The 53,755-nt window shown below is 63.9% G+C and carries 52 protein-coding genes; 28 read left to right on the top strand and 24 right to left on the bottom strand.

Annotated elements, in window-relative coordinates; translation table 11 throughout:
• Positions 1–155: 155 nt before the first annotated feature.
• On the top strand, positions 156–581 hold the full coding sequence (locus tag MKD49_RS25650; protein ID WP_204726744.1) for a hypothetical protein: 426 nt from the start codon (positions 156–158) through the stop codon (positions 579–581).
• Between the two features lie 219 nt (positions 582–800).
• On the opposite strand, the gene MKD49_RS25645 is transcribed toward MKD49_RS25650, so the two are convergent.
• Complete coding sequence (locus tag MKD49_RS25645) at positions 801–2,204, bottom strand: sensor histidine kinase N-terminal domain-containing protein (RefSeq protein ID WP_252697707.1); 1,404 nt, start codon at positions 2,202–2,204, stop codon at positions 801–803.
• A gap of 4 nt (positions 2,205–2,208) precedes the next feature.
• Positions 2,209–2,895, bottom strand: a complete 687-nt coding sequence (locus MKD49_RS25640) for a response regulator transcription factor (RefSeq protein WP_088755402.1) — start codon at positions 2,893–2,895, stop codon at positions 2,209–2,211.
• Positions 2,896–3,153: 258 nt separating this feature from the next.
• Between MKD49_RS25640 and phnD the strand changes: the two genes are divergently transcribed.
• The 5 genes from phnD (at position 3,154) to glpD (ending at position 8,317) form a co-directional block, all read left to right on the top strand.
• Positions 3,154–4,143, top strand: coding sequence for a phosphate/phosphite/phosphonate ABC transporter substrate-binding protein (gene phnD / locus MKD49_RS25635; protein ID WP_088755403.1), 990 nt, complete (start codon positions 3,154–3,156; stop codon positions 4,141–4,143).
• Between the two features lie 160 nt (positions 4,144–4,303).
• Positions 4,304–5,074: a phosphonate ABC transporter ATP-binding protein gene (gene phnC / locus MKD49_RS25630; RefSeq protein ID WP_013236645.1), complete on the top strand. Its 771-nt coding sequence runs from the start codon at positions 4,304–4,306 to the stop codon at positions 5,072–5,074.
• Positions 5,071–5,874, top strand: coding sequence for a phosphonate ABC transporter, permease protein PhnE (gene phnE, locus MKD49_RS25625; RefSeq protein WP_121041338.1), 804 nt, complete (start codon positions 5,071–5,073; stop codon positions 5,872–5,874). Before phnC ends, phnE (MKD49_RS25625) begins: the two co-directional genes overlap by 4 nt.
• Positions 5,867–6,700, top strand: a complete 834-nt coding sequence (gene phnE, locus MKD49_RS25620) for a phosphonate ABC transporter, permease protein PhnE (protein WP_252697706.1) — start codon at positions 5,867–5,869, stop codon at positions 6,698–6,700. Before phnE (MKD49_RS25625) ends, phnE (MKD49_RS25620) begins: the two co-directional genes overlap by 8 nt.
• Positions 6,701–6,712: 12 nt before the next feature.
• Positions 6,713–8,317 (top strand): glycerol-3-phosphate dehydrogenase, encoded by a 1,605-nt coding sequence (gene glpD / locus MKD49_RS25615; RefSeq protein WP_252697705.1) that lies wholly within the window; start codon positions 6,713–6,715, stop codon positions 8,315–8,317.
• Here glpD and MKD49_RS25610 read toward each other — a convergent pair.
• The 16 genes from MKD49_RS25610 to MKD49_RS25535 all read right to left on the bottom strand — a co-directional run bounded on the left by MKD49_RS25610 (position 8,299) and on the right by MKD49_RS25535 (position 24,757).
• Positions 8,299–8,910: a HupE/UreJ family protein gene (locus tag MKD49_RS25610; RefSeq protein WP_252697704.1), complete on the bottom strand. Its 612-nt coding sequence runs from the start codon at positions 8,908–8,910 to the stop codon at positions 8,299–8,301. The two genes, glpD and MKD49_RS25610, sit on opposite strands and share 19 nt — an antisense overlap.
• A gap of 59 nt (positions 8,911–8,969) precedes the next feature.
• Complete coding sequence (ureG, locus tag MKD49_RS25605; protein ID WP_013236640.1) at positions 8,970–9,602, bottom strand: urease accessory protein UreG; 633 nt, start codon at positions 9,600–9,602, stop codon at positions 8,970–8,972.
• Positions 9,603–9,670: 68 nt separating this feature from the next.
• Positions 9,671–10,351: an urease accessory protein UreF gene (locus MKD49_RS25600; protein ID WP_121041335.1), complete on the bottom strand. Its 681-nt coding sequence runs from the start codon at positions 10,349–10,351 to the stop codon at positions 9,671–9,673.
• A gap of 4 nt (positions 10,352–10,355) precedes the next feature.
• Positions 10,356–10,889, bottom strand: coding sequence for an urease accessory protein UreE (gene ureE / locus MKD49_RS25595; RefSeq protein ID WP_134223932.1), 534 nt, complete (start codon positions 10,887–10,889; stop codon positions 10,356–10,358).
• Between the two features lie 18 nt (positions 10,890–10,907).
• Complete coding sequence (gene ureC / locus MKD49_RS25590; protein ID WP_121041331.1) at positions 10,908–12,608, bottom strand: urease subunit alpha; 1,701 nt, start codon at positions 12,606–12,608, stop codon at positions 10,908–10,910.
• The gene (locus tag MKD49_RS25585; protein ID WP_252697703.1) at positions 12,605–12,949 is read right to left on the bottom strand and encodes an urease subunit beta; all 345 of its coding nucleotides are present in this window, start codon (positions 12,947–12,949) and stop codon (positions 12,605–12,607) included. Before MKD49_RS25585 ends, ureC begins: the two co-directional genes overlap by 4 nt.
• A gap of 10 nt (positions 12,950–12,959) precedes the next feature.
• The gene (locus MKD49_RS25580; protein ID WP_008333723.1) at positions 12,960–13,262 is read right to left on the bottom strand and encodes an urease subunit gamma; all 303 of its coding nucleotides are present in this window, start codon (positions 13,260–13,262) and stop codon (positions 12,960–12,962) included.
• Positions 13,263–13,352: 90 nt separating this feature from the next.
• Complete coding sequence (locus MKD49_RS25575) at positions 13,353–14,252, bottom strand: urease accessory protein UreD (protein WP_371925516.1); 900 nt, start codon at positions 14,250–14,252, stop codon at positions 13,353–13,355.
• A 268-nt stretch (positions 14,253–14,520) separates the two neighbouring features.
• Positions 14,521–15,219, bottom strand: a complete 699-nt coding sequence (urtE, locus tag MKD49_RS25570; RefSeq protein ID WP_008333719.1) for an urea ABC transporter ATP-binding subunit UrtE — start codon at positions 15,217–15,219, stop codon at positions 14,521–14,523.
• A gap of 18 nt (positions 15,220–15,237) precedes the next feature.
• Positions 15,238–16,107 carry an urea ABC transporter ATP-binding protein UrtD gene (gene urtD, locus MKD49_RS25565; RefSeq protein WP_039790232.1) on the bottom strand — a complete coding sequence of 290 codons (870 nt, stop codon included), beginning with the start codon at positions 16,105–16,107 and terminating at the stop codon, positions 15,238–15,240.
• On the bottom strand, positions 16,104–17,234 hold the full coding sequence (gene urtC / locus MKD49_RS25560; protein WP_252697702.1) for an urea ABC transporter permease subunit UrtC: 1,131 nt from the start codon (positions 17,232–17,234) through the stop codon (positions 16,104–16,106). The genes urtD and urtC overlap by 4 nt, the downstream gene beginning before the upstream one ends.
• Positions 17,231–18,847 (bottom strand): urea ABC transporter permease subunit UrtB, encoded by a 1,617-nt coding sequence (gene urtB / locus MKD49_RS25555; protein ID WP_252697701.1) that lies wholly within the window; start codon positions 18,845–18,847, stop codon positions 17,231–17,233. The genes urtC and urtB overlap by 4 nt, the downstream gene beginning before the upstream one ends.
• Positions 18,848–19,020: 173 nt before the next feature.
• Positions 19,021–20,274, bottom strand: a complete 1,254-nt coding sequence (gene urtA / locus MKD49_RS25550) for an urea ABC transporter substrate-binding protein (RefSeq protein WP_013236630.1) — start codon at positions 20,272–20,274, stop codon at positions 19,021–19,023.
• Between the two features lie 434 nt (positions 20,275–20,708).
• Positions 20,709–21,536, bottom strand: coding sequence for a ferritin-like domain-containing protein (locus MKD49_RS25545; protein WP_252697700.1), 828 nt, complete (start codon positions 21,534–21,536; stop codon positions 20,709–20,711).
• 160 nt (positions 21,537–21,696) lie between these two features.
• Positions 21,697–23,418 (bottom strand): diguanylate cyclase, encoded by a 1,722-nt coding sequence (locus MKD49_RS25540; RefSeq protein WP_034339882.1) that lies wholly within the window; start codon positions 23,416–23,418, stop codon positions 21,697–21,699.
• Positions 23,419–23,431: 13 nt separating this feature from the next.
• Positions 23,432–24,757, bottom strand: coding sequence for an ABC transporter substrate-binding protein (locus tag MKD49_RS25535; RefSeq protein ID WP_252697699.1), 1,326 nt, complete (start codon positions 24,755–24,757; stop codon positions 23,432–23,434).
• 471 nt (positions 24,758–25,228) lie between these two features.
• On the opposite strand from MKD49_RS25535, the gene MKD49_RS25530 reads away from it, so the two are divergent.
• The 15 genes from MKD49_RS25530 to MKD49_RS25465 all read left to right on the top strand — a co-directional run bounded on the left by MKD49_RS25530 (position 25,229) and on the right by MKD49_RS25465 (position 40,090).
• Entirely contained in the window at positions 25,229–26,452 is a 1,224-nt protein-coding gene (locus MKD49_RS25530; RefSeq protein WP_209583616.1) for a Bcr/CflA family multidrug efflux MFS transporter, read from the top strand.
• Between the two features lie 137 nt (positions 26,453–26,589).
• Positions 26,590–26,718: a hypothetical protein gene (locus MKD49_RS26460; protein WP_256497827.1), complete on the top strand. Its 129-nt coding sequence runs from the start codon at positions 26,590–26,592 to the stop codon at positions 26,716–26,718.
• 27 nt (positions 26,719–26,745) lie between these two features.
• Positions 26,746–27,441, top strand: coding sequence for a FadR/GntR family transcriptional regulator (locus MKD49_RS25525; protein WP_121041315.1), 696 nt, complete (start codon positions 26,746–26,748; stop codon positions 27,439–27,441).
• 91 nt (positions 27,442–27,532) lie between these two features.
• Entirely contained in the window at positions 27,533–29,185 is a 1,653-nt protein-coding gene (locus MKD49_RS25520) for an ABC transporter substrate-binding protein (RefSeq protein WP_252697698.1), read from the top strand.
• Between the two features lie 157 nt (positions 29,186–29,342).
• Positions 29,343–30,296, top strand: a complete 954-nt coding sequence (locus MKD49_RS25515; protein ID WP_134134228.1) for an ABC transporter permease — start codon at positions 29,343–29,345, stop codon at positions 30,294–30,296.
• Position 30,297: 1 nt separating this feature from the next.
• The gene (locus MKD49_RS25510) at positions 30,298–31,200 is read left to right on the top strand and encodes an ABC transporter permease (protein ID WP_252697697.1); all 903 of its coding nucleotides are present in this window, start codon (positions 30,298–30,300) and stop codon (positions 31,198–31,200) included.
• Positions 31,197–32,288: an ABC transporter ATP-binding protein gene (locus MKD49_RS25505; protein ID WP_121041307.1), complete on the top strand. Its 1,092-nt coding sequence runs from the start codon at positions 31,197–31,199 to the stop codon at positions 32,286–32,288. Before MKD49_RS25510 ends, MKD49_RS25505 begins: the two co-directional genes overlap by 4 nt.
• On the top strand, positions 32,281–33,282 hold the full coding sequence (locus MKD49_RS25500) for an ABC transporter ATP-binding protein (protein WP_252697696.1): 1,002 nt from the start codon (positions 32,281–32,283) through the stop codon (positions 33,280–33,282). Before MKD49_RS25505 ends, MKD49_RS25500 begins: the two co-directional genes overlap by 8 nt.
• 50 nt (positions 33,283–33,332) lie before the next feature.
• Positions 33,333–34,523, top strand: a complete 1,191-nt coding sequence (locus tag MKD49_RS25495; RefSeq protein ID WP_252697695.1) for an amidase — start codon at positions 33,333–33,335, stop codon at positions 34,521–34,523.
• A complete protein-coding gene (locus MKD49_RS25490) occupies positions 34,510–35,031 on the top strand; it encodes an ureidoglycolate lyase (protein ID WP_252697694.1) in 522 nt (173 codons plus the stop codon). The genes MKD49_RS25495 and MKD49_RS25490 overlap by 14 nt, the downstream gene beginning before the upstream one ends.
• A gap of 114 nt (positions 35,032–35,145) precedes the next feature.
• On the top strand, positions 35,146–36,042 hold the full coding sequence (gene rarD / locus MKD49_RS25485; RefSeq protein ID WP_121041301.1) for an EamA family transporter RarD: 897 nt from the start codon (positions 35,146–35,148) through the stop codon (positions 36,040–36,042).
• 41 nt (positions 36,043–36,083) lie between these two features.
• A complete protein-coding gene (ettA, locus tag MKD49_RS25480; protein WP_039790218.1) occupies positions 36,084–37,751 on the top strand; it encodes an energy-dependent translational throttle protein EttA in 1,668 nt (555 codons plus the stop codon).
• A gap of 102 nt (positions 37,752–37,853) precedes the next feature.
• Entirely contained in the window at positions 37,854–38,204 is a 351-nt protein-coding gene (locus MKD49_RS25475; RefSeq protein WP_252697693.1) for a hypothetical protein, read from the top strand.
• 230 nt (positions 38,205–38,434) lie between these two features.
• Positions 38,435–39,349, top strand: coding sequence for a bile acid:sodium symporter family protein (locus MKD49_RS25470; protein WP_252697692.1), 915 nt, complete (start codon positions 38,435–38,437; stop codon positions 39,347–39,349).
• 147 nt (positions 39,350–39,496) lie between these two features.
• Positions 39,497–40,090, top strand: coding sequence for a molybdopterin-dependent oxidoreductase (locus tag MKD49_RS25465; RefSeq protein WP_121041300.1), 594 nt, complete (start codon positions 39,497–39,499; stop codon positions 40,088–40,090).
• Between the two features lie 22 nt (positions 40,091–40,112).
• On the opposite strand, the gene MKD49_RS25460 is transcribed toward MKD49_RS25465, so the two are convergent.
• Positions 40,113–41,753: an acyl-CoA synthetase gene (locus tag MKD49_RS25460; RefSeq protein ID WP_252697691.1), complete on the bottom strand. Its 1,641-nt coding sequence runs from the start codon at positions 41,751–41,753 to the stop codon at positions 40,113–40,115.
• Positions 41,754–41,933: 180 nt separating this feature from the next.
• Between MKD49_RS25460 and MKD49_RS25455 the strand changes: the two genes are divergently transcribed.
• The 3 genes from MKD49_RS25455 to hisC all read left to right on the top strand — a co-directional run bounded on the left by MKD49_RS25455 (position 41,934) and on the right by hisC (position 44,527).
• Positions 41,934–42,608, top strand: coding sequence for a Crp/Fnr family transcriptional regulator (locus MKD49_RS25455; RefSeq protein ID WP_088755430.1), 675 nt, complete (start codon positions 41,934–41,936; stop codon positions 42,606–42,608).
• Positions 42,609–42,697: 89 nt separating this feature from the next.
• Entirely contained in the window at positions 42,698–43,360 is a 663-nt protein-coding gene (locus tag MKD49_RS25450; RefSeq protein ID WP_252697690.1) for a hypothetical protein, read from the top strand.
• An 84-nt stretch (positions 43,361–43,444) separates the two neighbouring features.
• Positions 43,445–44,527, top strand: coding sequence for a histidinol-phosphate transaminase (gene hisC / locus MKD49_RS25445; RefSeq protein WP_039790211.1), 1,083 nt, complete (start codon positions 43,445–43,447; stop codon positions 44,525–44,527).
• 78 nt (positions 44,528–44,605) lie between these two features.
• On the opposite strand, the gene MKD49_RS25440 is transcribed toward hisC, so the two are convergent.
• The gene (locus MKD49_RS25440; protein ID WP_252697689.1) at positions 44,606–45,820 is read right to left on the bottom strand and encodes a YbfB/YjiJ family MFS transporter; all 1,215 of its coding nucleotides are present in this window, start codon (positions 45,818–45,820) and stop codon (positions 44,606–44,608) included.
• 69 nt (positions 45,821–45,889) lie between these two features.
• On the bottom strand, positions 45,890–46,489 hold the full coding sequence (locus MKD49_RS25435) for an HD-GYP domain-containing protein (RefSeq protein WP_039790209.1): 600 nt from the start codon (positions 46,487–46,489) through the stop codon (positions 45,890–45,892).
• Positions 46,490–46,757: 268 nt separating this feature from the next.
• Here MKD49_RS25435 and MKD49_RS25430 point away from each other — a divergent pair, with 268 nt between their 5' ends.
• Positions 46,758–47,918 (top strand): MFS transporter, encoded by a 1,161-nt coding sequence (locus MKD49_RS25430; protein WP_252697688.1) that lies wholly within the window; start codon positions 46,758–46,760, stop codon positions 47,916–47,918.
• A gap of 48 nt (positions 47,919–47,966) precedes the next feature.
• Positions 47,967–48,662 carry an alpha/beta fold hydrolase gene (locus tag MKD49_RS25425; protein WP_209583596.1) on the top strand — a complete coding sequence of 232 codons (696 nt, stop codon included), beginning with the start codon at positions 47,967–47,969 and terminating at the stop codon, positions 48,660–48,662.
• Positions 48,663–48,714: 52 nt separating this feature from the next.
• Here MKD49_RS25425 and MKD49_RS25420 read toward each other — a convergent pair whose 3' ends face one another.
• Positions 48,715–48,984 carry a hypothetical protein gene (locus MKD49_RS25420; RefSeq protein WP_121041285.1) on the bottom strand — a complete coding sequence of 90 codons (270 nt, stop codon included), beginning with the start codon at positions 48,982–48,984 and terminating at the stop codon, positions 48,715–48,717.
• Between the two features lie 388 nt (positions 48,985–49,372).
• Positions 49,373–50,347, bottom strand: a complete 975-nt coding sequence (locus tag MKD49_RS25415; protein WP_034339953.1) for a nitronate monooxygenase family protein — start codon at positions 50,345–50,347, stop codon at positions 49,373–49,375.
• Positions 50,348–50,656: 309 nt separating this feature from the next.
• Between MKD49_RS25415 and MKD49_RS25410 the strand changes: the two genes are divergently transcribed.
• Positions 50,657–50,812, top strand: coding sequence for a hypothetical protein (locus tag MKD49_RS25410; protein WP_166675113.1), 156 nt, complete (start codon positions 50,657–50,659; stop codon positions 50,810–50,812).
• A 42-nt stretch (positions 50,813–50,854) separates the two neighbouring features.
• Here MKD49_RS25410 and MKD49_RS25405 read toward each other — a convergent pair whose 3' ends face one another.
• Complete coding sequence (locus MKD49_RS25405) at positions 50,855–52,561, bottom strand: ShlB/FhaC/HecB family hemolysin secretion/activation protein (protein ID WP_252697687.1); 1,707 nt, start codon at positions 52,559–52,561, stop codon at positions 50,855–50,857.
• 199 nt (positions 52,562–52,760) lie between these two features.
• On the opposite strand from MKD49_RS25405, the gene MKD49_RS25400 reads away from it, so the two are divergent.
• A partial coding sequence (locus MKD49_RS25400; protein ID WP_252697686.1) for a filamentous hemagglutinin N-terminal domain-containing protein occupies positions 52,761–53,755 on the top strand: 995 nt, incomplete at its 3' end.

The raw sequence follows: 53,755 nt of genomic DNA, 5'->3' as shown, positions 1-53,755 counted from the left end.
AAGTAGGTCATCGTCAGGCTTGTTACTCCCAAGAACCCTCGTTACGCAAGTAGCGAGGGTTTTTGCTTTGTGCGCTCCGTTTTCATTTGGTCGGCAGGCGAAGCAAATTCCGGTGTGGCCAGAGCTGCCGATGCTGTCTTCTCGGTCAGAAAGCCATGAAACGCGCCAGGCCGTTGATGCAGATGGCTTGGCGAAACTCCGGTTCTGTCCGCCGCACTGACAAAACGGCGACTTGCTTCATCTTTTCCACAGGCGTTCTCTGCGCATCGTCCGCATATCGGGCCGTCCTACCCTCCTTCTTCATATCACCTCTGAACCACCCAACACCGGGCGCGGTTTGTCTTTTCCACAGGGCAGCAACAGGAAAGCCAGCTTATGTTTTCCACAGAGCCAACTCCTCTTCACTGGCCGTGGATGAATTGTCCACAGCGATCCTGCTGAGTCACGTCTTGCGCTTCTCAAGTCAACGTCATTCCGTTGCAGAACAAGGTAATGGATCATTTTCCAAGTTTCCTGGAGTATTCGAGACAAAACCCAACACCAAAAGAAAAGCCGGCAAAGCCGGCTTTTCTAACAAATGAGTGATGACAGCATCTTCGCGGGAAGCTAATCAACTTATCCCCAATTCCGCCACGGATGCGACGCAAGCTACTTTGTCCACAGCCTGAACTAAGTGGAAACAGTGTACAAAATCTTATACACAGGCATTCGAGGTGGCCATCCCATGCTGTGCTGAATGACGAACGAGGCCGACAAAAAACTAAGTTTTCCACACCCTCCACATTCCTGCGACTCAACGCTCACCCCGCAACAGATCTGAAATGCACCAGTGCATCCAAGCCTTCAACCGCGCCCTCCTTACCGATCCGATTGCGCAAGCTGATGGTCGCCTGCATCGAATCTACAATCTCCCCGCAGATGGTCAGCCCCAACCCGCCGGCTGATGAGACATTGGAAGAAAACGCCTTGAACACATTCTCCATCGCCTGGTCATCGATTCCCTCTCCGCTATCCCAGATCAGCAGCTCCGCCACATCTTCCCGAGCACTGATGCGAATGCCCAGCTTCCCATGCACAGGCGTATGCCGGATCGCGTTATGCAGCAGATTGGAAATCAGCTCCCCGATCATCCACGGATGACCCATCACGAGTATCTTCTCTCCCTCCAGCTCGAAGTCCAGATCCTTCTCCGCAATCAGCGGCGACAGATCCACGGCCGTCTCGCGCGCCAGCATGCCCAGGTCACACACCTCCTGCGCACCGCGACCGCGTAACTGCTCGACCTTGGCCAGGGACAACAATTGATTGGCCAGCGTCGTGGCCCGCTCGACGGTACCCGACATCTCCTGCCAGATCACCGGTGCCGGCGCATCACCCCGCAAACCTGACTGCAGCTGCGTTTTCAGCACGGCCAATGGCGTACGCAACTGATGCGAGGCATTGGCCACGAAACGTTGCTGGTGATCCAGCAGCCGCCGCAAGCGCGCCATCAACTGATTCAAGGCATCGATGAACGGCTGCAATTCACGCGGCGCCATCGGTGGTGCCACGGGCGAGAGATCATCGGCCGGCCGCTCATCAAGCTGCCGCCGCAAGGCATCCACCGGTTGCAGCGCACGCCGCACCACATACAAGGTCACCGACACGATCACCACCAGCAAGGCCGCCTGACGGATCAGCGTCTCCCAGAAAATCTTGCGTGCCAGCGCACTGCGGTTCTCCATCGTCTCGGCCACCTGCACCAGTGCCGCGCCGCGCGGATCATTGGTCACCACCGGCTGGAACAGCGCTGCCACCCTGACCGGTACGCCGTTATAGGTATCTTCGTAGATATGCGCCAGGGCCGGATAGATGGCCTCCTTGTCCGCCTTCCCCTTGTAGGAAGGCAGATCCTGATCGCCCTCGAAGAACTTGCCGTCCAGGCCGTTGATGCGGTAAATCATGCGGCTCGAATAATCGGCCTCATAAATTTCCAGCGCCGCATAAGGCAGCGAAGCCTTGAGCTCGCCATTCTCGATGCGCAACAGATCGCCAATCGAATGCACCGAGGCAATCAGCATGCGGTCATAAGCGGTATTGACCGACTCCAGCGTATTGCGATAAAGCGAGAAGGAATCGATGACGATGAACAGCGCAATCGGTGAAATGATCCACGCCAGCAGATAGGCACGTACCGAACGACGCCGCGAAAACAGATGTGCCACGTCCTCAGCCCTCGCCACCCTGCTGTTGCCGATCCCGCAGCAGATACCCCAGCCCGCGCAGTGTCATGATCTCGGCACCGGTCTCCATGAGTTTCTTGCGCACCCGGTGCACCACCACTTCGATGGCTTCGAGCTGCGTGTTCTCCTCCATCGGGAAAACCAGCCTGAACAATTTCTCCTTGGTCACCGCATGTCCCGGCTTGGCGATCAGTGCCTTCAACAGCGTATGCTCGCGCGGCGTCAACTCCAGCGGCTCGTCGTCACAATAGAAAGCCCCCGATGCCCGGTCAAAGCGCAAGCGCCCGCAGCGCTGCCCGCCATCATCGGCATTGGTCCGCCGCCGCAGCAGCGCACGGATGCGGGCATCGAGCTCATCCAGATCAAAGGGCTTGGCCAGGTAATCATCGGCACCGGCATTGAGTCCCACCACGCGATCGCCCACTGCGCCGCGCGCGGTCAGCACGATCACCGGGGTACCGATGTCCTGCGAGCGGATGCGCTGCAGCAGGTGCAGCCCGTCCAGTCCGGGAATATTGAGATCAAGCACCACCAGGTCGCCGATCCCATCCTTGATGTGCGAGAGCGCACTGATGCCATCGCCGCAATGCGTGACCTGGAAGCCGCGCCGTTCCAGCGCGCGTACCAGGGCGCGCGACATGTCGATGTCATCCTCTACCAGCAGGATATGCATGATCTCCCGTGTCGTTATCGTTGTGCAGCCGCCTTTATACCGCCAATCCACGCGGGGCGCGAGTCCCGTCTCAGCACGCTTTGAAAGCAGATTGAAAGCCGCTGGAAAGGCAGCTGACAGGAAACCCCCTCCTCGGCGGCCTCGCCCCATGGCAAAAGCCGTCCCCCTCGCCTACACTCCCGCACATCGCCGGCCACGCACCGATCAACACCGCCGTCGCGACCGGCACCAAGACCAAAACCATCTCCAGGAGACAGCATGACCCCACGTCTGATCAAGACCCTGTTGGCACTCGCCCTGGCCGCTCCGGCCATCGCCTTCGCCCAAGACACCTGCAGCAATCGCGGCGACCTCGACCAGCAATACTGCGACGCCAATCACGACCTGACCGCCGACACCCCCACCGATCCCAAGAAGCTGAAGAACCCCAATACCTTGGTCTTCACCTTCACCCCGGTGGAAGATCCGGCCGTCTACGACAAGATCTTCAAGCCCTTCACCGACTACCTGTCGCAATGTACCGCCAAGAAGGTGGTCTTCTTCCAGGTGCAATCCAACGCTGCTGAAATCGAAGCCATGCGCTCGGGCCGCCTGCACGTCGGCGGCTTCTCGCCGGGACCGACCAACTTCGCCGTCAACATCGCCGGTGCCGTGCCGTTTGCCGTCATCGGTGACGCCAAGGGTTATCAGGGTTATACCCTCAACGTGATCGTGCGCAAGGACAGCCCGATCCAGAAGATGACCGACCTCAAGGGCAAGAAGGTCGCCCACACCGCGCCCTCGTCGAACTCCGGCCACATGGCCCCGATGGCCTTGTTCCCCAAGCTGGGCGTGACCCCGGACAAGGACTACAAGGTCATCTTCTCCGGCAAGCATGACCAGTCCATCCTGGGCGTGAACTCGGGTGACTACGATGCTGCCGCCGTGGCCTCCGACGTGTTTGACCGCATGGTGGAGCGTGGCGTCATCAAGGCCGAGAACTTCCGCGTCATCTGGCACAGCGAGAAATTCCCGACCCAGGACTTCGCCTATGCACATGACCTGGAGCCGAACTTCCGCGACAAGATGCTCAAGTGCTTCTACGACTATCGCTTCACCGATGAGCTCAAGAAGGCCTTCGCCGGTTCCGATCGCTTCTACCCGATCAACTACAAGAAGGACTTCGAGATGGTGCGCTTCGTCGCCCAGTCCGCCGGTGAATCCTTCAACCGCGCCGCCTACGACAAGCAGAACGCCGGCAAGAAGTAAGCATCATCGAAAGGCATCCGTGACCTCCGGTCCGGATGCCGCAAGACGATTCCATCCAGCACAAGCAACACGGCCCCTGCCCATCGGCGGGGGCTGCGGCCCCTCGCATCCCGCAGTCCGCCGCGCACCACCAGAAACATCACCAGAGAAAGCGTCTCCCATGTCACACGCCATCGAAATCCAGGGCCTGGTCAAGGAATACAAGCCCGGTCATCCCATCCTCAAAGGCATCGACCTGAAGATTGGCGACGCCGGCCTGATCGCCATCATCGGCCCTTCCGGCACCGGCAAGTCCACCCTGATCCGCTGCATCAACCGTCTGGTCGATCCCAGCCGTGGTGCGATCTGGTTCGAGGGCGAAGGCAAGCGCGTGAATCTGGCCGAACTGCGCGGCCGCGCCCTGCGCGAACAGCGCCGCCACATCGGCATGGTGTTCCAGGAATACAACCTGGTGGAACGCCTTTCCGTGATGGAGAACCTGTTGTGCGGAAGACTGGGTTACGTCAATGCCTTCACCGCCTGGCGCCGCAACTTCGCCAAGGAAGATATCGCGCACGCGTTTGAATTGCTCGATACCGTGGGCCTGGGCAACTTCGCCAACCAGCGGGCTGACGCGCTCTCCGGTGGCCAGCGCCAGCGCGTGGGCATTGCCCGTGCCCTGATGCAGCGCCCGCGCCTGCTGCTGGCCGATGAACCGACGTCCTCGCTGGACCCCAAGACTTCCTTCGAGATCATCTCGCTGCTCAAGGAACAGGGCCGCGCCCAGAAGATCCCGGTCATCGTCAACATCCACGACGTGGAGCTGGCCAAGCGCTATGCCGACCGCATCATCGGCATGTCCGGCGGCCACGTGGTCTACGACGGCAATGCCGAGAACCTGTCGGATGACTTCCTCAAACAGATCTACGGCGGCGAGGACTGGCTGGCATGACGACCTCCTCCACTTCCTCCACGCCCCGCGTGAGCCTGGCCTTCAAGCCGCAACTGGCCACCCGCGTGGTGATCTGGCTGATTGCCCTGTATGCGATCTACGCAGCCACGCAACTGGGTTTCTCCTGGGAGCGCTTCTCTTCGGGACTTGGAAACGGCGCGAAATTCCTGGGCCGCATGTTCCCGCCCGATCTCTCCAAGGGCGACATTCTCTGGGGCGGCATCAAGGAGACCCTGCAGATTGCCGTGCTGGCGTCGCTGTTTGGCATCCTGTTCTCGCTACCCATCGGCCTGATGGGCGCACGCAACCTGATGCCCTCCTGGATATCCTGGCCTGCGCGCGCGCTGGTGTCGGTGTGCCGCTCGCTGCATCCGGTGATCGTGGCCATCCTGTTCGTCAAGGCCGTGGGCTTTGGCGCACTGGCCGGTGTGCTGGCGCTGATCGTGGCGTCCATCGGCTTCATCGGCAAGCTCTTTGCCGAAGCCATTGAAGAGATCTCCATCAAACAGGTCGAAGCCATCCGCGCCACCGGTGCCTCCTTCATGAACGTGATCCTCTTTGGCGTGCTGCCGCAGGTGATGTCGCGCTTCGTCGGTTTCTCGACCTACCAGCTCGACTCCAACCTGCGCAACTCGACCATGGTCGGCATCGTCGGTGCGGGCGGCGTGGGCGGCGTGCTGTTCTCCGCCTTCCAGCGCTTCGATTACGACTTCGTGCTCACCATCCTGGTCACCATCATCACCATCATCGTCGTCGGCGAATTGCTGGCCAATTCGGTCAAGAAGGTTTTCAATGTCTGATACCGTCCTCCCCCGCCCCGCTGCCGCGCTCAACCCGGCCGAGCGCGAATGGCAGCGCCATACGCCCCTGCAGCGCATCTTGCGTTTCACCGTGTGGCTGGTCATCGCCCTGGCCGTGGTGCAATCGTTGCGCTACATCGAGATCATCCCCGAGTTCCTCTACGATGCACCCGAGCAGATGAGCGACATGCTCGCCCGCATGTGGCCGGTCGACTGGGCCTACTTCAGCAGCGACGTGCAGGCCGGACTGATCGAGACCCTGCACATTGCGACGCTCGGTACCCTGCTCTCCATCGTGCTGGCCATTCCCTTTGGCCTGCTGGTAGCGCCCAACCTGACCCGCCATCGCGGCCTGAACCTGTTCGCCCGCATCGTGCTGGTGGCCAGCCGCTCGGTCAATTCGCTGGTGTGGGCGCTGCTGTTCCTGGCCATCTTCGGACCCGGTCCGCTGGCGGGCACGCTGGCCATCGCTTTCCGCTCGATCGGCTTCGTCGGCAAGATGGCCGGCGAGACCATCGAGCAGATGCCGCGCGGCCCCATCGAGGCGCTGCAGGCGTCGGGCGCGAGCAAGTTCTCCGAGATCTGGTATGGCTACTGGCCGCAATTGAAGCCCGCCTTCATGTCCATCGTGCTGCTGCGCTGGGACATCAACGTGCGTGAATCGGCCGTGCTGGGCATCGTCGGTGCCGGTGGCGTGGGCATGGTGCTCGATACCGCGCTGAACCTGTTCCAGTGGCCGCGCGTGGCGACGGTGCTGGTTTCCATTTTCGCCATCGTGATCGTGACCGAAGTGGTGGTCACGCAAATCCGCAAGCGCATACTCTGACCGGGAGCCAGCATGAAAGCACGTGGCATGGAAGGCATCACCTATCCTCCGCAATACGATGTGCTGGTGGTCGGCGGCGGCATCAACGGCGCGGGCATCGCGCGCGATGCGGCCGGGCGCGGCCTGTCGGTGGCGCTGTGCGAACAGCACGACCTGGCGCAGCATACGTCGTCGTCCTCCAGCAAGCTCATCCACGGTGGCCTGCGCTATCTGGAACATTATGAATTCGGGCTGGTACGCAAGGCGCTGATCGAGCGCGAAGTGCTCCTGCGCAGCGCCCCGCACATCATGTGGCCGCTGCGCTTCGTGATGCCGCATGACCAGGGACAGCGCCCCGCCTGGCTGATCCGTTTGGGCATGTTCCTCTACGATCACCTGGCCCGACGCGAATTGTTGCCGGGCTCGCGTGCACTGGACCTGCGCCGCCACGCCTCGGGGGCGCCATTGAAAGCGCAGTTCACGCGTGGCTTCGTCTATTCCGATGGCTGGGTCGATGATGCCCGGCTGGTGGTGTTGACCGCCATGGATGCCGCCGAAAAAGGCGCGCACATCATGACCCGCACCCGCTGCGAATCGCTCACGCGCCAGGACAACGGCTGGCAAGCGGTGCTGCGCCGTGAAGACGGCCATGCCATGCAGGTGCGCGCACGCTGCGTGGTCAATGCCGCCGGCCCGTGGGTGGCGCAGTTCCTGGGCGGTGCGGCCCACGTGCATTCGAGCAAGTCGGTGCGCCTGGTCAAGGGCAGCCACATCGTGGTGCCACGCCTGTTCGAACACGATCACGCCTACATCTTCCAGAACCCGGATGGCCGCATCGTCTTCGCCATTCCCTACGAGCAGGACTTCACGCTCATCGGCACCACCGATATCGAGTACCAGGGCCGGGTGGAAGACGTGGCCATCTCCGAGGATGAAACGGCCTATCTCTGTCAGCTGGCCAATCGCTATTTCGCCAAGCCCATTACGCCGGCCGACGTGGTGTGGTCGTATTCAGGGGTGCGCCCGCTGCTGGAAGACGCAGCCGCCGACGCCTCGGCCGTCACGCGCGACTACCAGCTCGACCTGAACACGCAAGGCGCCCCGCTGCTCTCCATCTTCGGCGGCAAGATCACCACCTTCCGCAAGCTGGCCGAGGAAGCGGTGGACATGATCGCGCCGGTGCTGGGCAACCAGCGCGGCGCGTGGACCGAGCACGGCTGCCTGCCGGGTGGCGACCTGTATGGGGCGCAGCCGTCCAATCGCTCGGTGCGCCAATTCGGTCACTACGTGGAAGGCTTGCAGCAGCAGTATCCCTGGCTGCCTGCCGCATTGTTGCAACGCTATGCGCGTGCCTATGGCAGCCGCACGCACGCGCTGCTGGAAGGAAGAAAGAACTTGGAAGAGATGGGAGAAGAAATCCTGGGCGGGCTCTATGCCGCCGAGGTGGACTACTTGTTGCGCCACGAATGGGCCACCAATGCGGCCGACATCCTGTGGCGGCGTTCCAAGCTCGGCCTGCATTTCCCCAAGGGCAGCGAGGCCGTGCTGGACGCCTGGCTGGCCGCGCGCGGCGGCCAGTCTTCAGGTCAGGAACAACCCGCCGAAGCGGGCGAGTTGCTTCAGGCAGCCAGCAGGTAAGCACCCACGGCGGCGATACCGACGCCGCCGATGCGCACCACGCGGTCAGCCATCTGCTTGCCCGCGATCAGGCCGATACCGAGGCCCGCGGCATGCAGCAGTGCGGTGGCGGCGATGAAGCCGGCACCGTACAGGGCGGCCGAGCTGCCGTGCGGCAGTTCAGCGCCGTGTGCGTAGCCATGGAACATCGCGAAGACCGACACCACCAGCGTGCTGCCCCACAGCGGCAGGCGCACGGCGAAGGCGATCAGCAGGCCCAGCACGGCCACCGAAGCGGCGATACCGGTTTCCACGGCCGGCACTTGCAGGCCGGCGAAGGCCAGCAGCGCGCCAGCCACCATCATCAGCGGGAAGGCCAGCGGCAGCACCCACAGGGCGCGCTGCTTGTTCTGTGCCGCCCACAGGCCCACGGCCAGCATGGCCAGCAGGTGGTCGATGCCCGAGAACGGGTGGGCGAAGCCGGCGGCCATGCTGGCCGAGGCATCCATGGTGGAACCCGGATGGCCGGGGTGCGCCAGGGCAGTGCCGGCCGCCAGTGCGGTGACGGCCAGGACGCCCAGGCGGGCGCGGGTCTTGGTCGAGAGGGGCAACATGTTTTCTCCTTGGGCTGATACGGCAGATTCTTGAATCGGGGAAGTGACAGGGTTCAGGTTCAGTTCTTCGGCTTCTCGTCCAGCAAGCCCTGCTTGCGGATGTATTCGATGACCTTTTCCACCCCGTCGCCACTGCGCAGGTTGGTGAACACGAAGGGCCGCTCACCGCGCATGCGCTTGGCATCGGCCGCCATGATATCCAGATTTGCGCCCACATAGGGAGCCAGGTCGGTCTTGTTGATGATGAGCAGGTCCGAACGGGTAATGCCGGGGCCGCCCTTGCGCGGAATCTTTTCGCCGCCGGCCACGTCGATCACGTAGATGGTCAGGTCCGACAGTTCCGGGCTGAAGGTGGCGGCCAGGTTGTCGCCGCCGGACTCCACCAGGATCAGGTCCAGGTCCGGGAAATCGGCGCTCATGCGGGCGATCGCTTCCAGGTTGATGGAGGCATCCTCGCGGATGGCAGTGTGCGGGCAGCCGCCGGTCTCCACCCCCATCAGGCGTTCTGCCGGCAGCGCATCGGCGCGCAGCAGGATTTCCATGTCTTCCTTGGTGTAGATGTCATTGGTGATGACGGCCATGTCGTAATGGTCGCGCATGCGCTTGCACAGCATTTCGCACAGCGCCGTCTTGCCGGAACCGACCGGGCCGCCGATGCCCACGCGCAGCGGATTGGAAGTGGAGTTGCTCATGGTTGGTCTCTTGATCTCTTGGTCGTGTTGGAACGAAAACGATATAAACGATTTCAATAATTCAGCAATTAAGAACGATAGATGCGGCTGTACTGCACCTCATGCTGCATCGACAGCAGCGACAGGCCCGGTGCCCAGTTGCACAGCTCGTCATCCTCCAGCGTCAGCGCGGTGGCCGCGGCCTTTTCCAGTTCCGGCTGCAGCGACAGCAGGATACGCTGCCCCGCCACCTGGCCCAGCGGCACCGTCTTCACGCAGGCCAGCACCTGGTTCTCGGCCCAGGCGAACAGCATGCCCAGCACCGCCGCCTCGCGCGGCACCTGCAGGGCCACCGTGGCAAAAGCCAGCGAAGTCGGCAGCGGCAATTCCGGCTGCGCCTGCAGGATGGCCAGCAAGGCCTCATCGCCCAGCTTCAGGTCGGTCGCCAGTTTGCCCAGCGAATAGCCCATCTGAATGGTTTCGGCACGAAACTCGGACGTGTCGCGGGCCGCGATGAAGCGCTCGGTCCACAAGGTGACCTTTTCTGCATCACGGGCCTCGAAGGCTGCCACCAGCCGCGCAAAGATGGGGGCCTCGAAACGCGCCACCACTTCATGCAGCGCATGGCCGATCCAGGCACGGGCCGTGGCTTCGCTGCCCACGCGCCCACACTCGATGGCCGCCTCCAGCCCTTGCGAATAGCTGTATGCACCGATCGGCAAGGACGGGCTGCTCAGTTGCAGCAGATGCAGCAAGGCGGCAGCTTGCATGGGGTCAGCCCTCTTCCTTCTTGTCGCCGGGACGATGGATTTTCTGGCGCAGCGGAATCGGTGCCAGCGGATTGTGGTGATGGTCATCGCCATGATGGTGATGGCCTCCGCCATAGGCGCCCGCTTCCGGCTCGAAGGCCGCCAGTTCTTCGCTCACGCGTGCACCCAGCCCTTCCAGCATTTCCTTCAGCACCGGGTCCTTGCGGATGCGCAGGAAACCGACGCCCCCTTCATGGCCCACATGCGCCTGGGTGTGACGATTGCCGAGGTGGAAGGCGCAACGCAGCAGCAGGTGCGCATCAGCCGCATCGACGCGATAAGTCGCTTCGGCCTTGGCGATGATCTTGACCACGCGACCATCATCGCCGCGCAGCAGGTCGCCATCGCGCAGCACAGTACCGCGCACGGTAAACACCGCCACGTCTTCACCTGAACGCAGGGTGGCCCGCAGGCGGCTCTTCTCGCGCTGGTCATAGGGCAGTTCCAGTTCGCCGTCGATCTGCTCGGCCTGGGCTATCTTGGTATTGAGAGTCAGCATGAAAAAATCTAAAGAAAATCAGAACAGGAAATAACGTTGTGCCAGCGGTAGCGAGACCGCCGGTTCGCACACCAGCAGCTCGCCATCGGCGCGCACTTCATAGGTCTCGGAATCGACTTCCATCTTCGGCGTGGCACCGTTGTGGATCATGTCGCGCTTGCGCAGGTTGCGCATGTTCTTCACGGCCACCACCGGCTTGTTCAGTTTCAGTTGTTCACCGATGCCGGCATCGAAGGCTGCCTGCGAGACGAAGGTCATCGAGGTCTTCAGGCCACCGCCATAGGCACCGAACATCATCCGGTAATGCACCGGCTGCGGGGTCGGGATGGAGGCATTGGGGTCACCCATCTGGGCGGCCGCGATCATGCCGCTCTTCAGGATCATCGAGGGCTTGGCCCCGAAGAAGGCCGGCTTCCACAGCACGATGTCGGCGATCTTGCCCACCTCCAGCGAGCCCACCACGTGCGAGATGCCGTGCGTGATGGCCGGGTTGATGGTGTACTTGGCGATGTAGCGCTTGATGCGGAAGTTGTCGTTGCGCGAAGTATCTTCCTTGAGCGAACCGCGCTGCACCTTCATCTTGTGCGCGGTCTGCCAGGTACGCAGGATGACTTCGCCCACGCGGCCCATGGCCTGCGAGTCGGAAGACATCATCGAGATCGCGCCGATGTCATGCAGGATGTCTTCGGCGGCGATGGTCTCGCGGCGGATGCGCGATTCGGCAAAGGCGATGTCTTCGGCGATGGCCGGGTCCAGGTGATGGCAGACCATCAGCATGTCCAGGTGTTCGTCCAGCGTATTGACCGTGAAGGGACGCGTGGGATTGGTCGAGGACGGCAGCACATTGCCCTCGCCCACGGCCGCGATGATGTCCGGTGCATGGCCGCCGCCCGCGCCTTCGGTGTGGAAGGTGTGGATGGTGCGGTCCTTGAAGGCCGCCAGCGTGTGCTCCAGGAAGCCGCCCTCATTGAGCGTATCGGTGTGGATGGCCACCTGGATATCCATGCGGTCGGCCACCGTCAGGCAGTTGTCGATGGCCGCAGGCGTCGAGCCCCAGTCCTCGTGCAGCTTCAGGCCGATGGCACCGGCGCGGATCTGCTCTTCCAGCGGCAGCGGCAGGCTGACGTTGCCCTTGCCGAGGAAACCGAGGTTCATCGGGAAGGCGTCCGCTGCGGCCAGCATGGAATGAATGTGCCAGGGGCCGGGCGTGCAGGTGGTAGCGGCCGTGCCGACGGCCGGACCGGTGCCGCCGCCCAGCATGGTGGTGACGCCGCTCATGAGCGCTTCCTCGATCTGCTGCGGACAGATGAAGTGGATGTGGCTGTCGATGCCGCCGGCGGTCACGATCATGCCTTCACCGGCGATGATCTCGGTGGCACCGCCAATGGCCATGGTCACGCCGGGCTGGATGTCGGGATTGCCGGCCTTGCCGATGCCGGCGATCTTGCCGGACTTGATGCCGATGTCGGCCTTGACGATGCCCCAGTGATCGACGATGAGCGCATTGGTGATGACGGTATCCATCACCTCGGCATGGGGGCGCTGCGACTGGCCCATGCCGTCGCGGATCACCTTGCCGCCGCCGAATTTCACTTCCTCGCCATAGACCGTGTAATCCTTCTCCACTTCCAGGAACAGCGCGGTATCGGCCAGGCGCACGCGGTCGCCGACGGTGGGGCCGAACATTTCGGCATAGGCCGAACGGGAAATCTTGCTCATTGGTTTTGCCCCTTCTTGAGGTTGCCATGCTGGGCCTTCAGCTTGCCCATCACCAGTGCATTGAAGCCGTAGACACGGCGGTCCCCTGCCAGCGCCACCAGTTCCACCGTGCGTTCCTGACCGGGCTCGAAGCGCACTGCGGTCCCGGCCGCGATGTTCAAGCGCATGCCATAGGCCGCTTCGCGTTCGAAGCGCAGTGCCGGATTGGTCTCATAAAAATGGAAGTGGGAGCCGACCTGGATCGGACGGTCGCCGCTGTTGGCCACCGTCACCGTCACGGTGGGGCGGCCGACATTGAGTTCGATGTCGCCGGGTTCGACCAGCATTTCGCCTGGAATCATGACGCGCTCCTCAAGGAATCGGATGGTGGACGGTTACCAGCTTGCTGCCATCGGGGAAGGTGGCTTCGACCTGGATGTCGGGGATCATCTCGGGCACGCCTTCCATGACATCGTCGCGGGTCAGGATGGTGGTCCCCTCGGACATCAGCTCGGCCACGGTCTTGCCGTCGCGCGCGCCTTCCATGATGGCGGCGGTGATCAGCGCCACCGCTTCCGGATAGTTGAGCTTGAGGCCACGGGCCTTGCGGCGCTCGGCCAGCAGCGCGGCGGTGAAGATGAGCAGCTTGTCTTTTTCTCTTGGTGTCAGTTCCATGTTGGCTCCTGGCCGTTGGGCGGCCTTCAGGTTCTATAACGCAGGGCGAGGCTTGATTCAGTTTTCCTGATGCAGCGTTTTACGTCGTATTCATGTATTCCAGATGCGCGGAATGGCCGCCGGCTTGCCGGTGACCGCCGGGCGCAGCACATGCCAGGCCGCATGCATCCACTGCCGCGCCACCAGGCTGGATTGCCCCATGTAGCGCGCGATCAGTACCTGCTTCATCAGCGTGGCACCGCTGCGTCCTTCCAGCTGCAGGGCGCCGATGGTCTCGCGCAGCCGTCCGAGCAGTGCCGCATCCATGCCATCGCCCACGGCGATCAGGGTGCCGCAGATGGTCTGCCCGTCCAGCGCCAGCGGGCCTTGCATGGCCCCTGCCTCGGCCTGCAGGCGGCCCTGCTCGAACCACACCAGCTTGCCGCCGCGGCGGATGCTGGTGCGCTGGCTGACGGCACCGGTGTTGAAGGTTTCGCCCGAGGCGGTGCGGCCGAAGCAGAGTATTTCCGCACCCAGGTAAGCCGCATCGGCGGCCAGGCTCACTTCATGTTCCATGCGCACGTCGGCGCCATCGAAGAAGATGGTTTCCTGCGGCAGCCATTCCAGCGTGGCCCCGGCAGCAGCGTCGAGCCTGACGGCCTGGCGTGATGACTGGCCATTGGCGCGATACCACTTGCCAGCACCGGGCGTGGTCAGCAGCGCATGGGCGCGCTCGCCCACCTCAGCGGTGATGGAGAGCTGGTCGCCGCCGACAATGCCGCCCGGCGGGTGGACGATGATGGCGTGGCAGATGGAGGGATCTTCGGGATAGAGCGGCTTCTGCACGCGCAGGGGGCCGAAGTGCTGGCGGCGCATGAGGCGCGTGGTGCCTTTGTCGTCGGCAAAGCCCAGCGCCAGGCGTGCCTGGTCCGGCGCATGCCGCAGAGGCGCGCCTGATGTCGCGGGAGCCGGCATGCTGGCGGGTTCCGGATGGCCGGGGAGTCGTTTCATACCTGGTTATTCATTGCGTGGAAGGCGGCGTGTGCAAGCGGACTGCCTGGCCGCGAACATGCGACTTTATAGCAGACCCGCTGCAAACGCGCAGCTTCGTCTTGTGCCTCGCTCCCCGTTCGGACTGAGTAGGCCCGCAGGGCCGTATCGAAGGCGCTGTGCCGGGCGCAACCTTGGAGCGCCTTCGATACGCCGCTGCGCGGCTACTCAGTCCGAACGGTCGGGGAGAAGCATCATTTCCATCTCTTTCCGTTCGGACATCCTTTGGTCACACCGCCAGATGCTTCTTCACGTCCTCGCCATCCATCTGGTCCTGGGTACCGGCGGCCACGACTTCACCGCGCGACATCACCACGAAGGTATCGGCCAGTTCGCGGGCAAAGTCGAAATACTGCTCGCACAGCAGGATGCCGATGTCGCCGCGCTGGCGCAGCAGGCTGATGACGCGGCCGATGTCCTTGATGATGGAGGGCTGGATGCCTTCGGTCGGTTCATCCAGGATGATCAGCTTGGGCTCGGCCAGCAGTGCCCGGGCGATGGCGAGCTGTTGCTGTTGGCCGCCGGAAAGATCGCCGCCGCGACGATGCAGCATTTCCTTCAGCACCGGGAAGAGTTCATAGACCTCGCCCTTGATGGTGGAGGCACGGCGGCCCGACAGCGTAGCCATGCCCATGAGCATGTTTTCCTCCACCGTCAGGCGCGCGAAGATCTCGCGTCCCTGCGGCACGTAGGCGATGCCCAGCTTGGCGCGCTGGTGCGGCTTGAGACGGGTGATGTCCTGGCCTTCGAAGCTGACGTTGCCCTTGGCTACCGGCAGCACGCCCATCAGGCATTTCAGGAGCGTGGTCTTGCCCACGCCATTGCGGCCCAGCAGGGACAAGACTTTGCCCTTCTGCACATCGAGCGAGACGCCGCGCAGCGTATGCGCCGCGCCGTAGTACTGGTTCAGTTCATTGACTTGCAGCATGGATGATGGTCTCCGCTCTTATCGTCCCAGGTAGACTTCGATGACGCGCTCGTTGGATTGCACCTGGCGCATGTTGCCTTCGGCCAGCACCGATCCTTCATGCAGCACGGTCACCTTGCCACCTTGGGCGATCTCTTCGACGAAGCCCATGTCGTGTTCCACCACCATGATGGAATGCTTGCCGCGCAACTCGTTCAACAGCTCGGCGGTGCGGGCGGTCTCGGCGTCGGACATGCCGGCCACCGGTTCGTCCAGCAACAGCAATTGCGGCTCCTGCATCAACAGCATGCCGATTTCCAGCCACTGTTTCTGCCCGTGCGAGAGCAGGCCGGCCACGCGATGCTCCTGGCCGTTCAGGCGGATCAGCTTGAGGATTTCCTCGATCTTGCCGATCTGCTCCGAGGACAGGCGCGCAAAGAGCGTGGTCTTGACGCGCTTGTCCATCTTCATCGCCAGTTCCAGGTTTTCGAACACGGTGTGCTGCTCGAACACCGTCGGGCGCTGGAACTTGCGGCCGATGCCCGCATGCGCGATCTCGTACTCGGTCATCTTGGTCAGGTCGATGGTCTGGCCGAAGAAGGCGGTGCCGGCGGTGGGCCGGGTCTTGCCGGTGATGACGTCCATCATCGTGGTCTTGCCCGCGCCATTGGGACCGATGATGCAGCGCAGTTCACCGACCGAAATATCCAGGTTCAGGTTGTTGATGGCCTTGAAGCCATCGAAGGACACCGTGATGTTTTCCAGATAGAGGATGGCACCGTGGGTGGTATCGACGCCCTCGGGTTTGATGCGTTCGTAGGATGCGCCGTGGTCGGCGCGGGGCGTATCGACGTTGCCGCCCAGGCCGCCGATGGCGACTGGATTCTTGCCGGGTTCGATGGCACTCATGCGGCCTCCTTGGATGCGCTGCCCTCAGCGGACGCGGCATCGCGTTTCTTGAATTTCTGCACCAGGCCCAGGATGCCCTGCGGCAGGAACAGCGTGACCAGGATGAAGATCAGCCCCAGCGCATACAGCCACAGGTCCGGGAAGGCCGCAGTGAACCAGCTCTTCAGGCCATTGACGGTGAAGGCGCCGATGATCGGCCCGATCAGCGTGCCACGGCCACCGACGGCCGCCCAGATCACCATCTCGATGGAGTTGGCCGGCGACATCTCGGAAGGATTGATGATGCCCACCTGTGGCACGTACAGGGCACCGGCGATGCCGCAGATCACGGCCGAGAGCGTCCACACGAAGAGCTTGAACCACAGCGGGTTGTAGCCGATGAACATGAGGCGTGATTCGGAATCGCGCACGCCCTGCAGCACGCGGCCCAGCTTGGAGGTGACGATCATGCGGCACAGGACCAGGGCACCGAACAGCAGCGCCAGCGTCACCAGGTACAGCACCGCCTTGGTGGCCGGTGCGGTGATGGTGAAGCCGAGGATGCGCTTGAAGTCGGTGAAGCCGTTGTTGCCGCCGAAGCCGGTATCGTTGCGGAAGAACAGCAGCATGAAGGCGAAGGTCATCGCTTGCGTGATGATGGAGAAGTACACGCCCTTGATGCGCGAACGGAACGCGAAGTAACCGAACACGAAGGCCAGCAGACCCGGCACCAGCACCACCAGCAGCATGGAGAACCAGAAGTGGTCGGTCATCCACCAGTACCAGGGATAAACCTTCCAGTTCAGGAACACCATGAAGTCAGGCAGGTTGCTCTGGTACACGCCGTCACGGCCGATGGCGCGCATCAGGTACATGCCGTGGGCGTATCCGCCCAGTGCGAAGAAAACGCCATGCCCCAGCGAGAGGATGCCCGTGTAGCCCCACACCAGGTCGAGGGCCAGCGCAGCCATGGCATAGCACATGAACTTTCCGACCAAAGCGACGGTGTAGGAGGACACGTGCAGCGCGCTATCTGCGGGGAACAGCAGGTTGCACACCGGCAGCAGTGCCAGCACGATGGTGCAGATGACGATGCCGGTCCAGGACGGGCGATTGAACAGCGAGGGGCGCATGATCATGGTGCTCATTCCACGCTCCTTCCCTTGAGTGCGAAGAGGCCTTGCGGACGCTTCTGGATGAATACGATGATGAAGACCAGGATGGCGATCTTGGCCAGCACGGCACCGGCCATCGGTTCCAGGAATTTGTTGACTTCGCCCAGGCCGAAGGCTGCGATGACGGTCCCGGCCAGCTGGCCCACGCCACCCAGCACCACCACCATGAACGAGTCCACGATGTACCCCTGCCCCAGGTCGGGGCCGACGTTGCCCAGCTGCGAGAGGGCCACGCCACCGAGACCGGCGATGCCGCAACCGAGACCGAAGGTCATCATGTCGATCTTGCCGGTGGACACGCCCACGCAGTCGGCCATGCGGCGGTTCTGGGTGACGGCGCGCACGAACAGGCCCAGGCGGGTCTTGTTCAGGATCAGCCACACCGCGAACACCACGAAGAGCGCGAAGAACACGATCACGATGCGGTTGTAGGAGAGCACCAGCGAACCCAGCACGGTCACGCCGCCCGACATCCAGCTCGGGTTGGCCACTTCCACGTTTTGCGCACCGAAGATGGAGCGCACACCTTGCATCAGCATCAGGCTGATGCCCCAGGTGCAGAGCAGGGTTTCCAGCGGACGGCCATAGAGCCAGCGGATCACCAGGCGCTCCAGCGCGATGCCGACGGCCGCGGCCACGATGAAGGCCGCCGGCAGTGCCACCACCAGATACGCATCGATGGCACCGGGGAAGAATTTGCGGAACACCAGCTGGCACACGTAGGTGGTGTAGGCACCGATCATCAGCAGCTCACCGTGGGCCATGTTGATGATGCCCATGAGGCCGAAGGTGATGGCCAGGCCCAGCGCGGCCAGCAGCAGCACGCTACCCAGCGAGACGCCATAGAACAGCTTGCCGGCGAAGTCGACGATGGCCAGGTGGCGGTCCAGCGCGGAGAGGGTGCGCACTGCTTCGATACGCACGCCTTCATCGGCTTCGACGTAGGAGCCATCGGGATTCTTGGCCAGCATGTTTTCCAGCACCGGCTTGAGGGACGCATTGGTGGTCTCGGCCAGTTTCTTGACGGCCGCGCGGCGTGCCGCCGGGTCGGCCGAATGCAGGTTGGCGGTGGCTTGCACCTGCTGCAGCACGTCCTTGATCTGCGGATCGCTTTCCTTGGCGAGCGCTTTTTCAATCAGCGGGATCTGGGCTGGGTCGGCATTCTTGAGCAATTCACCGGCGGCGGCCAGGCGCTGGTCGCGCTGCGGTGAGAGCAGCTTCAGGCCCGAGAGCGCGCCATCGACAGCGCCGCGCAGGCGGTTGTTGACGGTGATGCCTTCGGCATCATCGGGGGCCGGGCCGGTCTGGTCGGTGGCCGGATTGAATGCCTTGCCGGCGTCGTCGACGATGAGCACGTCACCGGCGGGGGTGACGTAGAGCGCGTCGTTGTTCAAGGCGTTGAGGATCTTGAGCGCGTCTTCATTGGCCAGCGCGGCAATCTGGTTGACGGCGTCGATACGCGCGTCGGGGTCGTCTCCGCCAAGGGGCTTGAGCAGGGCCGGATCGATGGCTGCGAACGCCCCCAGGGCGTGGACGCAAAGCCAGGTCGCGAGCAGCCCGCGTAGGAACTGGATGGCTGGTTTCATGGTCGGTGTGCGCCTCGAAGCGCGGGCCGGTCAATGCGGTGGCCGGGGCGAGTCGTCGGGCGGTTTTCTTGTGGAGGGAGATGCATTGCGGCGGACGGAGCGCCTTCCCTACGCCACGCTGCGGCGTAGGGAAGGCGCTCCGAAGAACGCCATGAACTACAACAAGCGCAAGCTTAGTTCTTCTGCTTGCTTTCGTTGCCCGGGATGTACGGGCTCCAGGGTTGTGCGCGGATGGTGGTCTTGGTCTTGTAGACCACGTTGAACTGACCGTCCGCCTTGATTTCGCCGATCATGACGGGCTTGTGCAGGTGGTGGTTGGTCTTGTCCATTTCCAGCGTGTAGCCCGACGGTGCCTTGTAGGTCTGGCCACCCATGGCGGCGATCACCTTGTCGGTGTCGGTGGACTTGGCCTTTTCCACGGCCTGTGCCCACATGTGGATGCCGACGTAGGTGGCTTCCATCGGGTCATTGGTCACGACGGTATCGGCGTTGGGCAGGTTCTTGGCCTTGGCGTATTCCTTCCACTTCTTGATGAAGGCGGTGTTGACCGGATTCTTCACCGATTCGAAGTAGTTCCAGGCGGCCAGGTGGCCCACCAGCGGCTTGGTATCGACACCGCGCAGTTCTTCTTCACCCACCGAGAATGCCACCACCGGCACGTCGGTCGCCTTCAGGCCGGCGTTGCCCAGTTCCTTGTAGAAGGGCACGTTGGAGTCGCCGTTGATGGTCGAGATCACGGCCGTCTTGCCACCTGCGGAGAACTTCTTGATGTTGGCCACGATGGTCTGGTAATCGGAGTGGCCGAACGGGGTGTAGACCTCGTCGATGTCGGAGTCCTTCACACCCTTGCTGTGCAGGAAGGCGCGCAGGATCTTGTTGGTGGTACGCGGATAGACGTAGTCGGTGCCCAGCAGCACGAAGCGCTTGGCGCCGCCGCCTTCCTTGGACATCAGGTATTCCACGGCGGGAATGGCTTGCTGGTTGGGGGCAGCACCGGTGTAGAAGACGTTCTTCTCCAGTTCTTCACCTTCGTACTGCACCGGGTAGAACAGCAGGCTGTTCAGTTCCTTGAAGACCGGCAGCACCGACTTGCGCGACACCGAAGTCCAGCAGCCGAAGACTACCGAGACCTTGTCCTGGGAGATCAGCTGGCGGGCCTTTTCGGCGAACAGCGGCCAGTTCGAGGCGGGGTCGACCACCACCGGTTCGAGCTTCTTGCCCATCACGCCGCCGGCGGCGTTGATTTCGTCGATGGTCATCAGGGCCACGTCCTTCAGGGACGTTTCGGAAATCGCCATGGTGCCCGACAGCGAGTGCAGGATACCGACCTTGATGGTGTCGGCAGCGAAGGCCGACGGCAGCCAGGAGGATGCGGCCAGTGCGAATGCGCCCAGAGCGGTGGCTTTCAGTACGGTACGACGTGACATGTGGTGCTCCCTCGAGAAAAGTTTTGGAAGATTTTTTCACTGCCCAGTCGCTTTAGCAGATTGCGTGCCAATGCACGGCCGAGGGCCTGCGGGCTGCATCAAAGCGGGGCGGGGAGGGGCGCGGTGCGGGAAGAATGTTGTCAGGCACGCCAGGATTGCGCACCAAAGCCGAGCGCCATTGTCGACAGTCTCATGTCGCTGCGGCAACACTCACCAGCCTGGCGCTCGGTTGTGCGCGATCTTGGTGCGCCACGCAAAGCGCCAGTGGAGGCGGGTTTGCGGCAGGTGGCTCAACTTCCTGAGGGGTGAGACGGATTGTTCACAATAGTGAGCGCATCGGGAACGATGGGGCGCCAGGCGGCGTGATCCATTGCGGTGCCTGCCCGGCGCTTGGGCGGGAAGATGGTCCTGGCGGACCACCCTCCGGCGCGGGATCAGCGCAGCAGCACGTGCTGCATGAATTGGCGCAAGGGGAATTCGATCATGTTCTGCAGGGCCACCGGCAACTCCAGCGGCCGCATGATCATCTTGATGGTGGTTTCGGGCTTGAGATTGACGCGCACGGTACGGCTCATGCGCGAGGCCAGTTCCTTCACGCGTGCCGGATCGGCGGCCAGTTCCGGCTTGTACACCATCACCACGTGACGGATGGCGCAATCGGCGTCCTCGCTCTTCAGTTCCAGGGTGCGGCGGCTGAGGGTGCCGAAGACGCGCGAGCGGCCGATGTTTTCTTCGCGGCGATAGCGTCTGAAGTATTGGTAGAAATGCTTGTAGTGATTGACCTCGTCATTGGCGATGAGTCCGGCCAGGTGCTTCAGGACCGGCTCGTCGGTGGCCCGCGCCAGCGCCCGGTAGTAGGTGGAGGTGCCGGTCTCGACCACGCAGCGCGCGGCCAGCTCCTGGGCCCGTGTCGGTTCGAGCAGCTCGACCTTGCAGTATTGCGAATATTCGTCGAGGAAGCCCTGGTAGGCGCGCGGCCAGTCGAACTCCGGCCAGACATGCTCGACATAGGCGCGCAGGGCCGCGCCGTGCTGCAGCTCTTCCTGTTCCCACTGCTCGCGCAACCAGGTCTCGACCTCGGCATCGCCTTTGTAGAATTCCACCAGGTTGTGGGTGTAGAGGTCGGAACCGCTTTCGACGAAGGAAGCGCAGGCCACCAGGTAGAACAGGTCTTCATTCTGCCGCACCCGCTCGCGGTCGATGCGGCTCAGGTCGATGTCATCGATGGTCCAGTGTTTTTTTTCTTGGCGACTCGGGTTCATCTGCTATACCTCTCTTCTCAAAGTGATGGTGGGCATAGCGATATGATGCAGCGCGATGACATTGGTTCAGGGCCGCCGGCGGCGTCTTGACGCAACTTTGCAAAGCGTCGCGCGACGTCAGCATTTCGTCAGGTGGACCGGTCCGGGCGACTCTACCCGATCACAGGTTGCTGGTCGCGTCACTGCCCAGCACCACGCGGTTGCGGCCCTGGTACTTGGCGTGATACAGCGCCTGGTCGGCCACGCGCAGCAGTTGTTCGGCGCTGGTGTGCTCATCCGGCTGCAGCGAGGCCACGCCGATACTGGCCGTGATGTAGCCGAAGGGCGAATCGGCATGCGGCAGCTTGAGTTCGAAGATGGCCTGGCAGATGTGCTCGGCCTGCTGCAGGGCATGGGCGGTATCGCTCTCGGCGATGATGACGCAGAACTCCTCGCCGCCATAGCGTGCTACCAGGTCGGTAGCGCGGCGCGAACTCTTCTGCAGCACGCGCGCCACGATGCGCAGGCATTCGTCCCCGGCCACGTGGCCGTAGCGGTCGTTGTATTTCTTGAAGTAATCCACGTCCAGCATCAGGAGCGCCAGCGCATGGCCCGAGCGCACCGAGCGCCGCAGCTCGCTGTCGAGTACCTCGTCGAAGCGACGCCGGTTGGCCACCCCGGTCAGGCCATCGGTGGCCGAGAGCGCTTCCAGCTTGCGGTTGGCCAGCTCCAGCTCGCGCGTGCGGCGGGCGACCTGGTCTTCCAGTTCTTCCTTGTTCTGCTGCAGCTTGCCGGCCATCTCGTTGAACTTGCGCGAGAGGATGGCGATCTCGTCGCCGCCGGCCTGTTCCACGCGCACCGTGGTATCGCCGCTGCCGGCTTCCTTCATGGCCGCCACCAGGCGCTGCAGCGGCACGCTGATGCTGCGCGCGATCAGCGCCGAGAGCAACAGTGAAGCGGCAAAGCACAGCAGGCCGATGGCGATGATCTTGTCGCGCACCGAGCGGGTGTCGGCGTTGAGCTTGTCGCTTGGCGTGGCGCTGACTACCCACCATGAGGTGTGCGGCAACTGGGCGATGGCGGCGTAGTAGCGCGTCTTGTCGGCGCGCGTGTAGGCGATGAAGTCGCTGGTGCGGCGTTGTCCCACGCTGGCCGTGATGCCCTCCAGCAAGGCCGGATCGGCACGGCTGAAGCTGGTATCGCGTCCCTGCACGACTACCGTGCCATCGCTCGCATCCACGATGAACAGACTGGAGTCATAGCCCAGGTCCACGCCCTCGAAGATGCTGAAGAAGTAGCTCGGCCGCACGCCGACGAAGAGCACGCCGGCAGCGCGGTTGTTGCCGGTGAAACGGATCTCGCGCAGCATGGCCACGCTCTTCTGGCCATGGCCGCCGTTGTAGAGCGTCCACCAGCCGCGTCCGCCGAGGTCTGGCGCCTCCTCCGCCACGCGGGTGATGTTGCTGGCCAGCGGCGCAAAGATCTGCGGATCGATGACCTGGCGCTTGCGGTCCAGCAGGTATTTCTGGTTCACGTCCGGCAGCGATCCATAGGTGTCCAGCAGCACGCGCGCCACCCCGCTGCGGGCCGCAGCACTGGTGGCTTCGTCGCCGCTGTAATAGTCGCCCAGCAGGCGCTGCAGCTTGTCGGAGAGCGCCAGCTCCTCGCTGGTGTCCTCGATCTTTTCCATGCGCAGCATCAGGTTCTGCGAGATCTGCTTGACCACCTGGACCGAGTAGGTGTGTACCTTCTCCTGGGTGGCACGGGTGGTTTCGCGATAGGCCAGCAGACCTGAGATCACCAGCGGCACCAGCGAGACCAGGATGAAGGAATTGATGAGCCGGTAGCGGATTTCGATCTTGCGCAGGAATCCCAGCCAGAAAAAGTCGAGCCGTTTTTTCATCGAACGCGCTCCCTTACCTGGCCGACAGGCGTGCCTGTTCGGTGATGGAATCCTGCAGCAGGCGCGCGGCCCGCGCCGGGGTCTGGCTGCCCGACAGCACGGCCTGCAGGAGCGGATGCAGGACCTCGATGGTATTGACCGGCAGCACCGAGTAATACAGTCCCGGGGCATTGCTGGCGGCGGCATCGCGCGTCATCTGGTCGACCAGCGCGAAGAGCGCGGGATCGCCTTTCACATCGGCCGCGATCACGCGGAACGGCGGAATGTTCTGCCGCTTGGCTTGCCAGATCGGCATCCCCGGACCGTAGAGGAAGTCCAGGAACTGCACCGCCGCCTGCCGTTGCCGCGCGCCGCTGTGCTGGGCCACTGCAAAGCCGGTCTCGCTGCCCAGCACCGGTTTGAGCGGCTGGCCCTTGTCATTCCATGGCGGCACGAACACGCCTACCCGCATGCCGCGCGCATTCATCAGCGTGCCGGCGGCCCAGCTGCCCTGGAAGGTCATCGCCGCGCGGCCATCGGCGAACTGGCGCAGGGTCGTGTCGTAGCCGGCGCGCAGACAGTCGGCCTGCACCATCTTCTGCTCCACCAGCGTGCGCAGGCGCGCAAAGATGGCCGCGCCGTCCGCATTGTCCAGTTGCAGGGTGCCATTGGCGATGCGGGTGCGCCAGTCGGGGACCTTGGCTGCGATCTGGTTGGCGAAGCCGTAGCTGAAGGGACCATTGCCCAGCATGTTGGGGAAGCCACCTGGCAGCGCCAGCGGCACCAGGCCGGCCTTGCGCAGTGCGGCGCCGGCCGCGAGGAAGGACTCGAAGTCGGCCGGTGGCGCAGTGATGCCGGCGCGGTCGAACATGTCGCGGTTGTAGTAGATCAGGGTGGTGGCCACGCCCGAGGGAATGCCGTAGCGCCGCCCGCCCGGCGAGGTCCATTCGCGTTGCAGGACCTCCAGCATGTTGCCCCAGGCCTGGGTATCGCCGATGTCGGCCAGCAAGCCCTGGTCCACCAGAGTGGCCGTATACGGATTGGCGTTGACCGAGACGATGTCGGGCAGGCTGTCGGTGGCGGCGCGCGGCTTGAGGTTTTCCTCGACGGAATTGCCGATCATGAATTGCAAGTTGATCCGCACCTCGGGATGCTTGAGCGAGAAGGCATCGGCCACGCGATGCATTTCCTCGGACCAGTCGGGTGCCCAGACCAGCGCGGTGAGCACCACCGGTTCGGCGGCTGCGGTGGCCGTGGCAGCGCTGCCGCTGTCGTCGCCACGCTCGCAAGCCGTCAGCAGGAGTGCTGACGCCACCCCTGCGATGAAGATTCCGAGTCCGCGCTTGGCGTACCCTGTCATGCCTGACTGCCCGCAGCTGGAGTGGCAACCCGGATCAGGCACGCCTGTTACTGATGGCGTATATCGGCCACGCATCGATTTCCCCTGCGGCTAAACTTTTCTTGTTTTACAGCAATGCGCATGGTGCCGCGTTGACCTTCGCGCAGTCATGGTGATCTGTGTCACGTAACCCGCTGCAGCCTGCGTTGCGCCTACCTGCCGCTCCCTTTGCACGATCCTGGCATGTGAGAACAATGACAACAAGTTTGCCAGCTTTTACATCGTCCTGCACGAACCGCGTGTGCATTTCTTGTCTTTGTTCAGCTTTTGCCACGGCGCAATTACGTCCGCCTTGATGTGCCGCCTGAACGAAAATGAACAGGCCCTTATAATGTGGCCCTCACGCCTTGCGGGGCGATCGCGCTTCACCTTGCTTCAACCTGTCTGCATCGTCCTCACTGCCGGCGATGCGGCTGTCTCACCGAATTCCACATGCACAACAAAGATACTTCGCTCTCCATGGGCAAATTTCCCCCATGGCTGGCCGTCCTGGCAGCCTTGACTGCACTGGGCGCGCTGGCCATCGACATGTACCTGCCCAGCTTCACCGCCATCGCCAAGGAACTGGGCGTGGGCACCAACCTGGTCCAGCTCACGCTCGCTTCTTTCCTCGTCGGCCTGGCCGTCGGACAGATGTTCTATGGTCCGCTGTCGGATCGCTTCGGCCGCAAGCCGCCCTTGTTCTTCGGGATCGCCTTGTATTTCGTATGCTCCCTGCTGTGCATTTTTGTACAGAGCATTGAGACACTGATCGTGCTGAGATTGTTCCAGGGGCTGGGCGGCAGCGCCGGCATGGTGATCCCGCGCGCCATGGTGCGTGATCGCATGGGGGCCGAGGGTTCGGCCAAGGCATTCTCGATGCTGATGCTGGTGTTTGGCCTGGCACCCATCCTCGCTCCTTTCATCGGCGGCCTGATGCTGGTCTTTGCCAGCTGGCGCGGCATCTTCGTGGTACTGACGATCTTCGGCCTGCTGTGCATGCTCGGCACGCGCAAGTACCTGACCGAAACGGTGGATGTCTCCCGTGCCGAACCGCTGCATCTGGGCCGCACCTTGCGCCAGTACTGGGGTCTGCTGCGCCATCGCCAGTTCATGTCCTTCGTGCTGTGCGGAGGATTGGTGCAGGCGGGCATGTTCGCCTACATCGCAGGCGGTCCGTTCGTGGTGATCGAGCTGCACGGGATCAAGCCGCAGTATTTCGGTTTCGTGTTTGCGTCCAACGCCATCGGGCTGATCGCCGCTTCGCAGATCAATGCGCGCCTGGTGGTCAAGCGCTCGGCCGAACGCGTACTGGGCAAGGTGCTGTGGGTACCGGCCGGTCTGTCGCTGGCGGTGGTGCTGGCCGTTCTGGCCGGATTGGAGAGCCTGCCGCTGTTGCTGTTCGGTTTCTTCGGTTTCCTCACAGCTTATGGTTTTACCGGCCCGAATGCGACCGCCATTGCGCTCAAACACCAAGGGCGCCAGGCCGGCACCGCCGCCGCCCTGATGGGTACGCTGCAGTTCGGCATGGGCGTGCTCTCGGGTGTGGTGATGAGTCTGTGGCATGACGGTACCGCCTTGCCGCTGGTGTCGGTGATGGCCATCTGCGGCGTGAGCGCCTTCCTGCTGTATCACTTCGTGGCCAGGCATGAGCCGGTGACGCCGGCGGTGCACTGAGCGCCACTGCCCGGATCCACAAATCAATCTCCAGCCCGGCCACGCGCCGGGCTTTTTTGTGTCCGCGCGCTCCGCTGGCTTGCGCGATTTTCGGGATCGCGCTCACTCCCGGGGTGCGTGCCGCCTCAAGAACGCACATGGCCGCACACCGCTGCACCCGGATCGGCGAGCCACGCGCGGGCGTGCAAAGCCGCACCGCAGCAGGGTTTGCGGCTACCACGCGGCCGGGTGGCACGCTCATTGCTGAAGAGCCCTTCGCGGTCTGACCAGTCAGGCCAACAAGGACCTCCACCATGAGCATGCCCAACATCGCAGCACAGACCCTGCAGCGCCAGATTCTCTCCGGCACCTATGCGCCGGGCGCCATGCTGCCCAGCCAGCGCGAACTGGCCGAGTCCATGGGCATCAGCCGCGCGTCGCTGCGGGAGGCCTTGTCGATGCTGGAGGCGCTGGGCTTCATCCGTTCCGTTCCCGGCAAGGGCACGCTGGTGAGCCCACGCCAGGAAGGCCGCGTGGCCCCGCCCCAGCCACCCGCCGGTGAAGGCGGCACAGCCGCTGCGGCGCTGGACCTGGCGGCCGTGTTCCAGCTGCGCTATACGCTGGAGTCGGCCGGGGCCGCCCTGGCCGCGCGCCACATCAGCGCCCATGCCACCCCGCGCCTGTGGGGGATCCAGGCGCGCTTCGAGGAGGCGCTCAAGAATCTCGACCTGGTCAGCGCTTCGCACGCCGACCTGGAATTCCATCAGCTGCTGGCCGAGCTCTCCGGCAACCCCGCCTTTTCCCAGGTGGTGCGGCAGTTCGAGCGCCCCATCAGCCACAGCCTGCGCGTGCCCTTCGCCGACCGCGAACGCATCTGGGCACCCGCCGTGGAGCATCGCGCGATAGCGGCCGCCATCTCTGCCGGTGACATCGACGGCGCGCGCCAGGCCATGCAGCAGCACATCGTCAACGCCGCCCAACGCGTCGGTCTCTCATTCTCTCCGCCCTGAAAGCAGGGCAACTGATCTCGTTCTTGGCTTCGCGCAGTTTCAGTGGCATCCGTTGTTTCCATCGTCGTCCCTCAACCAGGAAAGCACCGATATGAAATTATCCAAGACCCTCCCCCTCACGCTGGCCTGTACCCTGGCCTTCGGCGCCTTGGCCAGCCTGCCGGCCCACGCCGAAAAAGTATTGCGTATCGCCATGACCGCCGGCGATATCCCGCGCACGCTGGGCCAGCCCGACCAGGGCTTCGAGGGCAACCGTTTCACCGGCATTCCCATGTATGACGGGCTCACGCAATGGGACCTGTCCAAAGCCGACAAGGCCAGCGAACTGATCCCCGACCTGGCCGTATCGTGGCAGGTCGATGCCAAGGACAAGACCAAATGGATTTTCAAGTTGCGTCCCGGCGTGAAATTCCATGATGGCTCGTCCTTCAACGCCGACGCCGTGGTCTGGAACGTCAACAAGGTGCTCGACAAGAACGCCGTGCAATTCGACCCCAGCCAAGTCGGCACCACCGCCTCGCGCATGCCCACCCTGCGCTCGGCGCGCAAGATCGATGATCTCACCGTGGAACTGACGACCGCCGAGCCGGACTCGTTCCTGCCGATCAACCTCACCAACCTGTTCATGGCCTCGCCCGCCCAATGGGAGAAAAAACTGGCTGCCGTGCCGGCCTCGGTGACCGACAAGGCCGAGCGCAGCAAGCAGGCCTGGGCTGCCTTCGCCGCCGATGCTTCCGGCACCGGCCCCTTCAAGATGGCCAAGTTCGTCCCGCGCGAGCGGCTGGAAGTGGTCAAGAACGACGGCTACTGGGATGCCGCACGCCGCCCCAAGATCGATCGTGTGGTGATGCTGCCGCTGCCCGAAGCCAACTCGCGCACCGCGGCCCTGATGTCGGGCCAGGTCGACTGGATCGAAGCGCCCGCACCGGATGCACTGGACGCGATCAAGGCGCGCGGCTTCAAGATCTATTCCAATCCGCAGCCCCACGTGTGGCCGTGGCAGCTGTCCTTCGTGCCCGGCTCGCCCTGGCTGGACAAGCGTGTGCGCCATGCAGCCAACCTGTGCGTGAATCGTCCGGCGATGAAGCAGCTGCTGGGCGGACTCATGGGTGAAGCCACCGGTACTGTCGAGCCCGGCCATCCGTGGCGCGGCAACCCGAGCTTCCAGATCAAGTACGATCCGGCGGCCGCCAAGAAGCTCATGAGCGAAGCCGGCTATTCGGCCGCCAAGCCGCTGACGGTGAAGGTGCAGATCTCGGCGTCCGGTTCGGGCCAGATGCAGCCGCTGCCGATGAACGAGTTCATGCAGCAGAACCTGAAGGAGTGCTTCTTCGACGTGCAGTTCGACGTCATCGAATGGAACACCCTCTATACCAACTGGCGCATCGGTGCCAAGGACCCCAGCGCGCACGGTGCCAATGCGGTCAACGTCAGCTTCGCCTCCATGGACCCGTTCTTTGCCATGGTGCGTTTCGTCGATACCAAGGCCGCCCCGCCGACCTCCAACAACTGGGGCTTCTACAGCAACGCCGACGTCGATGCCTTGATCGCCAAGGCGCGCACCACCTTCGATCCCAAGCAGCGTGACGCCTTGCTGGCCCAGCTGCACGCCAAGATCGTCGATGAAGCGCCCTTCGTCTGGGTGGCCCACGACACCGGCCCGCGTGCCATCTCCGCCAAGGTCAAGGGCGTGGTGCAGCCGCAGAGCTGGTTCATCGACATCGCCACCATGAGCATGGACTGATGCCCTGACGCAGGAGCACATCAGCGGCGCCGCAGTGCGCCGGCGCCGCTGACGTTTTCTGCACCAGGCTTGACGTTTTCTGCACCGTGACGTTTTTCGCACCAAGCACCTTTTGCGGCACTGCCGCCGCAGCACCTGACCCGTCGCCGGAACTGCCATGATCGCCTACCTGATACGACGCTTTCTCTATGCCCTGCCCATCATGCTGGGCGTGGCCTTCCTCTGCTTCATGCTGGTCCACATCGCCCCGGGTGATCCGCTGGTCTCGATCCTGCCGCCGGATGCCTCGGCCGACCTGCAAAAGCAGCTCATGGAAATCTACGGATTCAACCGCAGCTATCCCGAGCAATTCCTGAGCTGGGTCTGGCGCGCCCTGCACGGCGACCTCGGCAGCTCGATCGCGACCGGCCGTCCGGTCGCCGCAGAAGTGTTCAAGGCGGTCGGCAATACCTTCATGCTGGCGGCCGTGGCTACGCTGATCGGTTTCGTGTTCGGTTCGCTGTTCGGCTTCGTGGCGGGCTACTTCCGCAATTCCTGGGTGGACCGCGCCGCCTCCTTCATTTCGGTGGTGGGCGTGTCGGTGCCGCATTACTGGCTGGGGATGGTGCTGGTGATCGTGTTCTCTTCCAAGCTGATGTGGCTGCCCGCCACCGGTGCCGGCCCCGATGGATCGGGCGCCTGGGTTTGGGACCTGGAGCACATGAAGTACCTGCTCATGCCGGCCGTGACCATGTCCTTCATCCCCATGGGCATCATCGCCCGTACCGTGCGCGCCCTGGTGGCCGACATCCTGGCCCAGGAATTCGTGGTGGGCCTGAAGGCGCGCGGCCTGTCGGACGCTGGCGTCTTGCGCCATGTGGTCAAGAATGCGGCACCGACCGCACTGGCCGTCATGGGCCTGCAACTGGGTTATCTGCTGGGTGGTTCGATCCTGATCGAAACCGTGTTTTCCTGGCCCGGGACCGGCTTCCTGCTCAACCAGGCCATCTTCCAGCGCGACCTGCCGCTGCTGCAGGGGAGCATCCTGGTGCTGGCCATGTTCTTCGTGGCGCTGAACCTGCTGGTGGATGTCCTGCAAACCATCTTCGACCCCCGTATCGAGCGAGCCTGACATGAACCTCTCCACTTCCGTCCCCGCCCTCAAGACGGCCGAGCCGGCCACCGCCATGCGCCGCTCGCGTGGCCACTGGGCCAACGTCGGTGCGCGCCTGGTGCGCAATCCCGGTGCCATGATCGCCGCCGCCGTGCTGCTGCTGCTGATCGTGGCGGCCATCGCCGCCCCCTGGGTGATGCCGGGCGATCCGTTTGCCGCCGCGATGTTTTCGCGCCTGAAACCCATCGGCACCGCCGGCCATCTGCTGGGCACCGACGAACTGGGGCGCGACATGTTCTCGCGCCTGCTGCTGGGTGGCCGGCTGTCGCTGTTCATGGGCATCACGCCGGTGCTGCTGGCCTTCGTCATCGGCAGTGCGCTGGGCATTGTGGCCGGGTACGCCGGCGGCTTCACCAACACCGCCATCATGCGCAGCATCGATATCCTCTACGCCTTTCCTTCGGTACTGCTGGCCATTGCCCTGTCGGGGGCGCTGGGTGCGGGCATCTTCAATGCGCTCACCTCGCTGACCATCGTCTTCGTCCCGCAGATCGCGCGCATTGCAGAAAGCGTCACCACCCAGGTGCGGCGCAGCGATTACGTCGATGCGGCGCGCGCCTCAGGGGCCAGCGCCTTCACCATCGTGCGCGCGCATGTCCTGGGCAATGTGCTGGGACCGATCTTCGTCTATTCCACCAGCCTCATTTCGGTCTCGATGATCCTGGCCTCGGGCTTGTCCTTCCTCGGCCTGGGCGTCAAGCCGCCCGAGCCGGAATGGGGCCTGATGTTGAACACCCTGCGCACCGCCATCTACACCCAGCCCTGGGTAGCGGCCCTGCCGGGCGCCTTCATCTTCGTCACCTCGATTTCCTTCAACCTGTTGTCCGACGGCCTGCGCTCGGCCATGGAGGTCAAGCAATGAGCCTGTCTGCCTCGCTCCTGAACCAGGATCCGCGTGATGTCGGCGGCCCGCGCCAGCCCCTGCTGGGCGTGCGTCAACTGCTGAAGCACTTTCCGCTCAAGCAGCAGGGCCTGCCCCTGCTGCGCGGTCCGGCCCATGCGGTGCGCGCAGTCGATGGCGTGAGCTTCGACATCATGAAAGGCGAAACCCTGGGCGTAGTCGGTGAATCCGGCTGCGGCAAGTCCACCACGGCGCGCGTGCTGATGCAGCTGATCGAGCAGGACAGCGGCGAACTGGTCTTCGACGGCCAGACCGTAGGATCGCGCGCCATGCCCTTGCGCCAGTTCCGGCGCCAGGCGCAGATGGTGTTCCAGGACAGTTATTCCTCGCTCAATCCGCGCATGACCATCGAGGATTCGATCGCCTTTGCGCCCACCGTACATGGCCTGCCCGCGCGTGAAGCCATCGTCCGTGCCCGCAGCCTCCTGGCGCGGGTGGGCCTGCAGCCGGAACGCTTCGCCGGACGCTATCCACACGAGCTCTCCGGCGGCCAGCGCCAGCGCGTCAACATCGCGCGCGCCCTGGCGCTGGAGCCGCGCCTGGTGATCCTGGATGAGGCCGTCTCGGCGCTGGACAAATCGGTGGAGGCGCAGGTGCTGAACCTGCTGCTGGACCTGAAGCAGGAATTCGGCCTCACCTATCTGTTCATCAGCCACGATCTGAACGTGGTCCGTTTCATCTCCGACCGCGTGCTGGTGATGTATCTGGGCCAGGTGGTCGAGGTCGGTCCGGCCGAGCAGGTGTTCGACACACCGCGCCATCCCTACACGCGCGCGCTGTTGCGCTCCATGCCTAGCATGGACCCCAGCCGCCGTACCGAAGAAGCGCCGCTGGCGGGCGACCCGCCCAATCCCATCAACCCGCCCCCGGGCTGCCGCTTCCATACCCGCTGCCAGTTCGCGCAGCCGGTCTGCCAGCAGCGCGCGCCGGCCTTTGTCGAGGCCGCACCGGAACACGGCGTGGCCTGCCTGCGCTATGAGGCCGGCAGTGGCTATGACGACACCGGGTTCGAAGCCGGCATGCTGAACAAGGAGCTGCAACATGGCTGATGCTTCCAAGAAAACGATGGTGCGCCTGCATGACTTGCGGGTGACCTTCAAGGCCCCCGGCAAGACCATCCGCGCCGTCAGCGGCGTGGACCTGGAGGTGGCCGAGGGCGAGGTGGTGGCCTTGATCGGTGAATCGGGCTCGGGCAAGAGCGTCACGCTGCGTTCCATCATGCGGCTGCATCCCGAGGCGCGCACCCGTATCGAAGGTGGACTGGAAGTCGATGGCCGCGATGTCCTGTCGATGACCGGCCTCGAACTGTCGGCCCTGCGCGGCGACAGCGTGGCCATGATTTTCCAGGAACCCTTGCTGGCGCTCGATCCGGTCTATACCGTGGGGGCGCAGATCGCCGAGACCATCCGCCGCCACAAGAAGGTCTCGGCCGCCCAGGCCCGTGCACAGGCGCTGGCACTGTTCGAGAAGGTCCGCATTCCCAGCCCGGAGCGGCGGCTCGATGCCTATCCCCACGAGATGTCCGGCGGCATGCGCCAGCGCGCCATGATCGCACTGGCGCTGTCCTGCTCGCCCAAGGTTCTGCTGGCCGATGAGCCCACCACGGCGCTCGATGCCACGGTACAGATCCAGATCCTGCTGTTGTTGCGCGAGCTGCAGCGCGAGCTGGGCCTGTCGATCATCTTCGTCACCCACGACATCGGCGCGGCCGTCGAAGTGGCCGACCGCATCGCGGTGATGTATGCCGGACGCATCGTCGAGCAGGGACCGGCCTCGCAACTGCTGACCCAGCCGCGCCATCCCTACACCATGTCGCTGCTGCAAAGCCGCAGCCACGGTGCCATGCAGAAGGGCCAGCGCCTGCAGACCATCCCCGGCGCACCGCCCGACCTGGCCAACCTGCCGCCGGGCTGTGCCTTCGCCGAGCGCTGCCCGCATGCGCAGGCCGATTGCCTGACGCGGCAGCCGGTCGAACAATCCGTGGGCGAGCAACATACGGTACGCTGCCTGCGTGCCGAAGCACTGCAGCTGGCTGCAGCCTGATCCATGACCGCGCCGCTCTCCCACCCACCCCGACCTGACAAGGAAACCGCATGAGTGCCGATGCTTTCACCGCCCGCTGCTTCGTCCCCTATCCCTTCGTCCCCCAGCCGCAGGCCGCCAGCGGCCCCCTGGCTGGCGTGCGCCTGGCGGTCAAGGACATCTTCGACGTGGCGGGCTATCCCACCGGCTGCGGCAATCCGCACATGCTGGCCCTGTCCGGCATCAAGACCACTTCGGCGCCAGCGGTGCAGTCGCTGCTGCAAGCGGGCGCGCAATTCGTCGGCAAGGTGGTCACCGATGAACTGGCCTTCTCGATGAACGGCAAGAACGCCCACTTCGGCACGCCTCGCAATGGCGGCGCGCCCGAGCGGATTCCGGGCGGCTCCAGTTCCGGATCGGCCTCGGCGGTCTCCAACGGCCTGGCCGACCTGGCGCTGGGCACCGATACCGGCGGATCGGTCCGGGTGCCGGCCAGCCATTGCGGCCTCATCGGCTTGCGGCCCACTCATGGCCGCGTACCGCTTGCGGGGGTGATGGACCTGGCGCGCAGCTTCGATACCTGCGGCTGGTTTGCACGCGACATGGACGTATTCGCCCGCGCGGGCGCGGTCTTGCTGGGCGAGGACAGCGCACCCTTGCCTCAGGCGCCGCGTGTGCTGGTCGCCAGCGACGTGCTGGGCCTGCTTGCGCCGCACGTGCAGGCCCGGTTTGCGCAGGTGCTGGAGCGCCTGGCGGGCGTACTGGGCGCGCCGCAGCCGGTCACGGCGGCGACCCCTTCCTTTGATGCGCTGTACTGGGCGTTTCGCCACATCCAGGGCTATGAGGCCTGGCAGGCCCATGGCGAGAACATCAGCCGTTACGGCTTCCAGCTGGGGCCGGGCGTGGCCGAACGCTTTGCATGGTCGGCCACCATCACGGCCCAGCAGATGCAGGAGCACAGTGCCGTGCGCGAGACCTTCCGCGCCGCCTTCACCGGCCTGCTGGGCAACGACGGCGTGCTGCTCTTGCCCAGCGCGCCGGATGCGGCACCGCTGCTGACCGACTCGGAACAGTCGCTGGAAGACTATCGCAACCAGGCGGTGCGCATGCTTTGCCTGTCCGGGCTGTCGGGATGCCCGCAAATTTCGCTGCCCTTGATGCAACTCGATGGCGCGCCGTTCGGACTGTCCTTGATCGCACCGCCTGGCAGTGACCGTTCGTTGATCGATTACGCCGCGAGACTGATGCATGCCTGCGCCTGACACCGCCGCGCGCGTGATCCTGGCGCAAGCGCTGACGCAGGAGGCCTTCGCGGCCTATGGGGTGTTGATTGCACCGGGCCCCTCCGAGCGCGAGATCAACTTCGGTACCACGCGCCGCTACGACGATGTGGCCGCCCTCGACGTGGACGACGAGGGCGGCCGCGCCTGCGTGGCGATCTTCCGCACGCAGGGGCAGGGCGATCCGGCAACCTATCCGCTGTGCGCCTTTGAACGCCACCGCCTGGGCAGCCAGAGCTTCATTCCCCTGGGAGCCAGCCGCTGCCTGGCGGTGCTGGCCGGCGACGGTGAGCGGCCGGATGAGTCGGCCATTGCCGCCTTCGTGATCGAGCCGGGACAGGGCGTCACCCTGCGGCGCGGAGTCTGGCACCATCCCTTGATCACCCTCGGTGCAGCCGATGTGCTGGTCATCGAACGTGCGGCCACGCAGGTCGATTGCGAGGTCGTCATGATGTCCTCGCAGGCACAAGTGAAGTTGCCAGCGGCCTGAGCCGCACGCCGGCGTCGGGCCGGTGGCGGCGAATCCTGCAATAATGACGGATTCTCACCGCCGTGACCGCGCAGTGCCGCGCGCAGGTCCGGCTTCCGATTCCATTGCCTTGCCATGCTTCACGCCGTTTGCGCCTCCGTCCTGTGGGGCCTGTTCCCGCTGTATTTCAAGTTGCTCAAGGAGATTCCCTCCTTCGATATCGTCGTGCATCGCCTCTTCTGGTCCTGTGTGTTCCTGGTGGCCGTGCTGGCCTGGCGGCGGCAATGGCGCTGGGTGGGCGAGGTCATCAAGCGGCCCATGGTGGTGCTGGGCTTCCTGCTCTCGGCCCTGCTGCTGACCGGCAACTGGACCCTGTATGTCTGGGCCGTCAACGCCGGGCGCATCGTCGATACCAGCCTGGGCTACTTCATGAGCCCGCTCATGAGCGTCTTCATGGGCTACCTGATCCTGAAGGAACGCATGCGTCCCCTGCAATGGCTGGCGGTCTTCCTGGCACTCGGTGCCGTGATCTGGCTGACCTTCGCCAACGGCAGCCTGCCGTGGATCTCGCTGCTGATCGCGCTGACCTTCGCCTTCTATGGCCTGCTGCGCAAGACCGCGCACCTGGGCGCGCTTGAAGGCCTGTCGCTGGAAACCTTGCTGATGCTGCCGCTGGTGCTGGCCATCCTGGGCGTGGATACCTTGCGTGACAGCAATGCCTTCACCCATGCATCGACCACAGCCAAGATCCTGCTGGCCCTGTCCGGCCCGATCACGGCGGTGCCGCTGCTGCTCTTTGCCCATGGCGCGCGCCGCATCCCCTTGTCGATGCTGGGCCTGATGCAATACATTTCGCCTACCATCCAGCTGCTGGGCGGCGTGCTGATCTACGGCGAGCCCTTCACCGGGGCGCGCGCCATCGGCTTTTGCGTGATCTGGGTGGCGCTCGCGGTATACTCCGCCGAAGGCTTGTGGCGCTACCTGCGCACCCGCGCGCAAAGCTCGGCAGAGCCCAGCGCCGGCGGCGCCTGACGCCGCCTCCTATCGTTTCCCTCTCACTGGCAACTCATACCATGGCTCAATACGTCTTTACCATGAACCGCGTCGGCAAGATCGTGCCGCCGAAGCGGCAGATCCTCAAGGACATCTCGCTGTCCTTCTTCCCCGGCGCCAAGATCGGCGTGCTCGGCCTGAACGGCTCGGGCAAGTCCACCCTGCTCAAGATCATGGCCGGCATCGACAAGGAAATCGAGGGTGAAGCTATCCCGATGCCCAACCTGAACATCGGCTACCTGCCGCAGGAACCCCAGCTCGACGCCGAGAAGACCGTGCGCCAGGAAGTCGAGAGCGCCCTCGGTGAAGTCTTCGAAGCCCAGGCCAAGCTGGACGCGGTCTATGCCGCCTATGCCGAAGAAGATGCCGACTTCGACGCCCTCGCCACCGAGCAGGCGCGCCTGGAAGCCATCATCGCCGCCGCTGACGGCAACAGTCTCAACCAGCAGCTGGAAATGGCCGCCGACGCCCTGCGCCTGCCGCCCTGGGACGCCAAGATCGGCGTGCTCTCCGGTGGTGAAAAGCGCCGCGTGGCGCTGTGCAAGCTGCTGCTCTCCAAGCCCGACATGCTGCTGCTGGACGAACCGACCAACCACCTGGATGCCGAATCGGTGGACTGGCTGGAGCAGTTCCTGCAACGCTTCCCCGGCACCGTGGTGGCCATCACCCACGATCGCTACTTCCTCGACAACGCCGCCGAATGGATCCTGGAACTGGACCGCGGCCACGGCATCCCCTGGAAGGGCAACTACAGCTCCTGGCTGGAACAGAAGGAAGCCCGCCTGAAGCAGGAAGAGGCCAGCGAATCGGCCCGCCAGAAGACCATCGCCAAGGAACTGGAGTGGGTGCGCCAAAACCCCAAGGGCCGCCAGGCCAAGAGCAAGGCGCGTCTGGCCCGCTTCAACGAGCTCTCCGAATACGAATACCAGAAGCGCAACGAGACCCAGGAAATCTTCATTCCCGTGGCCGAGCGCCTGGGCAATGAAGTCATCGAATTCAAGAACGTCAGCAAGGGCTATGGCGACCGCCTGCTGATCGACAACCTGAACTTCAAGATCCCGGCCGGTGCCATCGTCGGCATCATCGGTCCCAACGGCGCCGGTAAATCGACTCTGTTCCGCATGCTGGCCGGCCGTGAAACGCCGGACAGCGGCGAACTGGTGCTGGGCCCCACCGTCAAGGTGTCGCTGGTGGACCAGTCGCGTGAAGACCTGGGCAACAAGAAGACGGTCTTCGAAGATGTCTCGGGCGGTGCCGACATCCTCACCGTGGGCCGTTTCGAAATGCCCTCGCGCGCCTACCTGGGCCGCTTCAACTTCAAGGGCGGCGACCAGCAGAAGGTGGTCGGCAACCTGTCCGGCGGTGAGCGCGGCCGCCTGCACCTGGCCAAGACCCTGCTCCAGGGCGGCAACGTCCTGCTGCTGGACGAACCGTCCAACGACCTCGACGTGGAAACCCTGCGCGCCCTGGAAGATGCGCTGCTGGAATTTGCCGGCACCGTGCTGGTGATCTCCCACGATCGCTGGTTCCTGGACCGTATCGCCACCCACATCATCGCCTTCGAAGGCGATTCGCAGGTCACCTTCTTCGACGGCAACTATCAGGAATACGAAGCCGACAAGAAGAAGCGCCTCGGCGAAGAAGCCGCCAAGCCCAAGCGTATCCGTTACAAACCGGTTACGCGTTGATGGCTTGACTGAAATGGTCGGGAAAACGCCGCTGCTTCCAGCGGCGTTTTTTTTTCGTCCGTGCAGTGGATCGTCAGCGGAGGTAAAGAGTTGTAGGGACGCATGACGCCACCCATCGCGCTGGCTACCATCGTGGATCACAAGACTAAGGGAGCCCCGATGACAATCCGCCTGATGCCGACGCTGTCCCTTGCGATGGTGGCCGCACTGGCCGGCTGCACCTCCTCGCAACCGGTCACGCAGATCGACAAGGACACCTACCTGCTGGTGGCCAGTTCACGCTGGCGCGGCAATGACGGCGTGGCAGCACAGGGTCTGCAGCAGGCCGATGACTGGTGCCGCCAGCAGGGCCGCCGTGCACGCATCATCGGCAGCGAGCGTTCGGAGGGCGTGATCGGCGTGATGCCGCCCAAGGTGATGCTTAGTTTCAAATGTGATCTTATTCGCCAGTAGGCCGTCCCACGGCCCGGGAGCCGGCAGGAATCGGCCTGCGCGGGTAGAATCACGCCCTTGCCGCGCCCACAAGGCGCGTGATCGAGGATAGAGAAGAGGCCGCCACCGGACCTGGTGCACGAAGCCTCTCCGCCGCAGTGTGCGTCATCCGCGCAATGAACATAAAAAACGCGCCATCCCGGCATGATCGTCTTCATGCACGGGCCTGTATTCATCATTCATCCATTGCCATGCTTGCCACCATCACCCGCCTCTTTCCCGTGTGGGCGCTGCTGCTTTCCGCCGCTGCCTGCTTCTCACCGCCGACCTTCACGCCCATCGGCAAATACATCACCCAGCTGTTGACGCTCATCATGCTGACCATGGGCGTCACGCTCACGGTGGACGACTTCAAGCGCATCATCAAGCGCCCCGCACCGGTGGCTGCCGGCATCATCCTGCACTACCTGGTCATGCCGCTGGCTGCCTGGGTCATCGCCAAGGTACTGCGCATGCCGCCTGACCTCACCGCCGGCATGGTGCTGGTGGGCAGCGTCGCCTCCGGCACTGCCTCCAACGTGATGATCTATCTCTCGCGCGGCGATGTGGCCCTGTCGGTGACGATCTCCACGCTCTCCGCGCTGGTGTCGGTGTTCGCCACGCCGATGCTGACCGAGCTCTACGTGGATGCCTCCATCCACTTCGACGCCCACGCCATGCTGATGTCGATCGTGCAGATCGTGGTGGTCCCCATCGCGGTCGGCCTGGTGCTGAACCTGTTCGCGGGCAAGCTGATCCGCCGCATCGAGCCCTACCTGTCGCTGGTGTCGATGGTGGCCATCCTGCTGATCATCTCGGCGGTGGTTGCGGGTAGCCAGGCCAGCATCGCTTCGGTCGGCCTGGTGGTGCTGGTGGGCGTGATCCTGCACAACGGCCTGGGTTTGCTGGGTGGCTACTGGGGTGGCCGCCTGCTGGGCTTCGACGAAGCAGTCTGCCGCACGCTGGCCATCGAAGTCGGGATGCAGAATTCCGGTTTGGCGGCCGCCCTGGGCAAGCTGTATTTCACGCCGGTGGCGGCCTTGCCGGGCGCACTGTTCTCGGTGTGGCACAACCTCTCGGGGTCGCTGCTGGCCGGTTACTGGCGTGGCCGGCCGCCGCGTGACTGAAGCGCAGTTGCAGTGATGCAGCGCTGAATCCAACGGCCCGCTTCGTCTTGAGGCGGGCCGTTGTCGTTGGTGCGCAGCGAAGCGCAAAAACTGATTACAATCCGCCATCACCGCACGTCCCATCCATCTCCATCAGGAGGGTTTTCCATGCAAAAACGCAAGTTCCTCGGCCTCGGTGCCTCGCTGCTGGCCGCACCCGTGGCCCTGCCTGCATTGGCTGCCGACAAGAAGTCCGGTGCTGCCGCAGGTCCGGTATTGCTCACGGTGACCGGCGACATCAGCAAGGCCAATCGCGGCCCGCTCGATCCGGCGCTGGACCAGATGATGGCCAAGCAGAAGCTGGCGTTCGACCGTGCCCACACCTTCGATTTTGCCGCGCTCGCCGCGCTGCCTTCGGTAGAGATCCGTCCCACGCTGGAATACGATGGCCGCCGCCACAGCCTGCGCGGTCCGCTGCTGTCGGAAGTCTTGCGCGCTGTCGGTGGTCCCGCCACCGTGCAGAACTGTGCCCTGCGTGCCGTCGATGGCTACGCGGTGCTGGTCTCGGCGGAAGATATCGCCAAGTACCGCTTCATCATCGCCACCCATCTGGATGGCAAGCCCATCCCGCTGGGCGGACTCGGTCCGCTGTGGGCCGTGTATGACGCCGACAGCTTCCCCGAGATGAGTGCGCGCCCCTTGCCGGAGCGCTTCGGCCAATGCCCGTGGGGCCTGTATCACATCGCCGTGCGCAAGGCCTGAGGCGATGTGATGGGACAGCGCCTCAGACGTTGATGGCGCTGTCCGATTTCATGCGCTTGCGCAGTTCGAACTTCTGGATCTTGCCGGTGGAGGTCTTGGGCAGCGGACCGAAGTAGATCGCCTTGGGTACCTTGAAACCGGCCAGGTGGCCCCGGCAGAATTCGGTCAGTTCGGCCGCATCGATGTTGGCCCCGTCCTTGAGTTCGACGAAGGCGCAGGGTGTCTCTCCCCATTTTTCATCCGGTTGCGCCACCACCGCTGCGGCCAGCACGGCCGGATGGCGGTACAGCACGTCTTCCACTTCCACGCTGGAAATGTTTTCCCCGCCGGAGATGATGATGTCCTTGCTGCGGTCCTTGATCTTGATGTAGCCGTCCGCGTTCATCACGCCCAGATCACCGGTATGGAACCAGCCCCCGGCAAAGGCTTCCTGCGTGGCCTTGTCGTTCTTCAGGTAACCCTTCATGCAGATGTTGCCGCGGAACATGATCTCGCCGATCTCCTCGCCGTCGGCGGCTACCGGTTCCATGGTGTCCGGCGAGAGCACCGTCACCCCGCTCTGCAGGTGATAGCGCACGCCCTGGCGTGATTTCTGTACCGCGCGTTGATCCACCGACAGCGCGTTCCATTCATCCTGTTCCGCACACACGGCTGCCGGGCCATAGACTTCGGTAAGCCCGTACACGTGGGTCAGCTCGAATTGCATCGCCTCCATCTTGGCCAGCACGGCCGCTGGCGGCGGCGCACCGGCCACCATCGCCTTGACCGGACCACGAATGCCGGCACGCCAGCCCTCGGGCGCATTGGCCAGCGCCGCATGCACGATGGGCGCGGCGCAGTAATGCGTGATGCCATGTTCTGCGATCAGGTCGAACACCAGCTTGGGTTCGAACTTGCGCAGGCATACGTTCACGCCTGCGCGGGCGGCCACGGTCCACGGGAAGCACCAGCCATTGCAATGGAACATGGGCAGCGTCCACAGGTAGACCGGATGCTTGGGCAGATCCCATTCGAGGATGTTGGAGACCGCATTCAGGGCCGCGCCGCGATGGTGATAGACCACGCCCTTGGGGTCGCCGGTGGTGCCGGAGGTGTAGTTCAGCGCAATGGCATCCCATTCGTCGGCGGGCCATTGCCATTCGAAATTTTCATCGCCATCGGCCAGCAGGGCTTCGTACTCCAGATGGCCGAAACGCTCGCCGGGTACCGGCGGCGGACCCAGCACGTCGAACACCTCGATGATTTTGAGTGCCGGCAATTGCGTGCGCAACTGCTGCGCCAGCGCAGCGAATTCGCTGTCGATCAGCAGCACCTTGGCTTCGCCATGGCGCAGCATGAAGACGATGGATTCGGCATCGAGCCGGATGTTGAGGGCATTCAATACCGCACCGGCCATGGGCACACCGAAGTGCGCCTCCACCATCGCCGGGGTATTGGGCAGCATGGCCGAGACGGTGTCGTTCTTGCCGATGCCAAGACGCTGCAGGGCGCTGGCCAGGCGGCGCGTGCGGCGATAGGTCTGGTCCCAGTTCTGGCGCAATGCGCCGTGAATGATGGCGGGACGCTGGCCATAGACGGCGGCGGCGCGCGCGATGAAATCGATGGGGGTGAGGGCCGCGTAATTGGCGGCGTTGCGGCCAAGGCCGGTGTCGAAATCTGCCATGTCTGTCTCCTTGCGGCGGGGATGAGGGGCGCGGCCTGTGCATTTTTTATCAGCCGCCTGTTATTTTCTGCACTAGGGTAGCACCGAAGCTGTCTTGCGCTTTGTCATCACGACGACAAGGCTGACATGCGACAATGTTTGCCGTTTCCTTCCCTCTTTCACTATCCCATGAGCAGCCCGATGGCGCAGCTTCTGCAGCAATACGACTGGTTCGCCGCGCTGGCCGGCGAGCATCGTGCGCTGGTCGCCGCCACCACCCAGTTGACGCGCTTTTCGGCCGATGCCTTCGTGGCCCGGCGCGGCGAACTCTCGCAATACTGGATCGGGGTGCATGAGGGCTTGATCAAGCTGGCCGTCTACAACATCGATGGCCGCAGCAGTACGCTCTCGGGCGTACCCGAGGGCGGCTGGTGCGGCGAGGGCAGCGTCATCAAGCGCGAGCCGCGCCGCTATGACGTCATCGCCATCCGGGCGTCACAGATCCTGCTGGTGCCGGCCGATACCTTCCACCGCCTCATGGCCGAGAGCCTGCCCTTCAACGCCTTCGTCATCGGCCAGTTGAACGAACGCATGGGCCAGTTCATCGCCACGGTCCAGAACGAACGCCTGCTTGATGTCGATGCCCGCGTGGCGCAGGCCATTGCTCAGCTGTTCCACCCGATGCTGTATCCGCGTACTTCCAAGGTGCTGGAACTGTCGCAGGAAGAGATTGGCCTCTTGACCGGCTTGTCGCGCCAGCGCGTGAACCAGGCCATGCGCCACCTGGCCGAGCTGGGGCTGGTGGAGATTTCCTACCAGAGCATCCGCGTGGTCGATCTCGATGGCTTGCGCGCCTTCGGCATGGCCTCGCTGTGAGCGGCCTGTCACCACGATGACAGTCTGGCGCAGGCTACCGGCTTAAGATCGGGCGAGCATCCCTGCATTGAGACTGCATCGACCCCTCCATGGCCATCATCACCCATCATCACCTGCTGCTGCGTGAACTGCGTTTCGCCGCCCCGGCGCGCGTGCGGGTCTGGAAGGGGGCTGCCACCTTGAAGAGCGGGGGCGTATCGGTCGAGTTGCAGGAAGGCGGAAGCTTCACGGTGCCGCCCTTCGTGCGTTTTTCCTGCCTCGCGCATCCGCGCGTGACGGCACAAGGCATGCGCCCCGCAGTCTGGTCGCTGGCGCTGGAGACCGAAGCCAGCGCCGACATGGAACGCGCCGCCGACACCAGCAAGCCTCACGCCCGTCGCCTTGCCGCCGCCATTTTTGCGCAGCCTGCCGCCGACTGGTGCGCCGAGCGCATCGCGCGCGACTGGCAGATTTCCACTGCCCGCCTGCGTGCCTTGCTGTTTGCCGAGGGCGAGTCATTGCGCAGCCTGGTGCGCGAGCAGCGCGTGGCCTGGGTACTGGCGCAACTGGCGCGGATGGAAGATGCCGGTGCCAGTCCCGCCGCAGCCGGGTTTGCCTCGCTGTCGGCCCTGCAGCGCGCCTGCCAGGACCTGATCGGCCTGCCGCCCGAGATTGCCGGCCGCGCCCTGTCGCTGCTGAGCAGCCATCCCCGGCCGGCCGTTACGCTGCAGGATGACCAGGCCCGCCAGCCGCGCTACCGCCCTTATTTCTGAGGCGTCTGCGGTCGGGTGGCGGCAAGTTTGCTACCATCTGCGCTTTCCCTCAATTCTGCAAGGCCCGGCCCGGGCTGATTTCTCATGAGCAAGTTCTGGAGTCCCATCGTCAGCCGCCTGACGCCCTACACCCCCGGCGAACAACCCAAGATTGCGCGCCTGGTCAAGCTCAATACCAACGAGAGCCCGTATGGCCCGTCGCCGCTGGCCCTGCAGGCCATCGCCCGCGAGGTCAGCGACAACCTGCGCCTGTACCCCAATCCCGACGCCGAACCCCTGAAGCTGGCCATCGCCCGCCGCCATGCCGCCGACGGCATCAGCGCGCGCGAGGTGTTCGTGGGCAACGGCTCCGACGAAGTGCTGGCGCACGCCTTCCAGGCCCTGCTGCAACATGGCAAGCCCATCCTGTTCCCGGACATCACCTACAGCTTCTATCCGACCTATGCCGGCCTGTACCAGGTCGACTATCGCGCCGTGCCGCTGGCCGAGGATTTCACCCTGCGCACCGAGGATTACCTCGGCCATGGCGATGCCATCGGCGGCATCATCTTCCCCAATCCCAATGCGCCGACCGGCTGCCTGCTGGGACTGGACGAAGTGGAGCGCATCCTGCAGGGCAACCCGGAGCGCGTGGTGGTGGTCGATGAGGCTTATATCGATTTCGGCGGCGAGAGCGCCATCCCGCTGGTGCAGCGCTATCCCAATTTGCTGGTGGTGCAGACCTTCTCCAAGTCGCGCGCATTGGCCGGCATGCGGGTCGGTTTCGCAGTCGGCCATGCCGACCTGATCGATGCGCTGGAACGCGTCAAGAACAGCTTCAACTCCTATCCGCTGGACCGCCCCGCCATCGCCGGTGCCACCGCCGCCATCGAGGACGAGGACTATTTCCGCAAGACCTGCGACATGGTCATCGCCAGCCGCACCGCACTGGTGGCGCAGCTGGAAGCACTGGGCTTCGAGGTCCTGCCCTCGGCGGCCAACTTCGTCTTCGCCCGCCATCCGCAGCGCGATGCCGCTGAGCTGGCCGCGGCCTTGCGCAGCGATGGCATCATCGTGCGCCACTTCAAGAGCGAGCGCATCAAGCAGTTCCTGCGCATCACCATCGGCACCGATGAGGATTGCGGCACCCTGGTGGAGGCATTGCGCCGCCATCTCGGCCAGCAGTAAGTGTTCCCTCTGCGGGCCGCGCCGGTGTTGGCCGCGCGGCCCGATGTGCAGAAAACGTCAAGCGTTTGCGGTGCGTCCCTAGCCCGCTACCAGCGGCCTTTGCCGCCAGGCCACCAGCGCCCCCGCCAGCAGCATCAGTGCAGAAAACGTCAAGCCGCGTTGCAGGCCGCCGGCTCCATCGGCGATCCATCCGACGATGGACGGGCCGATGATCTGCCCCACGGCAAAGATGATGGTGAAGGCGCTGATACCGGCTGGCCAATCGGATGGCGGCAGGTTGTGACGCACCATGGCGGTGGTCGACGCCACGGCCGACAGGAAGCAGCCGCCAAACAGCAGCCCTGAGGCAAACACCGCCACCGGCGCGGCCGTCATGGCCGGCAGCAGCGTGGCCAGGCACAGCAGGCCATTGAGGATGGCCAGCGATTGCCCGCCCCGGAAGCTGTCCAGCATGCGTGCCCAGATGCGTGAAGACGCAAAGGTCGCCGCGCCCAGCAGCGCAAAGAACAGCGTGATGCGCGCCGGTGCCATCCCTTCTTCCTTCAGCAAGGCGATGACGAAGGTCATGTAGCCGATGTACCCGAGCCCGAAGAATAAATAACCGGTCAGCCCGAACAACAAACTGCGCGCACGCCAGGTCCCGCCTCCTGCCGCCTGCGCCGGCGAGGTCGGCATCAGCCGCGCGGGCAGCGTCATGATCAGGCTGGCCACCAGCGCCAGCACGCCCAGCAGGATCCACGCCCATTGCCACGGATGGGGCGCACCCCGGGCGGCTGCGGCCTCCATCACCGGTGGCACCAGCAGCGACGCGGCCACGATGCCGATCCCGGTACCGCCGTAATACAAGCCCAGCAGCAGGCCGGCGCGCTGCGCATGCAAGGCCGCCAGCCGGCTCACCAGCAATCCGCCCGAGACGAAGATGAGCGCACTGGTCACACCCGTTACTATCCGCAGCAGCAATTGCAGCAGCGTGTCCGTGGTCAGCGCCGGCAGGAAGGACAGCAGGGCGGTGGCGAAGGCGCCCGCGATCAGCACGCGGTGCGCCTGATAGCGGCGCATCAGGCGCGGCGTCAGCAGCGCGCCCAGCAGGTAGCCCAAGGCATTGCCGGTATTCATGCCGCCGGCGATGAGGTAAGGCCAGCCGAGGTCGCTGCGCATGGGTGCCAGCAGCAGGGCATAGGAGAAACGCGCCACCCCCAGCGCCACGGCCGTGCCCAGCGACAGGGCCAGGGCGGTCAGGATGGGGTGGCGCAGGATGAAAGGCGAGGGCGCATGCGCGGCGTGCGGGGGCATGGAATGGCGTCTCCTGGCGGTCTTGTTGTGGTGTGGTGCCAGTGTAGCCGAAGCGGTCAAACCGCTGCCCTAGTTGGTGACCGGCCGCCAGTTGTGTTGCTGCACGACGTGCAGACAGGCATCCACCACCACGGGATCGAGGCGAGACCCGCTTTGGCGCTGGATTTCTTCCAGGGCCACGGCCATGCCCAGTGACTTGCGGTAGGGGCGGTCGGCCGACATCGACTCGACGATGTCAGCCACGGTCAGGATGCGCGCCTCCAGCGGCAGCGCATCGCCGCCGATGCCGCGCGGATAGCCGCTGCCATCGAGGTACTCGTGATGGCACCAGACGATCTCGGCCAGGTTGAAGGGGAAGCTGATCTTGTTCAAGATCTCGTAACCGAACTGCACGTGGGTCTTGAGCACGCCGTATTCGTCAGCGGTAATGCGGCCGGGTTTGGTCAGCAAATCGAGCGGTATCCTGGCTTTGCCGATGTCGTGCACTTGAGCGGCCATGTGCAGCACGTCGATGCGCTCGGCCGGCAGGGCCAGATGACGGCCGATCATCACCGCCAGCTCGGCGGTCTGGTCCTCGTGGTTGGGCGTATAGCCGTCAGTGAGCCGATGCAGGGCGATCAGTGCATCGATGACTTCCTGGTAGATCTTGTTCGGTTCTGAAACTGGCATTCCTGTCCCTGCGTGATTGCAGCCGCTGGCAGCGTGCACGGTCGCTCAGAGGTGTTGCTTGATGAATAGTTGGAAGGCGATGCGCCTGCCGTGAACCTTTGCAGGTCCCTTTGTCTCTGATTGAGCCCCCTTGAAGGAAGCCCCGACCCGCTGGTCCGACGACGCATGTGCATGCGTTTTCCCGGTTGTCGGATAATAGCGGCCTGCAATATTGAAACTCATTTCAGGAAAGAAATGATTCTGCGCAGTTTACATTCCTGACTGATCGATGACAACCAAGCTGTCCACTTCCCGCCCGTCTTCTCCCTTGCGCCTGATCTGGCGCAAGTCTGCCATCCCGCTGTTCTTCCTGCTGCTGGGCGTGGTCTTTGCCACTTGGGCCGCACGCATTCCCGCCATCCGGGACCATCTGCAGCTCGATGCGGCCACGCTGGCGCTGGTGCTGCTGTGTGGCGGCATCGGCGCGGTCGGCTCCTTCCCGCTGGCCGCGTGGATCACCGGCCATTACGGTGCGCGCCACAGCACCCTCTACGCGGGGCTGGCTCTGCTGGTGTCGCTGCCCTTGCTGGGACTGGCACCGAACGTGGCCTCGCTGATGCTGATCTGCACGCTCTATGGAGCGGCGTCCAGCTGCTTCGACGTCGCCATCAATGCGCTGGGCGCACAGGCCGAACGGGATGCAGGGCGGCCCATCATGTCCATGCTGCATGGCTGGTTCTGCGTGGGCACCTTTTCGGGTGCGCTGGCCGCCAGTGCCGTGGCGGGCATGGGCATCGCACCGATCTGGCACTTCCTGCTGGTGGCCGCGCTGTTCCTCTATCCGCTCTACTCCTGCTATGAAGCGCTGCCCGATGACCGCCCCGAGCATGACCCCGCACGCAAGCTCTTCGTACTGCCGCACGGACATCTGGTGGTGCTGGGCGTGATCGCGTTCTGCGGCGCCATCGTCGAAGGCTCGGTGGCGGACTGGAGCGGCATCTACATGAAGGATCATATCGGTGCCAGCGATGGTGCCACGCCCCTGGCCTATGCTGCCTTCGCCGGGATGATGCTCATCATGCGCATGATCGGCGACCGTCTCAAGGCCCGCTATGACGCGCGCCGCGTGGTGTGGGTCGGTACGCTCATCGCGAGCCTCGGCATCGCCCTGGCCGTGGCGGCACCCGGCATGACGCTGGCCATTCTCGGCTTTGCCATCGCCGGGACCGGCGTGGCCGCGGTCTTCCCGTTCGTCTTCAGTGCCGCCGGACGGCACGGTTCCAGCGCCCTGGCGGCGGTGGCCACGCTGGGCTACAGCGGCAGCCTGATTGGCCCGCCGGTGTTCGGCTTCCTCGCCCATGGCTGGGGATTGCAGGCTGCACTGGCCTTGCTGGGCGTCTTGTGCCTGGCCATGGCCGGGTCCAGCCGCCGTGCGCAGTGGCTGCAGTAAGGCCTCCGCTTTTCACTTCTACAACCTCTGATGCAAGGAAAAAATACGATGCGCAATCTGGTCCTGCTGCCGGGCTTCATGCTCAATGCCCACCTGTGGGATGACATGCAGGCCGATCTGTCCACGCTGGGTACACTGACTTTCGGCGACCTCGGCCAGGATATCGGCATCCAGGCCATGGCCGACGCCGTGCTGCGCCAGGCGCCGGAGCGCTTCGTGCTGTTCGGATTTTCGATGGGCGGCTTCGTGGCGCAAGCCATTGCGCTCAAGGCACCGGAACGCGTGCTGGGCCTGGGTTTGCTCAATACCTCATCGCGCCCGCAGACCGAGCGCGAATCGGCGGGCACACTGGCGCAGATCGAGCTGGCCCAGCGCACCCCCTTCAAGGGACTGACATCGCGCGCACTGGCCTCTTCGCTGCATCCGGCGCGCAGCACCGATCGCGGCCTGCTGGACCGGCTGCAGGCCATGGCCCTGGCCAATGGCAAGGACGTGTTCCTGCGGCAGTTGCAGACCCTGCGCGACAGCAACGCCGAGGATCTGCAACGGCTGCAGTGCCCGGTACTCATCGTCAGCAGTGACGAAGACAAGCTGCGCAGTGTGGAGGAATCGGAAGAGATGGCGCGCCAGATACCGCACTCGCGCCTGGAGATCATCGGTGACTGCGGTCACATGACGCCGATGGAAAAGCCGCAGGAATTGTTCGGGATCATCTCTGACTGGATCGTGCAATCCGGTCTGTGAAGCCTGCGCGTCGGCCAGTCCGGGGCCGGCGCGGCAGGACTTGAAGCGGGCTTCAGCCCTCGTCGCGCTCTTTGCGGGGCGCTTCGGCCGAGCGGCTGCCGGGCCGTTTGTTCATTTCATCCAGTCCGCCCGTGCCGCGCAGGTCGGTATCGACCTGGCCCTTGCGGATATCGTCATATGCCTGGCGAATCTCGGGGCGCTCGACGGCATGGCCGCTGTTGGCGGCGTCCTGGCGGTCCGCATGCTGGTCATGCTCATGCGGCAGGCGCGGCTTGTCATGTTTGGGGTGACGGTCTTTTCTGGTTCTCAGGAAGCTGGTCATGGTGGTGGTCCTCGCAATTGAATGGTTGACTCTTCTTTTGCCGCAGGGCGATGCCGTGTGAGAGTGGCCACAGCGCATCATCACGCCTTGCATCTGCATGAAGCGAACAAGTACGACCGGGCCTCACAACAGAAGTGCCGCGAGTTACAAAGTGAGATGAAAAATAAGATTTTGTCCGACAGACAATTCGTACAAGCCGGCGCACAAGGCGCGGAAAGAAAAGAGAAGATGCCCGCTTGGACGCGCCAGGACTGGCTGTGTTCCCCATTTGCTGTGAATGGCCGCACATGAAAAAAAAGGCGGACCCGGGTAGCGGTCCGCCTTTTACTTAGTTTTTCACGCCGCTCATGATGGCGTGAAGCTCATCCGTTACTGCAAAAGCGTCGCCTCACAGCGACAGTCGCGCACGCGCGGCGCGATATTCCTCTTCCAGCCGATCCACCATTTCGGCCACGGTCGGCACATCTTCCATCAATCCCACGCCCTGGCCTGCGCCCCAGATATCGCGCCATGCCTTGGCCTTGCTGCCGCCGCCGGAACCGAAGTTCATCTTGGTCTTGTCGGCTTCGGGCAGGTTGTCCGGATCGAGGCCGGCATTGACGATGGACTTCTTCAGGTAGTTGCCGTGCACGCCGGTAAAGAGGTTGGTGTAGACCACATCGGCGGCGGTCGACTCCACGATGGCCTGGCGGTAGGCGTCGTCGACGTTGGATTCACGCGTGGCCAGCCAGCGCGAGCCCATGTAGGCAAAGTCCGCGCCCATGGCCTGCGCTGCCAGCACCGCATCGCCCGTGGCGATGGAGCCGGACAGGGCCAGCGGTCCCTTGAACATCTTGCGCACTTCACCCACCAGCGCGAAGGGCGAGAGCGTACCTGCATGGCCACCGGCACCGGCGGCCACCAGGATCAGGCCATCGACACCGGCTTCCAGGGCCTTCTCGGCATGGCGCAGCGAGATCACGTCATGCAGCACGATGCCGCCATAGCTGTGGACCGCATCCAGCATTTCCTTGGGCGGCGCGCGCAGGCTGGAGATGATGATGGGCACCTGGTGCTTCACGCAGGTGGCCACGTCCTGGGCCAGGCGGTCATTGGACTGGTGCACGATCTGGTTGACCGCGATCGGTCCCGCCTTGCGTTGCGGGTGTTCCGCTTGCCATTGGGCAAGCTCGTCCTGCAGCTGGGTCAGCCAGGTGTCGAGCAGCTCGGCCGGGCGCGCGTTGAGGGCAGGAAACGATCCGACCAGCCCGGCCTTGCACTGGGCTGCCACCAGCGCCGGGCCGCTGGCGATGAACATGGGCGAGCAGATGATGGGCAGGCGCAGATCTTGCAATGCTTTGGGGTAAGCAGGGGCTGGTGGCATGGTCGTCTCTCTTGGGTTGTCATTATCTCAAGGCAACAGGGCAGGACCCCATGCCGCTTTTGTCCGGCGATTATAGGACAAAAAGCGACAAAATATAACGGTCGTGCTTTTTGTTGCGCGAAGGTGAAATTTTCAGGAAATTATTTATATGATTTACTGTCTTCCCTTCATGCGTGCTATGTTTTCCACAAGCCTGCAATAAAAACAGGCCATGCAGGGCGCTACCGGGGGCGTCTTGCGGACCGGCTCAGCCGGAAGGGCCATGCCCGCGTTCCATCTATCTATCGTTATTAGCCGTAGGGGGGAATCATGCAACACTTTGATCTCGTCAATGTCCTCATCATCGTCCTGGCCGCCGTCGCACTGATTGGGGGCGCGCTGCTGCACAAGCGTGCACTGAAAAAGGCACTCATCGAGTCCGACAAGCTGCCGGTGCGCGGCCTGCGGCGTTATCGCCAGCAGTGAAGCGCGGCGGCTGCCAGCCATCCTGCGCCGCATTTTCTTCATTCAATACGACCATTGCAGGCTGAACCCGCCGGTCAGCGTACCGGTGGGGAATCCCTGTGGCCTGGTCAGTGGCGCAGCGATGAAGAGCTCCATGCCGAGCTTGTCCACGTTGCCACGCCAGCCCAATACGGCACCGCTCAAGCGGCGCCCGCTCAGGCTTTGCGTCATTGGTCCCGCTACCGCGCCGGTATCGACGCCGGCGTAGACTTCCTGCCCGCCTTCTCCCATCCCCCAGGACAACTCATTGCGCAACAGCCAGCCGCGCTCGGCCTGCAAGTTGATGTCGCCATCAAAGCCACGCACGGTATAGCGTCCGCCGATGGCGAACTGATCCTGCGCCGGCAGCTTGCCCCGGTTCCATTGGGCGCGCGCCGTTGCGTTGTAACGTAAACGCGCCGTGCCCAGCGTGAAGGGCGCATGGATCGCCGCGTCCGCCAGCCACAGTCCATAGCGCGTGGTGATCTGCGGCAGGTCGAGTTCGTCCTCGGGCGCACGGCCTTGCCGGTCCAGTGCACGGCGATGGCTCAGGTTGATCTCGGCCACGGCCGGTCCGATGAAGTGGCGGTGATTCACGCTCCATTCCCATGCCGTCATCCTGCGCTGTTGCGGCGCCAGCGGAATCTGGTCGACGAAATTGAAGGACTTGCGCAGCAACAGCCGGGCAGCGACATGGCTCTTGCTGGTGGCATTGCGTTGCAGGAGGCGCGACAGTTTGACTTCGCTCGTTTCGGCATGGCCGCTGTAGACCACCGGTTCAAAGGCGCCCTCCACCGTCTGGTGATAACGGCTGCCCGAGAGCGTCGCCGAGAGCAGCCAGTAGCCGAAGGGCAGCGAATAATGCACGGTATGGCTGCGGCTGCCGCGATCCCCATAGCGCCCCAGGCTGCGCGTGAGACTGGCGTAAAAGAGATCATTGAGCGTCCACCAGTTGTCATAGGCCACCGTCACGCCTGCCTGATGGCGGCCAGTGGTGCGCGCACCGCCATCGTCCAGCGAGGCTGACACGCGGAACGGAAAGGCCTGCCGGTATTGCACGACCAGATCGCTGTCGCCGGCTTGCGCGTCGGATTCTTCCGAGGGCGTGATCTCGATGTCAGCCTCTGCTGTCGGCACGCGCCTGAGGTTTTCCAATCCTTGCTCGATGGCGCGCAAGTCGAGCAGATCTCCCTCAGACAGCGGCAGTGCCGTGACAGCATTGCCGCGCGTGTCCGCTCCCTCGGCCATGCGCACCTTGCGCAGCCTGCCGGGAATCACCGTGAGGATCAGCCTGCCCGTGGACAGATCCTGCGGCTGTGCCAGCACGCGCGTGGTGGTGTAGCCGCGCGCGATGATGTCGGCCTGCACGCGAGCCAGCAGGATTTGCAGACCCTGGCTGCCCAGGCAGCGGCCGGTGGCACCACCATCCTCTGCCGCCTTCATCACCGTGCCCAAGGCGGGCCGGAAGCGCTCCGCAGAATCTCCTTCCATGATGATCGTGTCGATGCGGCTGCAAGGTTGTTCGTCCTCGGGGTAGTCCAACGACGTGGAAGCGGGAGGGGGCAGGCCCAGCGTGAGCACATCGGGCGCTTGCTCCAGGGCCTCGCGCAAGACGCGCTCTCGTTCGCGCTGCAGTTGTTCTTGCTGGATGCCGGGAGATTGTGCTGCGCTGTAGAGCGGGAGGGAGAGCGCGCCGAGCAGCAGCGGAGAAAGGAGGCGGTAGCGATTCATAAGGAAATGGTCAGCGGGCAAAACAACACCGGGCACGCGTGTCGCGATCATTCAAAAATTGGGGAGATCGCAATTTCTCTTTTTATCGTCTGCACATAAATCAGACTTTTCTGATTTTTTAATCCGCTCTAAAAAAATAGACTGCGCCTCGAATCGATAAGGCGTCCGGCCTGGGTCGATCTCACAAAAGGGGCGATCCATGAACCGTCAGCGCTATCAGTTGGTCTTCAACCGTCATCGCGGCATGCTGATGGCGGTCGCGGAAACCGCCTCGACCACCAGCGACCAGAGGTCACCGATGGCATGCGGGGCTGCCGGTGTGGTGGCACCGGCATCGTGGAAGTTCTGCACGCTGGTCTTGGCCCTGGCACTGACGTGGCAAAGCGTGGCACATGCGCAGATCCTGGCAGACCGCAACGCGCCGCGCGAAGAGCAGCCGATGGTGCTCAAGGCCGCCAACGGCGTGCCCGTGGTGAACATCCGGCAGCCCAACGCCAAGGGCCTGTCGGTCAACAGCTACCGGCGTTTTGATGTGGATGGACGCGGAGTCATCCTCAATAACGCGGGTGGCTCCAGCAAGTCCGAACTGGGCGGCTATATCGCTGGCAATCCGTGGATGCCCGGCGGTGGCGCACAGATCATCGTCAACCAGGTCAACGCAACGGACCCCAGCTACCTGCGCGGCTTCATCGAGGTGGCAGGCAACCCGGCGCAGGTGATCATCGCCAACCCTGCCGGCATCACCTGCGCGGGCTGCGGTTTCATCAACGCCCAACGCGCCACCATGACCACCGGCACGCCCGTCATCCGGCAGGGCAATCTGGAAAGCTATCGCGTGAACGGCGGCGTGATCAGCTTTGAAGGACGCGGCCTGCAAGCCAGTGATACCGCCTATGCCGACGTCATCGCCCGTGCGGTGCGGGTGCATGCAACGCTGCGGGCCAGACAGATCCGACTCACGACCGGACTCAATACGGTCAGCGCTGATCATGCTCAGATCACGCCGGGTTTGCCCGCCGCCGATGCAGCACCGGTGCGTGCGGTAGATGTGGCCGAAGTCGGCGGCATGTATGCCGGCCACATCTACCTGACCGCCACCGAGCATGGCGTGGGTGTGCATCATGGTGGCACCTCGGCGGCGACGGAAGGACAACTGGTCGTCACCTCAGCCGGTCGCCTGGAAAATACCGGGAC

Origin of the sequence: Herbaspirillum sp. WGmk3 (genome assembly GCF_023952535.1) — a bacterium.
Taxonomy (GTDB): Bacteria; Pseudomonadota; Gammaproteobacteria; order Burkholderiales; family Burkholderiaceae_D; genus Herbaspirillum; species Herbaspirillum huttiense.
Note: the sequence above shows the minus strand (reverse complement) of the source record. Positions and strands in the feature narration are given on the sequence as shown.

What these genes read in the sequence shown, in the direction of transcription:
- MKD49_RS25465 (WP_121041300.1), top strand. Translation starts at nt 39,497, where the DNA reads ATGCAAAAACGCAAGTTCCTCGGCCTCGGTGCCTCGCTGCTGGCCGCA.
- MKD49_RS25575 (WP_371925516.1), bottom strand. Translation starts at nt 14,252, where the DNA reads ATGAAACGACTCCCCGGCCATCCGGAACCCGCCAGCATGCCGGCTCCC.
- phnD (WP_088755403.1), top strand. Translation starts at nt 3,154, where the DNA reads ATGACCCCACGTCTGATCAAGACCCTGTTGGCACTCGCCCTGGCCGCT.
- MKD49_RS25405 (WP_252697687.1), bottom strand. Translation starts at nt 52,561, where the DNA reads ATGAATCGCTACCGCCTCCTTTCTCCGCTGCTGCTCGGCGCGCTCTCC.
- rarD (WP_121041301.1), top strand. Translation starts at nt 35,146, where the DNA reads ATGCTTCACGCCGTTTGCGCCTCCGTCCTGTGGGGCCTGTTCCCGCTG.
- MKD49_RS25460 (WP_252697691.1), bottom strand. Translation starts at nt 41,753, where the DNA reads ATGGCAGATTTCGACACCGGCCTTGGCCGCAACGCCGCCAATTACGCG.
- MKD49_RS25455 (WP_088755430.1), top strand. Translation starts at nt 41,934, where the DNA reads ATGGCGCAGCTTCTGCAGCAATACGACTGGTTCGCCGCGCTGGCCGGC.
- phnC (WP_013236645.1), top strand. Translation starts at nt 4,304, where the DNA reads ATGTCACACGCCATCGAAATCCAGGGCCTGGTCAAGGAATACAAGCCC.
- MKD49_RS25545 (WP_252697700.1), bottom strand. Translation starts at nt 21,536, where the DNA reads ATGAACCCGAGTCGCCAAGAAAAAAAACACTGGACCATCGATGACATC.
- glpD (WP_252697705.1), top strand. Translation starts at nt 6,713, where the DNA reads ATGAAAGCACGTGGCATGGAAGGCATCACCTATCCTCCGCAATACGAT.
- hisC (WP_039790211.1), top strand. Translation starts at nt 43,445, where the DNA reads ATGAGCAAGTTCTGGAGTCCCATCGTCAGCCGCCTGACGCCCTACACC.
- phnE (WP_252697706.1), top strand. Translation starts at nt 5,867, where the DNA reads ATGTCTGATACCGTCCTCCCCCGCCCCGCTGCCGCGCTCAACCCGGCC.
- urtC (WP_252697702.1), bottom strand. Translation starts at nt 17,234, where the DNA reads ATGAGCACCATGATCATGCGCCCCTCGCTGTTCAATCGCCCGTCCTGG.
- MKD49_RS25470 (WP_252697692.1), top strand. Translation starts at nt 38,435, where the DNA reads ATGCTTGCCACCATCACCCGCCTCTTTCCCGTGTGGGCGCTGCTGCTT.
- MKD49_RS26460 (WP_256497827.1), top strand. Translation starts at nt 26,590, where the DNA reads ATGGCCGCACACCGCTGCACCCGGATCGGCGAGCCACGCGCGGGCGTG.
- MKD49_RS25585 (WP_252697703.1), bottom strand. Translation starts at nt 12,949, where the DNA reads ATGATTCCAGGCGAAATGCTGGTCGAACCCGGCGACATCGAACTCAAT.
- urtD (WP_039790232.1), bottom strand. Translation starts at nt 16,107, where the DNA reads ATGAGTGCCATCGAACCCGGCAAGAATCCAGTCGCCATCGGCGGCCTG.
- ureC (WP_121041331.1), bottom strand. Translation starts at nt 12,608, where the DNA reads ATGAGCAAGATTTCCCGTTCGGCCTATGCCGAAATGTTCGGCCCCACC.
- urtB (WP_252697701.1), bottom strand. Translation starts at nt 18,847, where the DNA reads ATGAAACCAGCCATCCAGTTCCTACGCGGGCTGCTCGCGACCTGGCTT.
- ureG (WP_013236640.1), bottom strand. Translation starts at nt 9,602, where the DNA reads ATGAGCAACTCCACTTCCAATCCGCTGCGCGTGGGCATCGGCGGCCCG.
- MKD49_RS25420 (WP_121041285.1), bottom strand. Translation starts at nt 48,984, where the DNA reads ATGACCAGCTTCCTGAGAACCAGAAAAGACCGTCACCCCAAACATGAC.
- MKD49_RS25580 (WP_008333723.1), bottom strand. Translation starts at nt 13,262, where the DNA reads ATGGAACTGACACCAAGAGAAAAAGACAAGCTGCTCATCTTCACCGCC.
- urtA (WP_013236630.1), bottom strand. Translation starts at nt 20,274, where the DNA reads ATGTCACGTCGTACCGTACTGAAAGCCACCGCTCTGGGCGCATTCGCA.
- MKD49_RS25425 (WP_209583596.1), top strand. Translation starts at nt 47,967, where the DNA reads ATGCGCAATCTGGTCCTGCTGCCGGGCTTCATGCTCAATGCCCACCTG.
- MKD49_RS25510 (WP_252697697.1), top strand. Translation starts at nt 30,298, where the DNA reads ATGAACCTCTCCACTTCCGTCCCCGCCCTCAAGACGGCCGAGCCGGCC.
- MKD49_RS25435 (WP_039790209.1), bottom strand. Translation starts at nt 46,489, where the DNA reads ATGCCAGTTTCAGAACCGAACAAGATCTACCAGGAAGTCATCGATGCA.
- phnE (WP_121041338.1), top strand. Translation starts at nt 5,071, where the DNA reads ATGACGACCTCCTCCACTTCCTCCACGCCCCGCGTGAGCCTGGCCTTC.
- MKD49_RS25505 (WP_121041307.1), top strand. Translation starts at nt 31,197, where the DNA reads ATGAGCCTGTCTGCCTCGCTCCTGAACCAGGATCCGCGTGATGTCGGC.
- MKD49_RS25440 (WP_252697689.1), bottom strand. Translation starts at nt 45,820, where the DNA reads ATGCCCCCGCACGCCGCGCATGCGCCCTCGCCTTTCATCCTGCGCCAC.
- MKD49_RS25495 (WP_252697695.1), top strand. Translation starts at nt 33,333, where the DNA reads ATGAGTGCCGATGCTTTCACCGCCCGCTGCTTCGTCCCCTATCCCTTC.
- MKD49_RS25490 (WP_252697694.1), top strand. Translation starts at nt 34,510, where the DNA reads ATGCCTGCGCCTGACACCGCCGCGCGCGTGATCCTGGCGCAAGCGCTG.
- MKD49_RS25610 (WP_252697704.1), bottom strand. Translation starts at nt 8,910, where the DNA reads ATGTTGCCCCTCTCGACCAAGACCCGCGCCCGCCTGGGCGTCCTGGCC.
- ureE (WP_134223932.1), bottom strand. Translation starts at nt 10,889, where the DNA reads ATGCTGACTCTCAATACCAAGATAGCCCAGGCCGAGCAGATCGACGGC.
- MKD49_RS25415 (WP_034339953.1), bottom strand. Translation starts at nt 50,347, where the DNA reads ATGCCACCAGCCCCTGCTTACCCCAAAGCATTGCAAGATCTGCGCCTG.
- MKD49_RS25410 (WP_166675113.1), top strand. Translation starts at nt 50,657, where the DNA reads ATGCAACACTTTGATCTCGTCAATGTCCTCATCATCGTCCTGGCCGCC.
- MKD49_RS25475 (WP_252697693.1), top strand. Translation starts at nt 37,854, where the DNA reads ATGACGCCACCCATCGCGCTGGCTACCATCGTGGATCACAAGACTAAG.
- MKD49_RS25430 (WP_252697688.1), top strand. Translation starts at nt 46,758, where the DNA reads ATGACAACCAAGCTGTCCACTTCCCGCCCGTCTTCTCCCTTGCGCCTG.
- MKD49_RS25530 (WP_209583616.1), top strand. Translation starts at nt 25,229, where the DNA reads ATGCACAACAAAGATACTTCGCTCTCCATGGGCAAATTTCCCCCATGG.
- MKD49_RS25540 (WP_034339882.1), bottom strand. Translation starts at nt 23,418, where the DNA reads ATGAAAAAACGGCTCGACTTTTTCTGGCTGGGATTCCTGCGCAAGATC.
- MKD49_RS25535 (WP_252697699.1), bottom strand. Translation starts at nt 24,757, where the DNA reads ATGACAGGGTACGCCAAGCGCGGACTCGGAATCTTCATCGCAGGGGTG.
- MKD49_RS25600 (WP_121041335.1), bottom strand. Translation starts at nt 10,351, where the DNA reads ATGCAAGCTGCCGCCTTGCTGCATCTGCTGCAACTGAGCAGCCCGTCC.
- MKD49_RS25640 (WP_088755402.1), bottom strand. Translation starts at nt 2,895, where the DNA reads ATGCATATCCTGCTGGTAGAGGATGACATCGACATGTCGCGCGCCCTG.
- MKD49_RS25650 (WP_204726744.1), top strand. Translation starts at nt 156, where the DNA reads ATGAAACGCGCCAGGCCGTTGATGCAGATGGCTTGGCGAAACTCCGGT.
- MKD49_RS25450 (WP_252697690.1), top strand. Translation starts at nt 42,698, where the DNA reads ATGGCCATCATCACCCATCATCACCTGCTGCTGCGTGAACTGCGTTTC.
- MKD49_RS25525 (WP_121041315.1), top strand. Translation starts at nt 26,746, where the DNA reads ATGAGCATGCCCAACATCGCAGCACAGACCCTGCAGCGCCAGATTCTC.
- MKD49_RS25520 (WP_252697698.1), top strand. Translation starts at nt 27,533, where the DNA reads ATGAAATTATCCAAGACCCTCCCCCTCACGCTGGCCTGTACCCTGGCC.
- urtE (WP_008333719.1), bottom strand. Translation starts at nt 15,219, where the DNA reads ATGCTGCAAGTCAATGAACTGAACCAGTACTACGGCGCGGCGCATACG.
- ettA (WP_039790218.1), top strand. Translation starts at nt 36,084, where the DNA reads ATGGCTCAATACGTCTTTACCATGAACCGCGTCGGCAAGATCGTGCCG.
- MKD49_RS25515 (WP_134134228.1), top strand. Translation starts at nt 29,343, where the DNA reads ATGATCGCCTACCTGATACGACGCTTTCTCTATGCCCTGCCCATCATG.
- MKD49_RS25500 (WP_252697696.1), top strand. Translation starts at nt 32,281, where the DNA reads ATGGCTGATGCTTCCAAGAAAACGATGGTGCGCCTGCATGACTTGCGG.